Raw genomic sequence first — 56,044 nt, forward strand, 5'->3', positions numbered from 1 at the left:
CCACAGGGGATCTACCGCGGTGTCGGCCAGCGCGGCCCGTGACAACACGGCCCCCGTGGCCTGGCCCAAAGCGGCCAAAATGCCGTAGCACACACCTCGAAAGTCGACGCGGCCAGGGGTGACTCCACTGGGCACTCGCTCAGCAATGACCCACCCCACCCCAGCCAGGGTAAGACCAATGCCCAACCACGCCTGCGGGGTTAGGGTCTCCTGCAAAACAACGAGGGCCAGGAGGGCCGCCAGCGGCGTAGAAAGGGTTTCGAGCAGCAGCGCCCGCCGCGGGCCGAGCCGATTGATGGTGGCAAAGTAGGCCGTGTCGCCCAGGCCAATGCCAATCCCGCCACTCAGGGCCAAAAGGCCTGTGGTCTGACGATCTAAGCCAGCGGTATTTTGTCCCAGCAGGAGCAAAGTCAGGGTCAGCAGCACCAGCGCGATCGCTCCCTTGGCCAGGTTTAACCCCAGGGGCGGCAGGGCTTTGCCCAGCCGCCCAAACATGACCGTGGCCATCGCCCACAGCCCAGCCGCCATCAGTGCTGCCAACTCACCCTGCATAGACCGTGGGGCCAGCGTTTGCCGCCATTCCAGAAACGTTGAGTACTGCCACCATACCCGAGCGCAACAGAATCTTTACACTTCATGGCCCAGGATTTTACTGATCGGTCGCTTGACCACCGTAAAGAGAGCTAAGACAGTCTGACCAATCCTAGGAAGTGAGTTATGCGTGTCTGGGTTTTAGCATCATGCGGTGGGCTGCTGGCTTTAGCGGCCTATAGTGCTGAAAAAACTAGCTCTCCCACGCCGAGCGCAGAGTTGCCCGAAGGGGATGATTTGGCCCAGATTGAGGCTCAGGCAGGGCTGCAGGCAACCGGCTCTAGCCCCATGGCCCAGCCTGAGTTAGCCCCGTCCCAGGGGCGGCTAGATCCGTCTCGCCTCAGCCCGCGATTGGCGAGACCCTTGCCTTTGGCCAGCGGTTCGAGTGGCATTGACCAAACTCTTCCCCAGGTCGAACAGCTGCGGGAGCGAGTGCAGCGCCTGCGAGCCCAGCACGAGTCGAGGCTCTCATCCACCAAAGCTCTGGGCACGACTCCCCTGCCTGCCGCCTTCAGCCTCAGCACCCCGCCTCGCCCGGTGCCTCAAGCCGCAGTCGGCCAACCCGTCGAGGGGCCTCCTGTTTTCGCTGACGCAGCGAGTGCCACCAACTCCAGGGGCCAAGGGCCTCTGCTACAGCCCTTAGGGGAAACGACTCCGCCTACCTCGCTAGGCCCCAATATCGCGGCTCCAGAAACCGCCCCCGTGGCAGGGCTGCCAACCCCTAACGGCACCAGTAACAGCGCCAGTAGCGCCACTAACCTAGGCCCGATCGCCTCTGCCAACCTAGCGCGTAACTATCCAATTGCCCCTTCGCGGCACCAGGGCTACAGTGCCCAATCCCAGCATCCGGCCCCTCTGATTACCACGGCCTCTACCAATCAGCTAGGAGGGCTGACGGCACCAGCCTCGCCCAGGCTCTCCAGGGGGAGCGGTGCTCCGCTAGTCGCCTCATCCGAAACCTCTCCAGGGGGGATAGCGACGCAACCCTCACCGCCCCCAGCGGCGGCGGCACCAACTCAGACTGAAACCCCTGCCTCCGAAGCGGCTCTGCCCGCATCCGTAGCTCTGGGGGTGGGTGCCCATGCTCGTCCGGCGGATCCTGAGCTACCTGCGGCGACAACCCACCATCAGTCGAATGCCCCTGCTTCCCTAAGACTCACTCCCGAGCAGGTAGGAGGATTAACCTCGACGGCAGCCGTTGCCAGCCACCACAGCCGGGGGGCCGTCACCCAACCAGAAACAGCGATCGCGCTCCCCGAAAGTCTGCCCCTAAACCCAGAATCTCCCCGCCTGCATTCGCTGCCCGCCGTCGCAGCATCCTCCAGGGGCGCGATCGACAATGCTCAGGCTTTAGAACCGGAGGTTCCTCAGGCTCAGATACCCCAAGATCCAGAGCTACAGGTGGCCCAAACGCAGGCCCTAGAGCTGCGGGTGGCCCAGGCCCAGGGCCAGGGTGATGACAGTCTCTCAGGTCAGCTAAGCCAGGCCCAGCTAGACTCCCTGGGCTTTGCTGACGCCAACCCTAAACACCTTTCCGCGAGCTACTGCCGGCAATTTCAGCCCAACGCGCCCGGCCTCACCCCCGACAGCGCCAGCCAGGCTGGGAGGAACCTCGACGCCTCCCACCTTCAGCCTGCGGCCAACCCCGACCTCCGCGCTGATCTAGCAGAGACGGCTCTGGCCCTGGAGATGGGCCTGGACAAAGCTGATTCCGCTGCCGCTGCCTGCCTGGAGAAGATGGAGCCTGCGGCTATAGCCCCCAATCCAGACTCCGATCTAGAGCGAGGTGTAGCCCGCGCCCCTGGGCAAGAGCCAGCCCGCAACGTTACCCAGGCGGGGGCTGCAAACTAGCGCGACGGACTGACCTGGTGCCGATGGGCTAACCCAGGCTATGGTTTAGGCGGCTATGCTAGGGGTCCAGCATCCGTCACGCTATGCAACTTCACTGTGAGATCCGGGGCGCTGGCTTCCCCATCCTGTGCCTGCACGGACACCCTGGCTCGGCCAAAACGATGTCGGTGTTCACGGAAAGCCTGAGCGATCGCTACCAGACCCTGGCGCCCGATCTGCGGGGCTACGGCGGCAGCCGCACGCGATCGCCCTTTAACATTGAAGACAGCCTGCTGGATCTAGTAGAGCTGCTCGACGCCCAGGGCATCGAGCGCTGCCTGGTATTGGGCTGGTCGCTGGGGGGGATTCTGGCGCTGGAGCTGGCCCTGCGCCATCCGGAACGGGTGGCTGGGCTGATTTTAGTGGCGACCGCCGCCCGGCCAGTAGGGGCGCACCCACCCGTCACCTGGGTAGAGCTAGTCAACACCGGACTGGGATCAATTTTAAATGTGCTGGCCCCAGGCAATCCACTGGTTGTCAGGGGGCTGGGGCCGCGATCGCTGTACCGATACCTGCTGCGGCAGCATACGCCCCTGGCCTACCGACGGCTGGCCAGGGAAGGGGTTTGGGCCTATCTGGGCACATCGTCCCAGGCCAACCGTGCCCTCACCCGAGCGCTGGCGCGACGCTACAACCGCCTGGCCGACCTCAGCGCGATCGCCGTGCCATGCCTGGTGCTGTGCGGGGCCGAAGACTGTCATATCACCGCCCAGGCCAGCCTGGAGACGGCAGCCCATCTGCCGCTGGCCCAAAGTCGCTGCTACCCAAATACGGCCCACCTGCTGCCCTGGGAAATTCCAGAGCAAATTTTGCCTGACATCAATCACTGGCTACGACAGCAGCACCTGTAGCCAGGGGGCTGGAATTGCCTCAGACGGCGAGGGTCAGGAGCGGCCAAAGGCCGGGGCCGTAAAGCCCCCCAGGGGAGTATCCCACTCGTCGGTGATAGTCAGCTGTTCGGGAAAGCTGCACAGCTGTACCAGGGTTTGAATGTTGTGCGCCCCTTCCTGCTCTAGATCTTCGATGTAGCCACCCTTGGCAGCATGGGCCTCAGACTCACTGTCAAAGGGACCAAAGTAGTAGGTACAGGCGGGCTGGCTGGTTTTGATCTCTACCCACCAGGCTTTGTTCTGGCCCAGAATGCTGCCTAAAAGACGACCTAAAAGATTGTTCATAGATCCTGCCTATCTGCCGAGTTCCAAAGTTTTTTATGGGGTAGTCATGGCTCTAAGCCGCCCTGGGGTAGCATCGCGCCATTTTTGGTTATACTCCCTAGCTTTTGATTTTGCAAAGAGGAAATTTCCAACTGCGCCATCCATTGATGACGATAGATCTCATAGAGCGCCATGCCTGTAGCCACCGATGCATTTAGGCTGGGAACCGTTCCCCGCAGAGGAATTGACACCAGCGTGTCGCAGCTCTGCTGCACCGTCAGGCTGAGACCGCTGCCCTCGGCCCCGACGACAATAACCGTTGGGCGATCGAAGGTGGTGCGGTGCACGGGCTGGCTGGCTTCTGATGCCAAACCGTAGATCCAAAACCCTTTTTCTTTTAGGGTGTCAAGGGCGCGCTTGAGATTGACGACCCGCGCCACGGGCAGGCGCTCTAGGGCACCTGCGGCGACCTTGGCCACCGTAGAGGTCACCCCTACCGCCCGGCGCTGGGGGATCACCATGCCCTGGGCACCCAAAGCTTCGGCAGTGCGGATAATCGCCCCCAAATTGTGGGGATCGGTAATGCTGTCGGCGGCAATAATGACCGGCACCTTGGCTGCCCCAAGGGCGGTTTCAATCATCTCATCGAGGTCGTAGTAGGTATGGGCCGCGGCCTGGGCGGCAATCCCCTGGTGATTGGCCCCAGCGGTGATCTGGTTAAGCCGTTTAGTATCGACCTCATCGATGACGGCCCCACCGGCTTTGGCCTGATCAATGAGCGATAAAAATCGGGGATCGTAGCGAATGCGATCGTTAACCCACACCCGATTGAGCGGGCGTTGGGCCTGTAGCGCTGCCTCAACCGCGTGACGACCGTAGAGCAAATCGGTCTCATCCTGCGGCTCATCTGCTTCGCCTAAACCCTGGTTGATTACCCCCAGATGACGGGCATTGGTCCCCTCATAGGCGGGTTTATCACCTTGGTAGCGGGGTTTGCCGCCCTCGTAGCGGGGCTTAGCACCCTCGTAGCGGGGTTTACCGTCCCCATAGCGGGGCTTGTCGTCTTTGCCGCGAGGTTTGTCGTCCCCATAGCGAGGCTTGTCGTCTTTGTAGCGAGGTTTGTCGTCCCCATAGCGAGGCTTGTCGTCTTTGTAGCGAGGCTTAGCGCCCTCGTAGCGAGGTTTGTCGTTACCGTAGCGGGGCTTAGCACCCTCGTAGCGGGGTTTGCCGTCCCCATAGCGGGGCTTATCGTCTTTGCCGCGAGGCTTGTCGTCGCCGTAGCGGGGTTTAGCGCCTTCGTAGCGGGGTTTGCCGTCCCCATAGCGGGGCTTGCCGTCTTTGCTGCGAGGCTTAGCGCCCTCGTAGCGGGGCTTGTCGTCTTTGCCGCGAGGCTTGTCGTCGCCGTAGCGAGGCCTATCACCCTCGTAGTGGGGCTTGCCACCCTGGGAGCCTTCGGAACGCGGGCGGGGCTTTGACCCCGAGGGGCGGTTGGGGTTGCGAGAAGGCTTTGGGGACGACATGGCCACACCTGATACGGGTCAGAAACCAAAATTAAGCAGAAATCCTAGGCTAGCATGCCTTGCCCATTACCCTAGCATTCTGCTACTTGTGGCTCGCGGACTGCCGTGGAGGAAATGCCCAGGGATGTGCGCCATGGCTGGTACAGCCACCTACGGCCACTCCTCAAAACCAAGCAGCCACCCGTTGACAATACCGGGGGCGGCTCAAACACCTTTCAGTTCTGAAAAGAAGCTTAAGTTTCTAGCATCTGGTACCAGAGTAACCACATCCTCGGAATAATCCTTCACAATGGAAAATGACATGCCCATACCGGAGTGATGCCAATGCCTCACCCATCCAGCGGTACGAAGCTCGATTGTCCGGTTCATCTGGTGTTGTCGTACATTGGCAGCAAATGGGCCATTCTCATTCTGCAAGAGCTGTTTCAAGGCAGCCGTCGCACCAACGAATTTTTGGCGGCGCTGCCGGGCATCAGCACTAAAACGCTCACCGCCCGTTTGCGGGAGCTAGAAAGCTATGGCCTGGTCAAGCGCACGGTTTTCCCTGAGGTACCTCCACGGGTTGAATACTCCCTGACGGCCAAGGGACGAGAGGTGCAGCCAATTATGGCTGCACTCAATCAGGTGGGAGAGCAGTGGCTGGTACATGGCCCCTGCGATCGCCCGGCTACTCTCTACGGCCCCCGGAGCCGCTAAGATACCGGAAAGTTCAGTCATTGCTCCAGACTTCGTGGGTGAGCAGATCGCCAATGCGATCGCGCAAAAAATAGTCATTTTGCTCTAGCTCAGCCTCAATAAATGGCCACTCACGGGCAGCAATATAGCCGCACAGCGCGCAAATAGGCTGGCATCGATCTAGCGTGCCGCAGTCCACCAGCTGCTTTGCTTCGTCCCGAATCGCCTCAATGGTGTAGTGTCTTCCGGCAGGTCGCTTTGTGGTTGTAGTTGTCATGGTTGTAGCCCTCCCATAGTGGATGGCAATGAGAACATTTACTTACCACCCATATACATAGTGCAACTACTATTCTGGGGATTGAAGCAGTTGAAGCGTATCCTTACCTTTGTTTACCTAGCGCAATACTGTAGCCTGCTACACCGTTTCAGGTGCTCCTGAGGGCCGCTATGGGCCAGAAAAATTCGCCTCGGCCTCTCAATTTCTCAATCAACATCACTTGGCATTGCCAGACCGACAAGCAAACCCATAGCAGCCTGCATTGAGGCTACAATTCCGCGAGGCTGCACGGAGTGGTTAGTCTAGTGGCGCCGAGCCTAATTATGCTTCTCTAGCGAGGGTTCTGGGCCATCAGCCGCTGTACATCTTCGGCGTGGTATGAACTGCGGGTCAAGGGCGACGACACCACCTGCAAAAATCCCTTCTCCTCCCCGGCTACTCGCCAGGCATCAAACTGGGCAGGGGTCACAAACTCTGCCACCGGAAGGTGTTTCGGCCCCGGCGATAGATACTGGCCGAGCGTCAAAATATCGCAGTCTACGGCCCGCAGATCATCCATGACCTGCTGCACTTCGGCGTCAGTCTCACCGAGTCCTACCATCAGCCCCGACTTGGTATACACCCAGGGAGCCAAATCTCGGCTGCGCTTCAGCAACTCTAGGGAGCGGGCATAAACTCCCTGGGGCCGCACGCGCCGGTAGAGGCGGGGCACCGTTTCGGTGTTGTGGTTTAGAACGTGGGGACGAGAGGCCAAGATTGTCTCTAGCGCCTGCCAGTTACCGCACAGGTCAGGGATCAGCACCTCAATAGTGGTGTCTGGAGTGCTCTGTTTAATCGCCTCAATGCAGGCGACAAACTGACTGGCTCCGCCGTCGGCCAGATCGTCGCGATTGACGGAGGTAACCACGACGTGGTTAAGCCCCATGCGCCGCACCGACTCTGCCAGACGCAGGGGCTCGGTGGGGTCGAGGGGCTTGGGTTTTTTCTCAAAATCAATATCGCAGTAGGGGCAGGCCCGCGTGCAGGCAGGCCCCATAATCAAAAACGTGGCCGTACCGGCTTTAAAGCACTCCCCAATGTTGGGGCACGATGCCTCTTCGCAGACGGTGTTGAGACCCAAGTCTTGCAGAATTGCCTTGACTTGACCCACTCGTTCCCACTGGGGAGCTTTTACTCGCAACCATTCTGGTTTTACCGCCACAGTCTCAAGCCCCGGCAATACATCTGCGCCTCAATCATATCAAGCCTGGCATCCCTTGACCCTGCGGGACTAGACTATGCCCTGCGCCCAGGTTATAGCTGTAGCCAGTTTGGTTAAGACATTTCCCCAAAAACGTTCAAACGCTCGAAGGTTTTTAGATGTTCTAGCCTAAGTGACTATAGCGATAAATCCTTGGTCTAAACTGCGACCTAGAAGCCAGTCGATGGCAGTATGCTGGAGCTAGGCGAGGGTAAACAGTCACGGTCTATGGATGCGCTATCTCCCCTAAATCGCTGCTTGATGGTGCTGTGCTACACTGCCGCCGGGTTGCTGGCCACTGGTGCCTGGCAAGATCAGGTGGGTTCTCGATGGCGGTTTGAAGCCCCCTTTGAGCGAACTCGGCTGGCTCGCCTGGGCCCAGTTATGACCCAGGCGCCCGAGAACCTGATGACGGCCAACACCCGCGTGGTAATAAGCCTCAGTCGGCGGCGGCTAACCCTTTACCAAAACGACAGCGTCCTCGACGAGTTTCCCGTTGCCATTGGCCAAGACGATTGGCAGACTCCGGTAGGCCAGTTTGCTGTCCGAGATATGCGCACCGATCCTGTGTGGCAACACCCCATCACCAAAGAGGCAATTGGCCCTGGTCCCCAGAATCCCCTTGGCTCTCGCTGGATTGGCTTTTGGTTTGAGGGTCAGTATCACATTGGCATTCACGGCACTAATCAGGAAACCCTAATCGGCGAAGCGGTTTCCCACGGTTGCGTGCGGATGCTTGAAAAGGACGTTCACACGCTCTATGACCACATCAAAGTAGGTACCCCTATTCAGGTAGTACCTTAGACCTGAAGGGCGACGGGCAAATCGCTGCCCATAATGTTGAGGTCAAGATGGTGCCAGGGCTTGCCGTCGAGGGCCATTTGCTCAATTAGGCTAGCCAGTCGCAGGGCTTTGAGCGCCTGCTCGCCGCCAACGGAGGGCTTTTCGCCGCCGCGCACGCAGTTGACAAAGTGCTCAAGCTCGGCGTGAAGGGGCTCAATATTGCTGGTGTAGACTTTTTCTATTAAGCCATCCTGGCGATAGAGCACCTGACCATAGTCAGTGGAGCAGTCGGCGGTGGTCTGCCGATGAATCAAAATCTCGTTGTTGAGAAAATCGGCATCGGTAAGCGAGTTTTTGCAGTGGGCAGTAATGCTGCGAATTTTGCGGTGGGTCACTTTGCTAGAGGTGAGCGTGGCCACAATGCCGTTGCTAAAGCCCAGGGTAGCGGTGACGTAGTCTAGATAACCGGAATTAGAAGCCCGACTGCCGCTGGCAGTGAGGGTGATGACCGTTGACCCAGCTAGCTCCAGCAGCAGGTCAATGTCGTGGATCATGAGGTCAAGCACCACCGACACATCGTTGGCCCGCTGGGAGTAGGGGCTCATGCGGCGGGCTTCTAGGGCCAGTAGCTCTTCGGTTTTGAGGACTTTGTGGAGTTCTTGAAAGGCTGGATTAAAGCGCTCAATATGGCCCACTTGCAGAATGCAGTTTGTCGCCGCAGCGGTGTTGACCAAGGACTCGGCTTCGGCAATGCTGGCGGCAATGGGCTTTTCGATCAGAATGTGTACTCCAGCCTGCAAACAGGCCATGCCCACAGTGTGATGGAGCCGAGTTGGTACGGCTACACACACGGCATCAACATGCTTGAGCAGCTCCTGGTAGTCTTCAAAAAAACGAATTCTGTACTTGCCAGCGGTGTCTAATCCTCGCTCCACATTGACGTCAGAAACTCCAACTAGCTCTACGTCCTTAAATCGGCTGAGGACGCGAGTGTGGTGCTGGCCCATATTGCCTACACCAATGACGCCGACACGAATAGGTTCTGGCAAGTTTCGAGATAGGTGCATGTCTAGGGCAGATGACAACATGGGGTTTTGCACGCCTGTCCTTCCTCAAGGAGACAAAGATACGCCGACAGCTGATAGGTTGCGAACGTCAGAGCAAATGAAGAACTGAGACGGCCAGGTAAAATTACTCAGATACTATCACAATGCTTCACACTGTAAAGAATAGCGACATTCTCTAACGGAGGGACAAAGATTTTCGGTCAGACTTGGCAACTGACCCAGATTCATACCCATTTTTGAGTATTTTGCCTTTTTTTATGCTATCGATCCTCGCTTCGGCCGCTTGGTCAACTGTGGCAGTTATGCATCTGGCTAGGGAACGTGTCCCTAGAGCCGTTTAGGGCAGGGGCGCTTCATCGGAGTCGGAATGGTCTCCCGCTGAGGCATCTGGCCCGTGCTCTGGCAGCGGCACGGGGATCGATCGCACCAGAATATCTTTGAGCCTCGGACCGTCGGTCGAGAGAACGACCCATTCGCGATCGCCAAAAACAATGCGATCGCCCGCATGGGGGATTTTTTGCATCTGGTAGATCAAAAATCCTCCTAGGGTTTGGTAGTCATCGGCGTAGGGCAGCGCTAGGTTGAGGAGATCATTGACTTCTTCGAGGTCGGTATGGGCCTTAATTCGGTATGACTGATCGTCAAGGATCTGCACCAGCTGATCTTCGTCGTCATCGGGTTCGTGAATGTCACCAATAATCTCAGTGGTGAGGTCATGGAGGGTCAACAGTCCGGCTGTGCCGCCGAACTCATCGACAACGATGACCAGTTCTTGCCCGGTGCGCTGCATGGTGGCCAGCAGCTCGTGGAGAGGGGTGTACTCGGGCACAAAGCGGGCGGGCTTGACCCAGGGACGAATCGGGGTGTCAACGCTAATTTGCTGGCGGGCCAGGGGCTGCAAAAACTGCTTCAGTTCGACCATGCCCTGGATGTCGTCAAGGGAGTCTCCCGTGATTGGGTAGCGGGAATGTTCGGTGTTGGCCACCACATCAAACAATTCCCCGAAGCTAGCGCTCAGCGGAATGGCGTTGATTTGGGTGCGGGGAACCATGATTTCGCCAGCGGTGACATCCCGAAACTCGAAGACATTGTTGAGCAGTTCGCGTTCTTCGGCCTCAAGGCCAGGGGTTTCGGCGGTAGTGCGAATAATCAGCTGAAGTTCTTCGGGGGTGAGGCGGCTGTAGCTGACCTGATCGCTGTCCTGGATATTGGCCAGCCTCAGCAGCAGCCGGGTGGACTGGTTCAAAATCCAGATGAAGGGGTTGAACAGCCGGGCAATGGTGAGGCTGGGGGGACCCAAAAACCGGGCCACTTGCTCGGGGTAAAGCATGGCGACCGACTTAGGGCACAGCTCCCCCAGCACGATCTGCAGGTACGCAACCAGGAAGAAGGCCAGGGGAATGGCCAGCGCGTGGGCCAGCGCCTCGCTCTGGGCGGCGCTCAGGGGGGTTTGGGTAATCCAAAAGGCCAGGGTGACGGCCATCGTGCTTTCGCCCACCCACCCCAGAGCCAGGCTAGACAGCGTAATGCCTAGCTGGGTGGTCGAGAGCAGGCGGTTAAGGCTGCGCTGCAGCTGCTGGACGGTCTTGGCCTGCACATCCCCTTCAGAGACCAGCTGGCTAATGCGCGATCGCCGCACCGACACCATGGAAAATTCCGCTGCCACAAAAAAGGCATTGATGCCAATCAGCAGCAGCACCGCCAGGAGTCGAGACGCGATCGCGGTGGCGGGCAGCTCTTCGGGAATAACGACGGTCAATATACAGGGTAAAACGCCCATGGTCCAGTGCCTAACAGCTACTGGCCGCCGCCGCTAGTGCGAGCCTTCACCTGCTGCAAAATTTCGGCTTCGTTGACCAGAGTGATATCTCCGTGGCTGGCTGAGCCCGGTTCGCGGGCCACGGGCGAACCGCTGCTGGGGCGAGTTTCTGGCTGGCGTACCCCGGTCAGCGCTTGACGACCCAGGGTAAATCCCCACGATGCGCTGACCACCCCCGAGCCAATCATGAGCGAGAGCAAAATTAACGTAAACGCTACGGCAGGGTTCATGGCAGGGGCAAACGTGGATAGCTTAGCAGTCTGAAATGCAGCGGGCAGAAAACCAGAAGCCGAAAATGCTTTTGCTGGTCTCGGATTGAAACAGCCTCAGCTTTAGACTAATTATAAAGTTTAAGCCTCAAACAAAATTTAAGATTAGGGTTTAGACCTGCGCATACAATAGAAAATGCCTTATCGTTTACCGATGGCTTATCGTTTACCGATAGATAGTATCCCAGGGTTGGCCGAGCGGATTAGGCAGCGAACTCATAATTCGCCTCAGGCAGGTTCAACTCCTGCACCCTGGATTGTCAGCAGCCTGACGGCTGAAGCTGGGAGCCTAGAGTAGAACCTGCCTCTGCCGGAAAAGGGCTAAAACGACGATTCAAAAACGAACTCAGACCCAACGTAGGGAGCGCTGCTGGTGGGCATGGTGAGTAGGCTGCTGCTATAGGGGGTGGCTAGATCTGGCACCCGGATGGTGGGATCGGAGGTGTTTTGTAGGGCCATAATGTCTCTCACCGCAGCGGCAGTGGCGTTGCTGTCCCACTCGAGGGAGCGCTCGGGGAAGTCGAGGCCAAGGATTCGCTTGCCCTGACGGACAATGCCCCGGTTTCTAAAGAAGTCGCCGGAGTAGTTGGTGACCAAATCGTCCATGGCGGCGGGGATAGTCTGGGGTGTTGTATCCTGAGCGTGCCCTGCCGGGGCGGCAACGGCCGCCATCGCCAGCAGCGCCAGCGTTAGACCAGAAATATGATTTAATTGAATGCCCATGGCCAAGCCTCCTCAACTCAGTGAATTGGTGCGGTTCCGGCGGTACTCGTCTCTGCCCTAAACCCATGCCTGGAGCCAAAAATACCCCCGGCCTGCACAAAACTATGCCGAACCGATCACCCGGTGCATGTCCTTTATAGCGCGATCGCAGAAAACTGGAGCATTTTTAAGGAATTAACCGCCCATGGAAGAGCTTTTGCTGGATACCCCTACCCCTAGCCTGCTAGCCCTGCCAACCCACGATCTGCGATCGCCCCTGCTGGATTTGTTTTGTCGCGGAGCCTACCAGGAGGGCGACTTCGTGCTCACCTCCGGCCAGCGCAGCACCTACTACATCAACGGCAAGCTGGTCACGCTGCACCCCCAAGGAGCGCTGCTGGTGGGGCGGCTGCTGCTCGATCTGGTGCCCGCCGACACCCTGGCGGTGGCCGGGCTGACTTTGGGGGCCGACCCGCTGGTAACAGCGGTGAGCCTGGTCGGTGTCTACTGTGAGCGCAATCTGTTTCCGCTGATCATTCGCAAAGAGGCCAAGGGGCACGGCACCCGCGCCTACATTGAGGGCGTTACCCTGGCGCCGGGCAGCAGTATAACCGTACTCGAAGACGTAGTCACCACCGGACAGTCGGCCCTGAAAGCCGTCGATCGCCTTCAGGCAGCTGGGTACCAGGTCAACCAAATTTTGGCCCTGGTCGATCGCCAGCAGGGCGGGGCCGAACTCTACCAGAGCCACAATCTGCCCTTCAAAGCCCTGTTCACCATCCAGGATATTCAGGCCCACTGGGCCACCCTCAACCCCGTCTAATGTCTGCCCTGCCTCGCCCCGCCATCGGCTTTGTGCCAACCCCCGCTGACGCCTGCTCCGCCATGCTAGAGCTGGCGGAGCTAAAGGCCGCCGACGTGGTCTACGACCTGGGCTGTGGCGACGGTCGCCTGCTCATTCAGGCGGCGGTAGATTACGGCGCTAGCGGCGTCGGTATTGATGTGGATGCCCGGCTGCTGGAGGTGGCCCTGGCCCAGGCCCAGGCTGCGGGGGTCAGCGATCGCCTCACCTTTCGCCAAGAGAACCTGTTTGAATGCGAGATAGCCGCCGCTACCGTCGTATTTATCTACCTGCTGCCCCACCTGAATCTGCGGCTGCGATCGCGCCTGCAAGCCCAGCTGCGCTCCGGCAGTCGCGTTGTTTCCCACATGTTCGACATGGGCGACTGGCGACCCGACCTTACCCTTCGCCTCCAGCCCTCGGAGGAAGACTCCGTGCTCTACCTCTGGCGCATTCCCTGACCTCATGCCCTCACTAAAAAAGGAACGTTCCGACGTTCGAACGCTGGCTCTGCGAAATGTCCTAACCTACCCGTTGGCGTAGGCCTGCGTAGACGTCTACCTAGCCTATCGCTGGCTTGCGGCCAATCCAGTACTTACTCATGAAGTGGACCTGGTTACCAATGGCCTCAAAGCCCGCTTCCGACAGCCGCAGGTTGAGGTCGTCGGTGGTGTAGTGGCGGTAGTAGGGCTCGTGGAACATCGCCGTAAAGTTATCCATTGCCACCTCAAACTCAGGGGAATCGAGCCGCTGAATTGAATCGCACAGAACGACGGTACCGCCCGGCTTTATCACCCGGTACATCTCATTGATGGCATTTTGCCGGGCCACCCCTGGCAATTCGTGGAACAAAAACACACTCACTACCCCGTCGAAGTAGTTGTCTACAAAGGGCAGGCTTTCGCCGTTGGCCTGAATCAGCTGGGGCAGCACCCCAGGCTTTGCCGCCAGGGTTTCATTGGCTTTACGCAGGTAAGTTGGGGACAGGTCTACGCCGTACAGCGACACCTTGGGCAGGGCATCGCGCAGCATGCTGAGGGTGCGCCCCGTGCCGCAGGCTACATCCAGTACCTTAGCGCCAGAGGCTGCACCCACCTCGGCTAGTCCCTGCTTCAGCGGAGCCAGGACTCGGCGCCGCATGGGGTCAGCGGTGCCGTTAAAGAGAATCTCTACCTGGAGGTCGTAGAGATTTGCCGACATCTCGCTCAGGTAGCCGTTGGTTTGGTGATGAAAATTTTGTAGGTAATACTTGGGGTAGCCTGCGGTGTCTATATCGTGGGTAAAGGCGTGGTAGTCGCGGCTATTTAGGCGATTCCAAATATTGGGCAAGTCCAGGCAGACCAGTGGGTAGAACCGAAAGAAGTCATCCCAGGGATTGTCAAACAGGAGTTCTTTGGGATAAACCCCTGCCTCTGCCTCCTGCCAGTCTAGCTCCAGCAGGGCGTTCATGCGCCGCTGAAGAAGCTGAAGAGCCTCTAAATCTAAGGGCTTGGTGTGGATATGCTTAGGCGGATTGACAGCCTGCATAACCCGGGTGCTAACGGTTTTATGGGCTAACCCAAAGTAGCTTTTGCCCTGCTGCAAGGCTTGGTAGGCCAGTTTTGTAATGGTGTCAGGCATACAACCAACGGATGAATTAATTGCTGAGCACAAAATATTGGCTCAATGTGAATGATTGTAACGAAGTTTTGGGCAAAGTGGGATCTGCCCGACGATTGGAAGTCTTGCCCAACGGGAGATATAGGGGTTTAGCGCGATCGCATCTAGCTAGCGATCGCGGCGAATTTGCTGGACAAACTCGTCGATGTCGCTGAGCAATGCGGCCTGGGACAAACTGGTTTGCTCGCCAGAGCCCAGCCATTTAACCTGCACCGTGCCCTGGGCCGCTTCGTCGTCACCCACAATTAGGCAGGCGGCGGCGCCGCTGCGATCGGCCCGCTTAAACTGCTTGCCGAAGGCCGAACCACTGAGGTCTAGCTCCACCGCCAGCCCGTGATGGCGCAGTTTCTGGGCCAGCTGAAGGGCGTTGGCCTCGGCCAGTTCGCCTCGCGACACCAGGTAGAGGTCAGGGGCGACCGCGCGCGGCTGCTGAAGAGTTTCGAGCAGCAGGGTTAGGCGCTCTAGGCCAATTGCCCAGCCCACCGCTGGCGTCGCCGCACCGCCCAGTTCCTCAACCAGGCCGTCGTAGCGACCGCCGCCGCACACCGTCGCCTGGGCACCCAAGTCCTGCGACTGAATCTCAAAGGCCGTGTGGGTGTAGTAGTCGAGTCCCCGCACCAGCCGGGGGTTGAGCTCAAAGGCAATACCCAGGGCGCTGAGCTGGGCCAGGACCCGATCGAAGTGGCGCTTTGAGTCTGGCCCCAGATAATCTAAAATGCTGGGCGCGGCGGCGGTAATAGCCTGGGTCTTTTCATCTTTGCTATCGAGAATGCGGAGCGGGTTCCGGCTGAGGCGATCGCGTGAATCCGCATCCAGATCTGCGGCGAAGGGGCTCAGATAATCCACCAGAGCCTCGCGGTAGCGGGCGCGATCGCTCCTATCCCCCACCGAATTGAGAAAAAAGGTCAGGTTTTTGAGCCCCAAGGCCTGCAAGATGTCCGTGGCCAGGGCAATCACCTCCACATCGGCGCGGGGGTCGGCGCTGCCCAGCACCTCGACCCCCAGCTGGTGAAACTGCCGCTGGCGCCCTTTCTGGGGACGCTCGTAGCGAAACATGGGGCCGGTGTACCAGAGCCGCTGCACGCCGCCCAGAGCATCGAGCCTGTGCTGGACGTAGGCCCGCACCACCCCGGCGGTGCCCTCGGGGCGCAGCGTACAGCCGCGATCGCCCTTATCCTTAAAGCTGTACATCTCCTTACCCACCACATCGGTGGCTTCGCCAATTCCCCGCTCAAACAGGGTGGTAGCCTCAAAGGTGGGCGTGCGAATTTCGCGGTAGGCGGCCCGGCCTAAAATATCGCGCGCCGTAGCCTCCACCCACTGCCAGGTGAGGATGTCGGCCACCTTGAGATCCTGGCCCACAAACTGCGCCTTGGGCAAGATATCTTCGGTTCCAGGCAGAGATTGAATCGGCTCCATAGCTGAATGGGGGCTCTCAAGGATAAATACAGGACACCCATCATAACCTGCGGTGAGCCTGGGACCAGCGCCCTAGGCCTCTTGGCCCTCGACCTTGGCCTCTGGCAGCAGGCAGCAGTTGACCTCATCGATGCAGACCTTGCCCGACTGCAATGCCCAGCGAAACAAAGCCACCCGGTTGCCCGTCGCCGTCTTGGTCAGAATATTGCTGATATGGTTGTCGACGGTGCGTTTGCTGATCTCTAGCTTTTCAGAAATTTCCTGGTTGGTTAACCCCGATGCCACTAGCTCAACGATCTGTAGCTCCCGGTCGGAAAGACTTCCCTGGCCGGGCACCGGAGATATATCATCGCTTGCCATGGCGGTCTGTTCCCTTTGTCATTATGTATTTATGCTTATATCTACCCCTACTATAGGCGATCTGGTTTCGGCTGAGCCTCTGGGCAGCATTCTGGGCTATTTCGCGCTGGGCTACAGGCCGATCATGGCGGCTGTCTATAGGTTGTGGACCTGGCTGACCACGGCATTCGACCGGCGCAGCCGGTGGCGCGGCGGCCTGATTGGCCTAGGCCTGGGCACCCTGCTTTGGCTGGGGCCTGCGGGGGCGGCGATCGCTGCCCCCGCAGCGTTTGCTCAGGCCGACCCTACGCCACTGACGCCCCTCGCCGCCCCCGATGCCAACGACATACCGTCCGAGACGGTCAGCCGTTTTGTCAAGGCCTACATTGCCGTAGTCAAGCTAATTGAGTCGCGCGAACTCAGCCTACAGCGGACCGAAACCGAAACCGAGTCGCGGCAAATGCAGCAGGAGATTCAGGCGGCCGCCCTGGAGCTAATTCAAGCCAACGGACTCACGCTGTCGGCCTACTGGGAATTGCTGGGGTTAGCCAACAGTGACCCTGAGTTTCGCGATCGCGTTCTGGCCCAAGTCGATGAGGCTAACCTCTAGACCAACCTCTAGACAGCAGACCCATCTAAGGCTGGACAAACTCCGAAGGGCGTCTAAAGTTTTCTACCGGGACGTTTTCCAGGGCCTTGCGCATAAAGTCCCGCCAGACCGGGGCTGCATAGGTTCCCCCGGCAGCGCCAGAGCCCATCGGTGCATAGTTATCGTTACCAATCCACACGGCGGCGGCCAGCTGCGGCACATAACCCACAAACCAAACGTCTCGCTGGGAGTCAGTGGTGCCGGTCTTGCCTGCGGCAGGCCGACCAATCTGTGCATTTTTGCCGGTGCCCCGGGCAATCACCCCCTGCAGCACATCGGTGAGCGAGGCGGCGGCCCACGGGTCGAGCACTAGCTGCGGCTGAGGCGTGTTGTCAAGCAGCACATTACCGCTGCTGTCGCTCACCCGCACAATAAATGTAGGCTCAGAGTGCCACCCGTTGTTAGCAAAGGTGGCGTAGGCTCCGGCCATTTCCATCGGCGTCAGATCGACCGCCCCGAGGGGCAGCGAGGTGACCGGCTGCATTGGGCTCTTAATGCCCAGGGTGCGGCACAGCTCAATCACTTGGTTTACCCCCACCGCCTGCCCCAGCTTCACCGCAGGCACATTGCGCGACAGCTCCAGGGCCGTGCGAATGGGAATGTTGCCCATAAAGCTGCCATCGTAATTTCTAGGGGTGTAATAGCGATAGCCGTCGGGATAGCTCACCGGGGTATCGGCGATGCTGCTGTCGGGGGTATATCGTCCGGTTGCAAAGGCTACGTAATAGACAAAGGGCTTAAAGGAAGAGCCTGGCTGCCGATAGGCCTGCAGAACCCGGTTAAACTGGCTCTCTTGGTAGTTGACCCCGCCTACCATAGCCTTGACAAAGTGCGTGCGGGGGTCAATGGCCACCAGGGCCATCTGGTCGGCTACCCGTTTGAGCTGCTCATGGTGGCGTTGCACCGTCTCCTCAGCCATGTGCTGCATGTTGAGGTCCACGGTGGTTTGCACCCGCATGCCCCCTTTGAGCACCGCCTCGTTACCGAAGCGCTGTTTGAGCTCTTCCACCGCCGCCTCAGTAATGTAGGGAGAGATGCTGCTGCGAAATGAGGTGACTTCGCCCAGTAGGAGGGGAGCATTTCTGGCTTCCGTCTCTTCTTCCGGAGTAATCCAACCCAGCTGGCGCATGCGGTTGAGCACAACGGCCTGACGCTGCTTAGTCGCCTGGTAGTTATGGAAGGGGCTATAGCTCTCTGGGGCCTGAATCAGCCCTGCCATCATGGCCGCCTCGGGCAGGGTTAAATCCTTGGCCGACTTATTGAAATAGCTCTGGGCTGCGGTTTCTGCCCCATAGTTATTGTGTCCCCAATACACCTGGTTGAGGTACATCTCCAGAATTTCATCTTTGGTGAAAATCTGCTCGAGGCGTAAGGCCAGCACCGCCTCCGTCACTTTGCGGCTGACGGCACGCTCGGGAGTCAAAAATAAGTTTTTGACCAGCTGCATGGTGATGGTCGATCCTCCCTCCACCGTTGACCCGGCCGCTACGTTGGCCAGCAGCGCCCGCCCCACGCTGCTGGGGTTAATGCCATTGTGGGAATAAAAATAGCTGTCTTCCACCGCCAGCACGGCCCGCTTTAGGTTGGGAGAGATGTCGTCGAGATCGACAACTTTGCGGTTAGCCTCATCGTGGAGGCTATAGAGCAGGGTGCCGTTGATGTCGTAGATGTAGCTGGTTTCGCTGGGCACATAGTTGCGCAGCACTCGCACATCGGGCAGGTTGCGGAAGCTGATTGCCAGCCCCACTAGCCCGCCAGCCATGACAGAACTGGCGATCATGGTGGTGCCCAGTAGCGCTGCCGCCGCTACCTGCCCCACGTCTTGCACATACTTGAGTGCGTTGGGCGCTCGGCGCAGGGGCTGAGGCTGAGATCGACTTTTGCGGCGGATGGTGTTGGATGACACGTTGGCTATTTATTATAAGGCTGCTAAAGATGACAGGTATGGCATAACAGGGAGGCTGGAGGCTGCTTTTAAGTAGCTAGGCGCGCGTCGATAGGTAACGGTTAGGCCATTATAATGACCCTCTAGGCAAGTGAACCCTGTCGTTACTGCCCAGTGTGCCAAACCAGGTGGTAAAACGGCGATGGTTATAGGCCAGTCCAGGGGACTATCGCGGGCAAGCCTATCCTAGCCTTGCAGATGGTTATAAGGAGGAGCTAAAGATCAGTTTTGCCAAAATTCAGGCAGTGGCTTTGGCTTTCTAGCCCCGGGGACCGCTGCAATGCTTGTTTATCTTGCCTGTCTGCCTATCAATTCCGCCCGTACTCACTACCATGCTTCAGGTCAACCCCACTGTGCCGTCTGCCCAGTTCACCAGTATCTATCGGGGCCTTAGCGAGATTTTTCCCGATCAGCCCGACTCTAGCGATCCTGACCAAAATTTGGCTCAGCGGCTGCTACAGTGCGATCGCCCGCTGCGGGTCAAGCTGGGCATCGACCCCACGGGGGCGGAGATTCACCTGGGCCACAGCATTCCGGTGCGCAAGCTGCGCGCTTTTCAGGATGCTGGCCACACTGCGGTACTGATCATCGGTGACTTCACGGCCCGAATTGGCGACCCCACCGGCAAGTCAGAAGTGCGCCGCCAGCTGACTGAGGCAGATGTCAAAGCCAATGCTGAAACCTACCTTGACCAGGTGCGACCTATTCTCGATTTTGACACGCCCGGGCGGCTGGAAATTCGCTACAACTCTGAATGGCTGTCGGGTCTGGATTTAGGCAAAATCCTAGAGCTGCTGGGCACCATGACCGTGGGGCAAATGCTGGCCAAAGAAGGTTTCGCCGAGCGCTATGGCAAAGGCGATCCGGTGTTTCTTCACGAGTTTTTGTACCCTTTGATGCAGGGTTACGACTCTGTGGCCATTCGATCGGATGTGGAGCTGGGTGGCACAGACCAGAAATTTAATATTGCTGTGGGCCGCGACCTGCAGCGGCACTTTGGGCTCAGACCTCAGTTTGGACTGCTGATGCCCCTCTTGCTGGGCACTGACGGCAGCCAAAAAATGTCTAAATCCCTCGGCAACTACGTAGGGCTGCAGGACGATCCGCTCAGCATGTATTCGAAGCTTGAGAAAGTTCCCGATGCGCTGATTGGCGACTATTTTGAGCTGCTTACCCGCTTCGATCTCAGCACTTTGCCGGAAAATCCGCGCGATCGCCAAAAGCTTTTGGCCTTAGAAGTCACCCGCCAGTTCCATGGGGCGGCGGCGGCACAGCAGGCGCAGCAGGCCGCCATCAACCTGGTGCAGGGAACTGGCGAACCCGCTGCCGGGGTGCCTGAGTTTTCCCTGGCTGGGGTTAACTTCCCTGCCAAGTTTTTTTACCTGTTAGGGGCAACACACCTCTGTGCCAGCAGCAGCGAAGCCCGCCGCCAGATCCAGGGAGGGGCCGTTAAGCTAGACGGCGAAAAGGTTAGCGATCCTAACAAAGAGTTCACTAGCCCCGATGAGCTGGTAGGCAAAGTGGTGCAGGTAGGCAAAAAAAAGTTTGCTCGACTGGTGCTCTAGCCGAGGGCCATAGGGCAATGCCGGATGTCGCGCTAGTGGGCAGGCTGCATCAGAAGATGGCGCAGCTTGTCGCGATCGGCAGCGGACAGGGTAGAGGCAAATTTTTCTAAATCCTGCGGTCCCATGGTGCTGAGCACCTGATGCAGAGCCTCCAGCCCGGGGGTAGTTGCTGAAGTGGGGCCAGAGGTCTGAGCAGCGGGTAGACCACAGCTGCCGCCGTCACAGTTGAGGCGCAGATCGTGCCAGGTCATTGTTGGTACAATCCAGCCCCGTCGACCATGCAGTTCGTGGAGCAGAATATCAGTTTCCAAAAAGGTCTTGGGGGAGGGATAGCTTTCTTCGCTCCAGGCGTGAGGCACGGTAAAGCAGCCAAAATGCCTCAGATAGTCTTCTGAATCGAGCAGGGCGGTAATCATGGCCTTTACCCCGTGACGCATAAGAATGTCGCAGTAGTGGCGCATTTCTGTCTGTCCACCGGGGGCGCGACCAATAAAGTGCTTAAAACAAAGCTCAATAAATTTAGGATTTGAGGAGTTGTAGTAAAACTCATTGAGATATACCTCGGAGTGGCCCAACTCTCTCAAAAACCGCTTGACGCCAATTTTATTTCTTAAAAATTCTGCCTCACTTTTCGCCAGCTGCTTGCGCTCAAATCCATAGGGTTGTCGTTCTAAGACCTGAGCATAGATCTGACACAGGGCAGCCTGGCGCTCTTCCCCCGGAGACTGCCGACTGACTGTAATTTCTTTAACTGAGAACTCGTCTATAGACGTCATGGCAAACCTTCCTGCAAAAGAAAATATCAGCCATCCTGTGGCTTATGCTCAGGCTGCCCAGAGACAAATTCCGGTCTGTGATTTTGATGTTTTTCTTAACTAAAACAGCGGCATCTCTCTCCTGCCATGGTCGGATCCAATCGATGCCTAAGATTGTAGAAACAACGGTTCAGTTAAGAGCACAACGGGTCAGAACAGAGGGGGTTTTACCCCAGACAAGACGGTTTTAGTCGGTATAGCGCCATCCTGGGGAAACCTCGCCAGCTATGTTGGATATCCTCAGCCGTGCCTAAGTGCAGAAAACTCCCGTGATTGGTTCGCACCTCTTGATGGCCGGGCGCGATCGCGCAGCAGCAGCCAGAATCTTCCCCTCCCCTAGCTCCGAAGCCTTTAATTCCAGGAGCGATTAACCCTGACGCTCTCTACAAAAATACCGCCTGCTGGGCAGCCAGGAGTTGTTTAATGCCCAGTTCGCCAACCTCTAAAATCTGGTTCATCTGCTGACGGCTAAAGCTGCCCTCTTCGGCTGTGCCCTGCACCTCAATGATATTCAGGCTTTCATTCAGCACCACGTTGAAATCTACGGCGGCGGCTACATCTTCGTCGTACTGTAAATCCAGAAAGACGTCGTTTTCGATCAGGCCCACCGATACCGCTGCTACACCGTGCACTAGAGGTGAATCCGTCAGTACTCCCTGCTCTGTTAAGCGCCGTATGGCATCTCTCAGAGCTACGTAGCCACCGGTAATCGAGGCCGTGCGAGTACCCGCATCGGCCTGGATCACATCGGCATCCACTAGCAGAGTGCGCTCTCCCAGACAGTCAAAATCCAGGACCGATCGCAGGCTGCGCCCAATCAGACGCTGAATTTCTTGGGTCCGGCCCGATAGCTTCATCACTTCGCGGGGCTGCCGCTGGGGGGTAGCTCCAGGCAGCATACGATACTCCGCTGTAAGCCAGCCCCGGCCAGTGCCCTGCAAAAAACGGGGTACCCCCTCTTCTACCGAAACCGTGCAGAGCACCTGGGTATTGCCGCACCGAGTTAGCACAGACCCCGCCGCGAATGTCGTAAACTGTCGCTCAAAGCTCACGGGGCGCAGTTCGTGGGGTTGCCGACCGTCTGGACGTTGCCAAGCCATATAGGATGCCTAAATTGCCCTCCCTAGAATACAGCACGCGATCGCGACCGCCCTGGTCTTTCAATTTCTTTCCAGCTTTAGACGTTAGCTCCAACCAGCCGCAGCTCCATTGCAGTGCGTTAGTACTTAAAGAATGCATATAGGGTAATCTGTCGATTCATTCTGGGCAAATCACGCTATATTTAGCCCAGCTATCAAGGCTATCCCCAGTCTGTAGTCCGTTCCAAGCGGTTCTACTCAAGGGTGTAGCCGATAGATTCTCGCCCCTTTTTGCCTCTGCTGTAATAGCCCATGGTCTCTCAGCTCAAGCCCCTTTCCCTGGCACCGTCGCCGTCTTCCATTGTCCGTCATCCGCTCCTGCAAACAGTTGAAGGGACCGTACAGGTTTTCACGGCGGCCCACCGTAATTTTTTCACCAACGTTATGGCGCAGGCGCTGCGCATCGCCGACCAAGGGAAGGCCGTGCTGATTGTGCAGTTTCTCAAGGGTGGCATTCACCAGGGGCCGACCCAGCCTACGCAGTTTGGCCAAAACCTGGATTGGATTCGCGCCGATATGCCCCGCTGTGTCCATACCCCCGAGGTGGGTAATGACGAACGGGAGGCCATTAAGGATCTCTGGCTGCACACGAAGGCCGTCGTGGCGAGGGGCCGCTATGGCTTAGTTGTCCTAGACGAACTGAGTTTAGCGGTCAACTATGGCCTGATTCCGGCCCAGGATGTAGTGGATTTTCTTCAGCAGCGCCCCCCTCAGGTCGATGTCATTCTGACAGGTCCGGCTATGCCAGATCTATTGCTCACCGTTGCCGACCAGGTAACGGAGTTTCGCCGCCACGTCTTGCCCTGACCTTGGACTTAGAATATATACATCTATAGGCTTAGATTTCGTATATGGTGCTAAAGTCGTATTCTTGAATTTAAAGCTTCCCCATAGTTCTTTAGAGTGATAAAGATGTTGAAAAACGATAAATGGATTCTTGAAAAAGCTAAACATGGCATGATAGAACCCTTCGAAGAAAGCTTAGTACGTCATGTTGAAGATAGAAAAGTAGTTAGTTATGGCCTATCAAGCTATGGCTATGACTTGAGATTAGCACCTTCAGACTTTAGAGTCTTTAAGCACATACCTGGGACTGTTGTTAATCCTAAGAGGTTCAATCCGGCCAACCTTGAAGCAGTAGAGCTGCAATCGGATGAAGACGGATCTTTCTTTATCATTCCTGCCAATTCTTATGCGTTGGGTGTGTCTCTTGAAAGGCTTAAGATACCTTCCAATATAACAGTCATATGTATAGGAAAGTCTACAATGGCCCGCTGCGGGATTATCGCAAATATTACTCCCGCTGAAGCATCTTGGGAAGGATATCTAACTTTAGAATTTAGTAATGCTTCCAGTGCTGACTGTAGAATTTATGCTAATGAGGGTGTTTTACAACTTTTGTTTTTAGAAGGGGAGCCTTGCCAAACGACTTATGCAGACCGTTTTGGCAAGTATCAAGACCAGCCTCAGTTTGTGACTCTTGCTAAAGTTTAAGCATTTACCATTTATGTTGATTGCAGCTTTACCACCTTAAGGCAAGGGCTGTTTTTGCTGAGGCTGACTCGGAGCAGTAGGTAATTGGGATGGTGTCGATTGCTGTGTTTTCTGAAACTGCTGTACAAGAACTGCAATATTTGCAAAAGTTGCTAGTAGAGTAACTACTGTCAGTAATACGTTCAAGAAGGTTGATCGCCTTTCTCCAAAATCAACGAGCTTTGCCCAAAACGTTTGTGATCCCGTCGTTGGCTGTTTTTGTTCAGGTTTATCGTATGGAATTACACCTTTGCCAACTTCAATAACATAAAGAGAACAAAATTTGTCCCCTCTTTTTAGTGATACAGGTTTCTTCCCAAGATTGAAGAGAGTCACAAGCAAAAAGCCATCATAACCGGGATCAATTTTTGACGAAGTATTTGATATTCCTTTTTGCAAGAGTTTCACTTTTGGTACGATATGCCCGAATCTAGTTTCTGGAAAGTTAACCGATTCCATTGTTTCAATAATAACTGATGAATTTGGATCTAAGATAAATTCTTCTTTATCTTTCAAGGGCAAACCAATAGCGTGCTTGTCTAGCTTGTATGAATTGCCAATTCTTAAGTCATAAGAAGCGTTGCCTGATTCAGTATCAGTAAGCTGATCAATGTCGAGGTTCCTTATGCAAATCATAAATCCTGTAGAACCACCTGATTCACGATATTCCGTAGGCGTTGTAACGACTGTTCTGTATTCACCCTGTAATACAAACGGAATTAAACTCATGTTCGAATTATTAACCCAATATATTCGTTGCTATCTAAAGTATCCCTGAAGAGAATCGAATTCAGCTATTCTCTTAATTAATTTCTAAGCAGATATTGTCGGTTTTAGAGTTATCCCCGACGATCCTGGCGATATGTCCATAAGGTGAAAGCCTTGCAGAGTAATGGTTAAGAGAGTTCGGTGTATATAGTCTCTATGTCTTACGGGCTGCCATGTAGAAAACTTTTCTTACATAACAACATCAGCGTGATTTGCATCGGCAAATCGACCTATGCCCGCTGCGGCATTATTGCCAACCTCACCCCCGCCGAAGCCGGTTGGCGGGGGCACCTCACCCTGGAATTCTCAAACTCCTCTAGCGCCGACTGCCGCATCTATGCCGCAGAAGGAGTGGTTCAGCTCATCTTCTTTGAGGGTGAACCCTGTCAGGTGAGCTACGAAACCCGCCGCGGCAAGTACCAGGATCAAGCTGAACAGGTTACCCTGGCTCGGATTTAGGCTGGCTTACATTTAAACCATAGCGGAGCATAGACTCACTAATGCCGCTGGGCAAAAATCCAGGCCACCGCCTGCCCCGCCTGCGGTCAACAAACGGATGCCGTAGTCTGCCAGCCTACTGCTTCAACCCATTTGTCCACTCAAACCGATAGATCGCCATCGGTCAGGCTGAGATAGAGCAGCACAAAGCCTACGCAGCCAATAAAGCGGAACGCGGGTTGCTGCCCATTCCAGTCGGCGGACTGCCACATGGTGAACCACTCACCGGCTATCACCATAAAGCCCACAAACCAAAATAGAAAGGCCAGGGTCAAACCACAGATGGCCGTAGCTTTAGCTTGGTTAAAGGCTGCACCACTGCCGCCTATGTTTTGCATCAACCTCACAGTGCCCGCTAAGCAAAGCATCGCGATCGCAAATTCTGTAGCAATAATCGCTCCGTAGGTCGCCCTTTGCAAGGTCGGAGAAGCGACAGCACGCCAGGTTAACTGGCTATCTGCCAATACGGTATCCATGCTCAGCACGTGTTGGATATATCTAAAGTTGGCGCTGTAGTCGGTCAAATTGTTGAGCACAATGACCAGCGCCAGCAGGCCAATCGAGGCAACCAGCAGGGTTTTTGAGATCCGCACCGCCATAGAATTAAGCAATATAGGTCAACGCTCGGGTGAGCACTACTATAGGAGCAATCTCTCCATTGAAGACTATTCTGGAAACGTTACGGGGGGGCTTGGTGGTCTCCTGCCAGGCTCCCACTGACTCGCCTTTACACAAACCAGAGGTGATCGCGGCGATCGCTGAAGCAAGCCTCAATCGCGGGGCTGTAGGGGTCCGTATCGACACTCCTAGCCATATTCAGGCCGTGCGATCGCGCTGTAATCACCCCATTATCGGCCTATGGAAGCAGGTTATTCCGCCTTCTTCGGTGTACATCACCCCCCAGTTTCACCACGCTGAGGCCGTAGCTCAAGCTGGCAGCGACATTATTGCCGTCGATGCCACCCAACGCCGCCGCCCCAATGGTGAAACGCTGGCCCAAATCATTCAGCGCATTCACGACCATCTAGGCAAAACTGTTATGGCTGACGTCGACACCCTCGACAATGCCTTGCGGGCCGTGGAGGCCGGAGCAGATTGCGTCGCTACTACCCTCTACGGCTATACCGAAGAAACGCAGGGCCAAACACCACCAGGGTTTGAGCTGCTCAAGGCCATGGTGGCCCAATGTCCTCTCCCGGTTGTCTGTGAAGGAGGCATTGCCTCACCAGCCCAGGCTCACTATGCCCTTACCCTTGGCGCTTACGCTGTTGTTGTCGGCACTGCCATCACCGGCATTGACAGTCTGGTGACGGGTTATCTCAACACCCTTAACCAGTCCTAAAAAACCAAAAGCTAGGGCAAGCAAAGTTTAACCTGCTTGCCCTAACCCCTAAAATATTGACGCTGTGGCAGAAGCTACATCGCTGAACCGACGCCAGCATAGGCCCCATAGAAAAACAGGCCTACTACGACCAGCACGCCGGTGCCGGCTACAGTTGCCACAATCCACAACGGAATCCGTCCACTCTGAAGCATAACCTCAACCTCCTACTAATCTGGTAAATGACTCAACACAGCCTAAGCAAACGGCTAACGCCGCCTCGACAAAACGCCCAGCTTAGTTAAAGAAGTAGCTAGAAAACAGCAGACCCAGCACAAAAATCATTAGCAGACCCAGAAATAGGGACGTGCGGTTTAGTTCGACGGGCTGCTTATTAGGATTTGGAGTACGTTCCATGGATTTCTTTTATCGTTGGATAAACTGCATTGCCGCGATCGCCCCCAGGAAAAACACGCTGGGCACCCCTAGGGTATGGACAGCCAGCCAGCGTACGGTGAAGATCGGATAAGTGACCTGCTCGTTAGGAGAATTGCTTTGCATAGGTAAAATCAAACGTTGGAATACTAAAGAGTCATCGATTCGAAAACATGTCGATCTGATCTTTCGCATCAAAGCGATCGCTCACAATCGGCAGCTGCATCTGATTGTCGGGATAGTAATCATTCGGTCGGGGGGTGCCAAAGGCATCGTAAGCCAAGCCAGTGCTGACAAACAGCCATCCAGCAATAAACAGCATTGGGATGGTGATGCTGTGGATAATCCAGTATCGAATGCTGGTTACGATATCGCCAAAGGGGCGTTCCCCTGTAGAACCTGCCATATCAACGTCTCCTCTCTGAACACGAAGAATCTAACTTAATCATAGAGAACACCGGAAACCCTAACAAGCTATTTCTGAGAAGTTCCCTCAACTTTTCCTAGGCGGACTCAGGGTGATACTTGAGGATAGTGCCCTGCTGACCCAGGATAAAGCCCCGATCAGGACTCACAAACTTAACCCTGTAGAAGTTAGACGGCACGTCCGCAACCGATTTATCCTTAAACCAAGTTGTGCCGCCATCAAAGCTACACAGCAAGTTGCCGCCGCCGCCAGTCACCCAAACCTCGTTAGCGGTACGAAACGCCATATCGAGCAGCCCCCAACTCGTCCCAAACTCTGGGCTAAGAGCCTCAGTGAAGTCATCCGAAGCTCGCGAGTTGGAGAACCTAAGCTGACCGCCTCGGGCGATCGCCCAGAGCTTACCACCCCAATCAAAGCCCATATTTTGCAGGCGCCTAGAATTCTGGCGATTGTGGGGAATCCACTGATCTTGTCCCATCGCCCACGTAGAGTAAAAGTTACCCCGCGACGACACGGCTACGTACCGCCCGTCATCAGAGCGCACCATATTTCGAACAACTCCGACTGCTCCCTGCACCAGAGCCTTCCATGTACGCCCACCGTCTTCTGTGCGATAGATAGCGCCAATGTCAGTCGCCATCTCAACCGACTTAGGCCCTATAGCAGTTACCAGGAAAGGCGCTCCCGGCAGTTCCTTACTCAGGGGCACATTCTCCCAGGTCTTTCCACCGTCTCCTGTGTGCAAAAGCACTGATGGAATACCGGCAACCCAGCCTTCATTCCCCGCAAAATCGACAGAGGTAAAGGTATAGGGCTGATCGCCTAGGGATAGCTCTCTCACTTCCCAAGTATCACCGCCATCCAGGCTTTCTAGCAGTGTATTGCGACTGCCCACAATCCAGCCGTGGCTGGGATCTTCAGTAAACGCAACATCAGACAAGGTAGATTCAACCGGAACTTGGATAGTTTCCCAGGGATGCACATCTGCGTCCGCCAGAAAATAACCAGAACAACCGGTAGCTAGAGTTATGGCCACCAGTACCACCAGTCCTCGTTTTAACCAGTTAAACGCAGCATGCATAAGTAACTCGAACCCGTACTCGTTAAACAACAACTAAAGCCACAATACGCCGATTGGGATACGTTCAGCCTATCTTTACTGGCCATACCCGCCCAGGGCAGCCCACGACTGACCCGCTGGATGTATCACTTCAGGCCATAAAGGCTAATGAAAAACAGAAAGCCCAGGGCTAAAGCGCTAAAAATTAAAATGTTCTTCTGTCCCGGCGTTAGGCGGTTGACACCTAAGCCGTAGTTCAAATTTTCCTTAAAACCAGAGGGCGAACCAGCCGGACCAATATTGCTAAACTGCTTCTTTGGAGCGCTACACACCGGACAGCGCCAGTTCAAAGGAAGATCTTCAAAGGCCACTCCAACAGGAATCTTCCCTTGGCTGTCACCCTTGGCAGGTTCGTAGGAGTAACCGCAAGCCCGACATTCATAGCGATCCATGTCTTGGGGAGAGATTACAACAGCCTCAGCAGAAGCTTCAGCTACCCCTGACGGTTCATCAAAACCGGCAGCATCCATAGGCTCTGCCGAGTTAGCCGTAGGCTCAGATTCAATGCTCATAAGACTTAGGCACCTCGAAATCCAGCAAAAGCAAGGGAAAACAGCGCAACCCTTGGTCACCAGTAGGTCTGCAACCCATCGGGTAGCTGACTCACTGTTGTAAACAATTATGACATGGTTAGCTCCTCACTCTCATCTGGCTTCTCGCAAAACCTGCGCAAGTAGTCGTCTGTATCGTATGTATAAGGATGTATAAAGACTGATCCCTCCCCGTACGCCAGTTTTTCCGGTAAAGTGACCTAAGATAGTTTTTGATTTTACAGAGCTTCCCGGCCTCAAGCCCTGGCTAAGTACCTTTGAATTAGGCCTTTCGCGTGGTGAAACCTGTGTTTGTTTTATCCGGCTACGAGTATTTTTTGGTTTTTTTGCTGGTCTCTTGCTTGGTACCAGTGGCGGCACTGACTGCCTCCAAGCTCCTGCGCCCCATTAGTCGTGGGCCAGCTCGCCGAACCACCTACGAGTCTGGTATGGAGCCTATAGGTGGAGCCTGGATTCAGTTCAATATTCGCTACTACATGTTTGCTCTGGTCTTTGTTATTTTTGACGTAGAGACTGTGTTCTTGTATCCGTGGGCAGTAGCTTTTAACCAGCTAGGCCTGCTAGCCTTTGTAGAAGCGCTTATTTTTATAGCTATCTTGGTTGTCGGTCTTGTATACGCCTGGCGTAAAGGAGCTCTGGAATGGTCTTGAACTCTCCTACAGCAAACAATAAGGTGTCTCTCATTCCCGGAGAGAAGATTGCCAATCCTTCGGCCCCTCCGACCGTTACCCATGGGTTATCGGAGAACGTCATTCTCACCACGGTAGATGACTTATACAACTGGTGTCGTCTGTCCAGCCTATTTCCTCTGCTGTATGGCACAGCCTGCTGTTTCATTGAGTTTGCTGCTCTGATTGGCTCTCGCTTCGACTTTGATCGTTTCGGCCTCTTACCCAGGGCGAGCCCAAGGCAGGCTGATTTACTAATTACTGCTGGTACTGTCACGATGAAGATGGCCCCAGCCTTGGTCAGGCTCTACGAGCAAATGCCAGATCCTAAATACGTAATTGCCATGGGAGCCTGCACAATTACAGGCGGGATGTTTAGTAGCGACTCTCCTTCGGCAGTACGCGGCGTTGATAAGCTTATTCCTGTGGATGTTTACATTCCCGGCTGCCCCCCCCGGCCAGAGGCTATTATTGATGCCATCATCAAGCTGCGTAAAAAAGTAGCGACGGAGTCAATGCAGGACAGAGCCTATACTCTTCAAACCCATCGGTTCTATGAACGCAGCCATGACCTCAAGGTCGTGCCTCCAATTTTGACTGGTCGTTATCTTCAGACTGGCGCTCACTCGGCACCACCCAAGGTGCTCATGGAATCTATGGGCATGCCTATTTCTGAAGCGATCGCTGAGCTTGCTCCTGAGGATAAGGAAATTTAAATGGCTGAAACGGAATCATCCCAATCTCCATCTCTTGAGCAACCTTCTGTGCCCAACATAGAAGCGGCAGATTCTTTAGTTGAAGTCGGCGCTGTTTCAAGCTGGCTAACAGCTAATGGTTTTGATCATGGGCTAGCCCCCAGAGATCATTTGGGCATAGAGGTGCTTACTGTAGATGCGCAATTCCTCCTTCCAATCTGTACAGCGTTATATGCCTATGGCTTTAACTATCTTCAGTGCCAGGGTGCCTACGACGACGGTCCTGGCAAGGAGTTGGTTAGCTTTTATCATCTAGTCAAGGTGGACGATAATGCTGACAAACCAGAAGAAGTAAGGGTTAAGGTATCTTTGCCCCGTGATAATCCTCGCTTGCCATCTGTTTACTGGATTTGGAAGGCGGCCGACTGGCAAGAGCGTGAAAGCTATGACATGTACGGCATCGTTTATGAAGGCCATCCTAATCTAAAGCGTTTGCTCATGCCCGAGGACTGGGTAGGCTGGCCCTTGCGGAAAGACTATATTTCTCCTGATTTTTACGAGCTTCAGGACGCCTACTAAAGGGTAATATTCCGTGAATACCGTATGAACAACTAGGGGCTGTCATCAATTAACCGCCAATAGTCTAAGAACTAGCGGTTACAGCCCCTAGCCTGTTTTTTGGGTTGGGCGTGTCAATGCCCATGGGATAAGGATCGTAGCAAAAATTGATGACACACCCTAGGCAAAGGTCATTGACCCACTTGCTAAAGCTCAGCGGAGAAGCTTTAAGTATAAATACCGTGTTGCGCTGGTTTTTTGTGGCTGGTAGCCTTCACAGTTATGTGGGTAGTCTTGGTATATAGATCCTCAGTGTAACTCACTAAATACTGATAGGACTTTCGTCCAGGGGAAAAATTAATTTTTGTACCCACAGTGAGCCGGATTCGCTAACTCTTTGCCCTTTAGCCATCATGGAGCTACCATACATCCTCAGATCTTGGGTTGTGTAGGCTACCTCTTTTCCTTAAGCAGGATTTTTACATTACACAATCGTCATCATTATTAAGACAGTACTAGACAGTTCTACAGTATCTCCCCTGCCCTGCTTCTGTGAGATATGCTGACTTGTAGGGTTTGTGCATCTGTTTGAATTTAGATAGGTAGTTATACGAGTGGTTGACTCACTGGTTAGCTATATCAGCCGTTCAGCGTTAGGGAACCTTAGGCTTGCCAATGAGTTGACTAGCTGCTGCAACCAAAGCGCTTAAAGTAAGGTTGAGTATGCTGTAGTTAGCTCGGGATGGCTTATTTGTCGTCTCTAGTGAACTGGCAGATTGTTTTCAGACGTATTTTATTGCTATCCGTCTATGACTAATAAGACCTACCAAGACTACGTTGAAGAGATTGACCTGCAACGCTATTGGCTGGTTCTCAAGCGACGTTGGTTGCCAGCGACTCTTGTGCTAGGCACCTGTATAGCAGGTTCGGTGTTCGTTGCCTTGACGCGCGACCCATCCTACAGTGCTGAGGGAAGTATCCTGGTACGTCCAGATCTAACGCCAACCCTAACTGGGGTGGGAACTGATATCAGAGAGCTGCCTATCTCGATAAATAATTTGCAAAACCAGAGTTCCGTTGTATTGTCCACAGCAGTAATGCAGTCTGCTATCGACAATTTAGGACTTGTAGACGATGATGGTGTACCCCTTGAACCTGCGGCATTAAGTTCAAAAATTAAGGTAGAGCCAGCGGACAAGGCCGATATTTTGCAGCTTTCCTACAGTTCAGACGATCCTGATGAGTCTGCTGCTGTTGTTAATGCAGTAATGGATGCATATTTGGAAAGAGATATTCTTAGCAATAGGCTAAAGGCGGCTACAGCACGAGAATTTATCGAACGGCAGCTGCCTATTGCTGAAGCTGATCTGGACCGTGCGGCAGCAGCGCTACAGCAGTTTAAGGACGCTAATGGCATTGTTGTCCTTGAAGATGAAGCCACTGTTGCGGTTAATGCGATCGCTGATTTAGACACTCAAATTCGTACCGTATCTTCCACCCTCGCTAGTGCTAACACCCAGGCAAGTGAGTTGCAGAAGCAATTAAAAATCCCGCTTGAGCAAGCTAAGCGCATTGAAGCGCTTAGCCAATCTACGGCTGTACAGCAAGCCTTAAAGGATCTACAAACGGCCCAAGCCGAGCTGGCAAGTCAACGCAGCCTTTATAGGGAGACTCACCCCACGATTATTAATTTAGAGCGTCGAGTTGAGTCGTTGCAAAACCTCTTAAGTGAGCGGGTTCAGGACATTGTAGGCACATCTTCTCTTGATAGCCTAGGTAATCTACAAATGAGTCCTCTAGACCAGCAGCTAACGACAGATTTAGCGACTGCCGAGGTTACTCGCTCTAGCCTAGCTAGCCAGCTTCAGAGCTTAGTGACATCGCGTAACCGTTATGCCGAGAGGATACAAGCTTTCCCTACCCTTGAAAAACGGCAGCTAGAGCTGACTCAGCGTCTCAAATCAGCTCAACTAAACTACGAAAACCTCTTAGCGTCCTTCCAACAAACTCAGTTAGCTGAAAACCAAACGGTTGGTAGTGCTGAAATTCTAGAAAGAGCAGAGCCTGCAAGCGGAGCTGGTAGTTTGCTTATTCCAGCATTAGTGGCTGGGACCTTTCTAGGTAGCCTCCTCGGTGTTGCTTGTGCATTTTTCCTAGATTTAGTGGACAAATCAGTCAAGACAGCTAAAGACGGCGAGATGCTTCTTGGCTATACCTTACTAGGATTGATACCTAAGTTTCGAGCTAGGGCAGGTGCTGATAACTTAGCTGCCTCTTTGCCAGGAAGAATAGATGCACTTAGATCTTCTGTCTATATTCCTGCTTTAGATCGAGACCAGCCAATGGTCTCTGCTGCTTTTCAAATGCTTCAGGCCAACCTGAAATTTACTAGCTCAGATACATCCCACCGCATTATTGCTATCACTAGCTCAGTTTCTGAAGAAGGTAAGTCTGAGGTATCAGCCAATCTGGCCGCAACTCTAGCCCATTCGGGTAAGCAGGTTTTGCTTATTGATGCTGATTTACGATCTCCCTCTCAGCATCACATTTGGGATGTGGTTAATCGAGCTGGCTTAAGCCAGGTATTGATCCGCGAGGAAACTCATCAAGATGTAACCCATAAAGTGTTCGAGAATCTTACTCTTATGACGGCAGGTGCTCTTCCTCCTAATCCTTTAGCCATTCTAGATTCCGAGCGGATGGCTGATATGCTTCAGCAACTGAAGCGACAGTATGATTACATTTTTATAGATACGCCTCCTCTTCTCGGAGCCGCAGATGCAGCTGTGATAGGGCGAATGTCTGATGGCGTCTTATTAGTACTCAGACCAAGGAAAGTTGATTCTGCCAATGCTATAGCTGCAAAATCTTTTTTAGAACGCTCTCAGGCAAATGTTTTAGGGGTGGTTGCCAACGGAGTGGATATTAATAATGAGCATGGCGACTATGTCTCTCGCATCAGAGCGGGCGAGTACGGTAAGCTGCCTCTCCCAGAAATGCAAACAGCGGTTCGCTAGATTTATTTGCTAAAACTATGAAACTAGATAGACGTTATATTGCGTTAGTATCGCTTTCAGCCGCATTAGCTCATGCCAGCCTATGGGACGTTGGAACAGCCAATGCTCAACAAAGTAGTAGCTTCAGTTCTCCAGTAGTTCAACTACAAAGCTCTCAGTCACCCGGAAATTATATTTTAGGTGCTGGCGATCAAATAGCGGTAGTAGTATTTGGATATGATGAGTTCACTGGCGCTCGTGTGGTTTTGCCAGATGGAACTATGCCATTTCCATTTTTAGGGTCTATTCAAGCCGCTGGAAAAACTGTTGACAACTTGTCTGATGAAATTACCCAAGGGTTAAACGCCTACCTGGTTAACCCTGTGGTTAACGTTAGTTTGACTGCCTTGCGCCCTGTGGTTGTAGATGTTGCAGGAGAGGTTTATCGTCCTGGGCCTGTACAGCTTAGTAGTTTGACAACAGCTGAAACTCAGCTTAATGTTGATGCCAGAATTACACAAGCTACAACCACGCCAACCTTATCATCGGCCTTGGTAGCGGCTGGAGGAATACGGCGGACTGCGGACATACGCTCTGTTGTTGTCAGGCGGCAGTTGCCGGGCGGTGAGGTTCAGGATATTTCTGTAAACCTGTGGGATGCTATTTCAAACGCTGGACAAGGAAACAACTTGGTGCTTAGAGATGGCGATGCAATTTTTGTACCTAAAGCGCTGGCTGATGCAGAAATTGATCCTTCCTTAGTAGCAAGTTCGAGCATTGCGCCAGACAATGTCCGAGTTCGCGTTATTGGGGATGGTGTTGTTCGGCCTGGGGAGGTTCAGGTTCAGCCTAACAGCTCTGTTTCAGGGGCGATCGCAGCTGCAGGAGGACCTAACTCAGACGCCGCTCTTGGAGAGGTACAACTTGTAAGGCTTTCAGAGACAGGGCAAGTTGAAAACCAAAGAGTTGACTTATCCAGTCTAGTAGATAACTATCAGATTCAAGATGGTGATGTAATTTTAGTACCTAAAAAAGGCTATTTGGTCGGTATTGATAACGTTGGCCGGGCCTTAACACCAATCCTTGGGCCCCTAGGCAGTATTTTCAATATTCTTGGTGTTTTCAACTTGTTTAATTAGCAATAGTTAGAAATACTCCCAAGCTCAGAATCTACTTAAAAATCATAAGGAGTACAGCAAATTAAGCTAATCACTCGGAGCATGATATGAAGCATGGCAATTTAGAGCGTGGTTTCAGTAATTCTAAGAAGTCGCTAAAGTTGCTAACAATCTTGAAGCAAGCGAGGCGACTACCATTACCAATCAAAGCTACGCGCAGAATCCAGAATTTTTCAAGTGAGATAAACCTCTTCATTTTTTGATTCTGAAAGGCGATCTGGATGATTTACTCTAAGGTAGCCTTTGCCTGTTACGGAAAGCTAAAGCCACCATGGCAGGCCTTGCGCCGTGACTCTACACTTGACAGCTATTTTGCAGCATCTGTCCACACGGCTTGTTTAGGGCCACTAGCGGCGACTTGGAAATTCGACGGCTCGAAATCCGAGGCGATTGGTGTACAACTTGAGACATATTCACGCCTAAACTCGCCGAGGGTATTCGAATGATGCTCGGAGGCTTCGATAAACTGACGACCTCAGGCTACGCAGATGTGGTTTTGCTTACCTTTCCTCTTGCCATTTTTACGGATATGAGTGGCTCCGCATTCCGGACATTGCATCGCAGATTTCCCTAATCATCTTTCAATTATGCAATGCCTGATTTTTTTCATCGCCACTTCTAACCCTTCTCGCTAGACTTTATCCGGCTAAGCCACCACCCTCATAGGGTTGTTCTCATCTGCTCAATGCTCCTAGTGACTCATCGAGAATTGCGGTGATAGCCTCGTAGCTATAGTCTTAACAGATCAGTTTGGAGGCCAAGACTTTCTTGACTTGGCGACCATCACGTTCAGCACTGATAAAGGCCTTTAGTTCTTTAATGGCAATGGCTTTGGCTGGTTTAGTCGGGGGGATAAGCATGACCATCACACCTCAGCATCAGAATGCTGGATCCTCAGTGATTATGCTGGCATGTTTTTACAAATCATTCCGGATTGCCGCGCGTACTTTACCGTATTCCACCGTCAACTCAAGATTCTCTGGTGCAAGGAGAGAGCACTCGTAAACTTGGTTTACAAGACCCTCTTCCCACAACAAAATCATATAATGAAAACTTTTACCAAAGGTGATTGCAGACCGTTGCCCATATGCTTATCTTTCTGGTCCGACTGTTCAACGCTGGCCACTGCTAAATTGGGGCTTAAATACAGTCCATCAAGGACTGGTTAACTTTTTGCGTTACCTACTCAAGATAGGTATCGGCATCGCCGCATTGGCGTTCTTATGAGAGCAATTCACGCTTATTGTTGACGACCTGTTGGCCTAATTAACTGACAAAAGTTAGGATATGAGTTGGCGTTGAGTACAACAATTTCATACAGTAGAGATGATTTTGATGAGTTGCACTGGCACTAACCTATGCTGCAGCAAAGCAAAGCTTTCAGGAGCCTTGTCAGTCAACCAATCTGTTGGCTCTGGTTATGAGGGCAATCAATTGCCCTAAAGTTATTGCACTACAGGCCGTTTACCCATCATCGTTCAACAGACGAGCATATTCTATTGAGATAACTTGCTTTTTGATGCTAAGACTTTAGGGCTTAGTGAAAAGGCTATTGCAATAAACAAAACCCAATATAGGCTAGTAAGCCTAGCTAAATAACTTTCAGATATATTGAACAGGACAAGCATTGACAAGAATAAAATAGGCCATAAATAGGCAGCTTCCTTATGACTGTAAGCAAGCTTTGCAGCCCTCACATAAGCCGTGAACCAAGTAATACAAAAAAACGCAAAACCAATTAGTCCCACATCTAAAATCAGGTCCAAGAAACCATTATGCGCATGAGCTGGGATATCATAAGCAAATCTCTCAAAACCAGTTGTAAGACTAGGTGAATTCCAAAATATTCCTCTCCCGTATCCAAGATAAGGACTTGCTGGAATCTTCGAAGTGATTACTAAGTGCCAAATGAGAGTACGAGTAGATAGAGTTGGATCTTTATCAAGAGATGCCAGGATGTCAACCCAATTAGAGAATAAAAGATATGAAAAACTTGTGGCAATTAATATAAATAGACTGCCCAATAGAACAGAACGCTTACCGAGCCAAGCGTATCGCCTATAAAATATAGTTAATGATAGGCCTATAATCGACAAAACCAGTGCAGTAATTGAGCTACTAACTAACACAGCCGCAAAACATGCACAAAGGAAAATTAATGCCCATCTTTGTCTTTTCTCTGCATAGTTAGCTAGAATATAAAGAGAAACTAGGGTCATGGCAGAGTGAGCACCAAATTGGTTTTTCTGGGAGAAAACCCCCTTCCAACTACCAGCAAATGGCTCTACAGTATGCCGACCAATGCTTGGCATTCCGATCGCCAACGCAACGCTAAATAGAAATACGATCAGCAAGGCCCAGACAACCAGTTTAAACTGCTGCTTTAATGTAAATCTGGATGCTAAGTAAAGACTTAAGCAAAACATAGGCAATATTTCTTTCCAGATAGCATCGATCGTAGTCTGAATATCGGAAGACCATAGAAAGGAAATACTAATAATAGAAATTAGCCCCAAAGCCCACTTGTTGCTGAGTGCCGTTTTCATGGTTTCACTAGGCCTCAGAAATAATAGGAATAGGGTTACGGCATAAGTTGAATATCGAAGCAGGGTCAAGACTGATTCAGGAATTATTGGACTCGTAGAAAGATCGCTGCCGAAGCCAAATAGCCCTGCAAAGAAGAGCATATAAAAAACTGCAAAGCATTCTTCTGCAAAATTTACTTGATCTGCAGAAAGCAACGTATTACCGTTAAGCGTAATCCTTGGAGACTGCATAAAGCTAAGGCAACTAAGAATTTGTAGTAGAAGCAAGCATCCGCTCTTTGACGCCTGATTATAAATAAGTGTCTTTGAGCGTGAGCGTAAGCATATATGATCAACTTACCATATAAGCAGGATACACTTTTTCGGAGACGCTCATACAAATTAGTTAGTTATATAAAATCCTAGTAAAGTTTTTGGCTGAAGGCATTCTGCTTTGGCAGCTACATTAACTAGCGCTTCCAGTACGTTAACATCTGAGCTATTACGCCTCAGTGACTACCAGCCTTTAGGATTTTTTCTTCGAAACTCGGGCGGAATGGTACTAGATCGTTTTAATGAGACATAAAGAACCTAGCGAAAAGGGCAAGATATCATGAAGCTATTTTGAAGTATCTTCCTTGACAACTAAAATACACTGTTTGATTGAGGCTATGCTTTACTATTATGTTGGGTAACATAAACTCTAGGGAAGTCTACTTAAGCTGCCACTTGACAGGAGTGAGCCTATGTACGCATTGCTACTATGATGCACTTCCTATGGCTAAACTTGAGTTATGCCTCCTTCGGGCGATAGCTCATCGGTTCTAAAACTATCTTGGATGTGAGATTTGTATCATATATATTTCTTGCATGCAGGAATACTCGATAATTCTTGAGAGGGAAGAGGCATTGAATTACTTTCATAAGTTTCTCTACGTGTTTTCTGGGCACCATCGCCAATTAATTCTATTAGTTGGTATTTTTATACTGACATCTATACTGGAAGCCTTTGGTATTGGATTGATTGGACCTTTCCTGAAATTGGCCGGGGATCCGCAGAAGGTTGTTCAGGACAATAGCACTTTTGCTTGGGTCTACCAAAAATTTGATTTTAAGAGCTTGGGAGATTTAATTGTTTGGTTTGGAGCTTTTATTGTCGTTATATTTTTGGTGAAAGCAACCGTTTATTTTTTGAGCAAGCGGTACTCTTATAAGGTTCTATTCAACCAGCGCGCTGCTGTTCAAAAGCGGCTTTTCAATACTTACCTACTTGCACCTTACGATTTTCACCTTTCACGAAATACTGCGGACTATATCAATAAAATCACAAATGAAACGCATAGATTTGGCTTTATGGTTTCCTTACCTATGGTTGAATCTGTCTCTCATATTATTGTAGTCTTGACACTTCTAGTGTTGATGGCAAAAACTAATATTCTCCTGCTATTAGTCTCTCTAGGCGCACTTTTGCCTGCTTTTTTCGTTTTCTCATTCTTGCTTAAGCGATTAAAACGATGGGGACATCTATCAACCCTTGCTCGAGAGGAAACGATTAAGGCTGTCAATCATGGTTTGGGGGGCATAAAAGAGACTCGAGTATTTGGTTGTGAAGAATATTTTCGAAGGGAATTAGAGGAGCATGTGCATCAAGAAGCACGTATGGAAATTCTTTTTCAAAGTGCTCAGTTTGTTCCACGGACGATGATTGAGACTCTCTTAGTAATTGCCATTGTTGGATTTGTCTGTGTTTCTCAACTAATGTTGGGTCAAGATTTCCAAGCAGCTATCTCTAGTATGGGAGTTTTTGCAGTTGCCTCTTTAAGGTTGATTCCAGCCGCAAGTAACTTAGCAGATTGTGTTGGTAAGTTGCGAAATTCTTCTCATACTCTAGACATCATGTATTTAGATCTTAAGGAGATTGAAAATACTGAATTTAAGGAGCCGAAGAGTTCTTCCCTATCTAATGGTTTGGCCCAAACATTCAATGCCCTATCTATTCCAGAATATGCTCAGAAGCTAACAATTTCTGACGTTTCTTATCAGTATCCTGGTGCTTCAAAGCCTTCCTTGAATGGTATTTCAATGGAGGTTAGAAAAGGAGAATCTATTGGCCTGATAGGTCAGTCTGGAGCGGGCAAGACAACTCTTGTAGATGTTATTCTAAGCCTTTTGACTCCTCAGAGTGGAGATATTTTAGTAGACGGTCAATCAATCTATAAAAATTTGCAGGGCTGGAGAAGGTTGGTAGGCTATATTCCTCAGTCCATCTTTTTAACAGATGACACTGTAGAGAAGAACATCGCTTTTGGAGTTCCAAAGGCCGAAATCGATCATGATCGCCTCTGGTATGCTATCAAGGCGGCTCAGCTTGAGGCGCTAGTTCAAGACTTGCCTCAAGGTGTTGATACGGCAGTTGGCGAACGAGGAGTTCGGCTTTCGGGTGGTCAGCGGCAGCGCATTGGTATTGCTCGAGCGCTTTACCATCAGAGAGAGATCTTAGTGCTAGATGAAGCTACGTCTGCCTTAGACAACGAAACTGAACAGTTAATTAGCAACTCGATTAGAGCACTGGCTGGTTCAAAAACCTTGATTATCATTGCTCACCGTTTATCTACTATTGAGCATTGCGATCGCATTTATGTGCTTGAGAAGGGAAAAGTTGTTCGCTCTGGAACTTATGCTGACGTTGTCCTTGCCCCCAAAGCTTAGTTGCTTTACCGGGTATATTAATGTTAGCAAAGGTATCAGCGTACTCTTAAATTTATTTACCCTTGAAGCAAGTTGTGCAATGACGCCCAAAACTACCGCTGCTGCTCTTTCACTGCAATTCTCTCAATGTATAGCCATCGCTGAATTGGCTAGAACATTTGCATAGCCTCTGGAGCGGTGGCTATATGCCAGTACGCTGTTCCAGTTTTTGCCAATGGCAGTTACTCAGGTTCTAAGCATATGACCATGGCTATATAAGTAGCTGGCAGGTATCTGCGTTCCTATAAAGTGGTCGAGGGCTATTAAAGCAGGGCTATAGGCCCTCGACCAAGATAGTTATTGAGGCATAAAAGTCTTTAAAACAGATGCTTCTCCGTAGATACTCTGCTGCTGCATTAGGCTATCTTAATCGCTTGTGCGAGAATGTAACAGCGTTTCACGGCTAACACAGTTCTCTTTGTCATAACCTATTTCTACAACAACTTGGTAAAGAGTATTGGCAGTGAGGGGGCTTTCTTCGGTATCTTCCTGTTGCTGTAGCTCTTGCACTGCCTGTTGGGCGGCTTCATTTAAGAATGGATAGCCTGTACTCTTAAGCACTGTCGTCCAAAAATTAAGTCCAGTACTTTCATCGGGTACACCCACGACTCCTAACAATCCATCAGTGGGTTCCGGATTTAAGCATAGTCGACCACTGTATGGCACCTCAATGGTGGGGGAATTAGGAGCTTCGGCAACGCTATCTCCTAACTTAGCTTTAACGCTTTCTAACCATTCCGCTTTGGCTTTCTCAACGTCTGCAGCATTGGTTTGAGCGTCGCTAAACTCAACGCGGGCTAACAGGTCATTGACTTGCTCATCTCCTGGGGTGTTTGTGTTTAAAGCAGAAGAACTAGTGGATCTGGGAGTGCTGTTGGCAGCATTGTCTTCGCTATTGTTCTGGTGGATGTCTAAATCGGCGGCTCTAGGTGCATCATCATCTCCAGAAATTGTAGTTGCGGGAGTAGAAGCTGCTCTGGGTGTGGAATTTGGGGTAGAAGGTGCAGAACGTCCCCCTAAATCACTAACGCCGGGAATGGGGGTTAAGGCAGAACGTCGGGGAGAGAGTCTAAATGTGGAACGTCCAGGAGATGTGTAGGGAGAAATACCAGTGGGGAATGAATTAGAAGGTATTTGAGGCGCTGGTATTTTAATTGACGCCCCAAAATCTGAACCCGGCTCCAAAGGTAAGCTATCGCCTGAGGGTGGAAACAGGCTAAACAAATCTCCGTTATTGCCTGGGGATAACGAATAGGGGGAGGCAGAGAAATTTGGCAAGCGGTTCTGCTCTTCAGGGGTAAGTTCGATTAAGGGCACTCGGCGCTCTTCTAATTCCGGGCTAGTACCCCCTAGGGCAGCCATATTCAGGCTGGAAAAGGAAGGGCTGGCGGCAAATAGTGCGCCATGAAAACCCAGTGACACAATAGCGGCAATCCATTGGGGTTGACGAAAGGTGATAAGCAACTGATTGAGCCGAGGTGCAGTAAGTAGATTCATGCCGAATGCGCTGTCTACCGTTGATATGGTGCGTTGACTTAGTCCTATAGGCTTGGGTTCCTATTTCTTTTCTAGGGTAGCGGATTTGCCCCTGATCTAATGACCATCAGGGAGAAGTAAGGAAGGTCAATATGGGGATGAAGTGTAAGAGGGCGGTAGATCCTTTGGTTAGGCTGGGTAGCATTGACGATAACCCAGCTTTGCTCTAAAAGCTGCCTTCGTTCCAGTAGTGCCCATATCTTGCTATATACGGATCCGACTTTAAGTAGCACGACTACGTCGGCCCAAGTTAGTGTGGCTTCGAGGTCAGCCATGGCGTAAATTGCTGGCAGAACGACCAGCTTGTCATCCTGCATGGTTAGAGGAAGCCCTAGGGCACTGACCGCCGCCATGGGTGAGCAAATACCTGGTACTTGATTTATGTGTACCGCCGGATAGCGCTGCTTTAAACTAAGCGCCAAGTAGTTGAAGGTACTGTAGAAGCTTATATCACCCTCGCAGGCAAACACCACATTTTGCCCCTGGCTAAGACACTGCCAAACGCGATCGCAGGCCTGCTGCCAGGCTCTAGACAGCTCACTTTGGTCTAAGACATAGGGAAACTCTAGGGGCAGCTGACGCTGTTGGCCTAAATGTGGTGCGACAATGCGCTGGGCCAACCCAGGTTGGCCGTTGCGTCCTTTGGGAAAGGCAATGACGTCAGCACTTTGCAGACACTTCAGGGCTTTGAGAGTCAGCAGATCAGGATCGCCTGGACCGATCCCAACGCCAGTGAGGATGCCTAGCTCAGAGAAGTAATCAAGATTGGATGCCATAAATATTGCAAAATTGCGCAATCAGCGTAACTGCGGCTAGAAACGCTGCCTAGCCTAGGGGAAACGCTGCTGATTATTAAGCTTGGTAGGTTTTGGGCAGACTAGGTGTCTGCGGTCGATGCAGAATCGTCGTTGACAGCATCTGCCACCAGCTTTGTCCCAGGTTCTGAAGCAGTTCCATCGGCAGAATCTACCACATTCGGGAAAACTGCTGACAGGGCCTCGGGCTCAGACAGGGGTTCGCTAGGTTTGGGGGGCACTGCCTCAACAGTGGCGATGGTTTCTAGGGTAAGACGGGAGGGCTGAATGCCCCCTGCTAGCTGCTTGAGCAGCTTGGGTTTAGAATCGTGCCACAGGTAAATAATGCGATCGCCTACTTCCCAAGCCTCTGGTTCCAGCATTATCCGCAGGGCGTCATCGCGCTCAACCAGTAGAGGCATCATGCTACCGCCCTGTACAAATGCGGCCAAATGGGCCTTTTGAGCAACTGTGTCCTCCTCCCTCAACTGGGTTTCACCTAGGCGTACCTCCCCATCAGTAAGGTATGCATTCCATTGTTTGAGCGACAAGCGAGGGGTCTGGGCTCCCTTAAGCTGCCCTTTAGACAACTCCCCAAGGCTTTTATCCTGGGGTACAACGGCTATTACTCGGGCAGGCTGGAACTCCTCCACAGCACGTTGGGCCACCACCATATTGACTTCCCCATTTTTGGTCATAGCTAAAAAGGTACCGGCTTTATCTAGGCCAGCTTTTTCCAGGGCATCGCTGTCTAGGGCGCTGCTGATTAGTAGTTCAATGCCTTCCTTCTCAGCGGCAGCGGCGGTTGCTTCGTTAGTATCAATTATCACTACCGGGTCGCCATACTCTTTGAGTAAACGGGCAATCAACAGGCTAAGAGGACTACACCCTACAATGACAGCACCGATAGCATCGGCTTTGGTGATACCGAGCCAGCGAGCCACTAGCCGCGCCGTTAACCCCTGCACCAACACTGTCAAAATAATGGTGAGAAACACCAGGGCTTTAATGGCGTCGCCGCCGCTAATACCCCGCTCGGTCAGCAAAATAGCAAATAGAGACGCCACTGAGGCTGAGACAATTCCCCGTGGAGCAACCCAGCCCAAAAATAGCTTTTGCCGCCAGTTTAGGTCGCTGGAACGAGTGCACAACCAGATATTAAACGGCCGCACCACCACCATCAGCACCAGCACTGTCAGCACCGCCCCTGGCCCCAGGGCAAATACGCTGGCAATGGACAGATCTGCCGCCAGTAAAATAAACAGCACTGATACCGCCAGCACTGTTAGCTGCCCCTTAAATCGGCGCAGCAGCCGCTCATCTGGCACTGACAACCACCGCACCATCATACCGGCTACTACTGTGGCCATCAGCCCTGACTCACTACGAATACTCTGAGCCAGTCCCCACAGTCCCCACAGTCCCGCCAGTACCACCAAGTTACGCAGATCTTCCCCAAGAAAATTGGCCCGCTTTAGCAGCAGGCCCATCAGTCCACCGCCCACCATGCCAATCAATGTGCCAATGCCCAGCCGCAAAATCAGCCCGCCGACCACCATGGCTGGGTCGGCATCACCATTCAAAATAAAATCCAGGACTACCACTGCCAAAATGGCTCCCACGGGGTCAATGAGCACCCCTTCGCCTTCTAGCAAAGTAGCTACTTTGCGATCTACCTCCACCTGGCGCAACAGGGGACTAATCACTGTAGGGCCAGTAACTACTACTAAAGACGCATAGAGAAACGCCAGCGACCACGGAAACTCCCCCAGCCAGTGGGCCGCCATGCCGCCACCGATTAATGTGACAAAGATACCGATGGTGACTAGATTCCTGAGGCTGTTTGAGACCTGGCCGAGTTCACTTAACTCCAGGCTCAGCCCACCCTCAAAAAGAATTAGCGCCACACTCAGTGCCACAATTACTTCTAAGCCCACCCCTAAATCCTGGGGATGGATTAAGCCAATGCCGTCTGGTCCTAGGCCGATGCCAAGCAGCAGCAAAAAAATAATGCTTGGAACCCTGGCTATTTCTCCGATCACCTGTGCTGTGACCCCGGCCAACACCGTGATCACGATCTGTATGGTGAGGGCAAAGGAAGTATCCATAGGCGTATAGGGTAACACCCCTACTTTGGCAGACCGAGGGGAATATAGCCATGGCCTACCCTGTGTGCTCAGGGGCGCAGCAGCAGAAAATACAGTTGCCCTGAGGTATTGATTCGTCCTGCCAGATCCCCGGCCTGGGGGCCAGATCCTACAAACAGGTCGACGCGCCCTGGGCCAAGAATAGCGCCCCCCGTGTCTTGATCGAGCACTAATCGGGTGGTGGGTTGGCTGATCCAGTTGCCCTGAGATGTCTGCTGCGGCAGAGCAACCTGAATAGCCGCGATCGCGCCAGGAGGCAGCAGAGACTTATCGGTGGCGATGGAGTAGCCCGCAGTTACTGGAACGTTGAGGGTTCCCATCGGTGGCCCATCCCTGCCTTCGCGAAAGAAAATAAATCGCTGGTTTTGGGGCAAATATCGATCTAAATCCTCTGGATGCGCCTCAAAATAGGTCACCAAATTGGGCAGCGATAGCTCGTCCTCGGCAATTTTACCGTCATTGACCAGGGCGCGCCCGATGCTGGTGTAGGGATACTCAGTGCGGCCTGCATAGCCGACCGACATGGTTTGTCCATTGGTAAGCTGAAGCTTGGCAGACCCCTGTACCTGCACCAGAAACGCCTCCAGGCGGCTGGCCATCCACACAAGCTCAAGACCTGCTAAAGGGCCTCGGCTCCCGGCCAACCCATCGGCTCCCTCCAGCTCTAGGCGGGTGGGGTGAGGTTGGGGCCAGCTATCTAAGGTCGGAGGCCGTCGGTAGAGGGGGTAGCGGTACTCGGCGGTGGGCAAGGCACTGGCCCGGTACTGAGGCTCAAAGTAGCCAGTGTAGTCAACGGTACCTTCGCCGTCAGAACCGACGGATTCGTAAAGCACAAATTCTTGCCGCAGGGCGGCTTGGAAGGCGCGATCGCTGGAGCTTGTGGCCACTAACTGCCGCAGACGCTGGAGGCTGCGCCACACGCGATCGCGCGTAATCTCCGGTACTGGGTAGTTCTGATAGTCCGCCGCCGCCCTGGGCGTAGCCAGATAGTCGAGGCTATAGCTGATCGCCTGCATCAACGCCTGGCGATCCTCGGGCAGCACCAGAGTGGGCCACACAGCGGCGGCTGTAGCCCTCGTCATCGGCCGCAGCGGCAACTGCGTTGAGGTCTGTTCTGGGGCGGGTTCTGGCGTCGGGGACAGGCTATGCCCAGCTAACTCTGCTGCCGCTGGTAAGGACGTAGCCAATCCAAAAGTTAGCAGGGAAATGAGGACTGCGATTCTCTGCCCGGTATTGGGACCAAACCTAATAGACCAAACCTGCATCAAAACCGTTCAACGCTAGAGCTAAAGACTGGCTCGACCCGAATGGCGCTAATGCGAGCGGGGCGAATCACCATGTATTCACCGGGGTTGACCTTGGGCAGGGGCACCGTAATAAATTCTTCGGAAGTGGCCTTGGGCATCAGTTCGCCACTGTACCACTTCTGAAAATCTTGAATTGAGGAAAAGCGCACCTCTTCGTGGTGGCCGCCATCAAACAGCATGTGAATGATGTACTCACTGGGCGTTCTTGGCATGGGAGATTGCGATCCTTCAGTTCACCGCCCCTATTATGGGCTGTTTGGCTCTAAAAACTACCATTGTTGCGGGGGAATTTTCTGCCTGGACTGGACCAATCACTGCCAAGTGATCTAAGGAATCGGAGTGGTGTTTAGTAGATCGGCAACCAGCTGCTGGGGGCGATGGTGCCCGGCAGGGATAAGTCGGTGGGCCAGCACGTGGGGAGCTAGCTGCTTCACATCGTCAGGGATGGCATAGCTGCGCCCTTCGAGGTAAGCCAGGGCTTGAATAGCTCGATGGAACGCTACCGATCCCCTGGGGCTGACCCCCAGGGTAATTTCACTGTGAGTTCGGGTGGCCCTGACCAAATCTAGAATGTATCGCTGGAGCGATTCCTCCACCGTTACCAGAGCGCATTCTTGCCGCAGGGCCATGACTTCATTCAGACTGATACAGGGCTGAATGCTGTGGGGAGACGTGCTGACTCCGAGGCGCTGAAGCATGCTGAGTTCTTCATCCTGGGTGGGATAACCCAGACTAAAAGACAGGGCGAAGCGATCCATCTGGGCCTCAGGCAGCGGGAACGTACCCTGGTATTCCACCGGATTTTGGGTGGCGATGACAAAGAATGGATCGGGGACCGGACGCGATCGCCCATCCAGCGTCACCTGATGCTCTTCCATCACCTCCAGCAGGGCCGACTGGGTACGCGGGGTGGCTCGGTTAATTTCATCGGCCAGCAGAATATTGGCAAAGACTGGCCCTGGCATAAACTGAAACTCGCCGCTGCTGGGGTTCCAAATATTGGTGCCAGTGACATCGGTAGGCAGCAAGTCGGGGGTGCACTGAATCCGCTGGAACTTGCCGTCGATGCAGCGAGCTAGAGACTTGGCCAGCAGAGTTTTGCCCACCCCTGGCACGTCTTCAAGGAGTGCATGCCCCCCTGAAAACAACGCTATCAGCACCAGGCGAATTGAATCTGATTTGCCAACAATGGTCTTGTTTAAATTTTGAACTAGCGTTTCAATCCGCTCGCGCATGCTGGTAACCCCTGCTATATAGGCCTATGATGCCCCGATAGAACCTCAACTGCCTACAGGGATGCTCAATGACCGATCTGGCGGGGCGATCGCGCCAATTCTCCCAGCGCTTGCTGGCAGTCGCGCTGAATTTGAGCTTTGAGGTCAGCTAGCGAATTAAATTTTTGCTCTGGCCGTAAAAAGCTGTGTAAGTGGACCTCAAGGGTTTTGCCATAGAGGTCGCCAGTCCAGTTCAGGAGGTGCACCTCGGCCGTGAGGGCACCTTCCTCTACCGTCGGTCGGGTGCCCAGGTTCATGACCGCAGGCAGCAGAGGATAAGGGGTTTGGGCGGCCCCCTGCACCCAAACGCTGTAAACCCCGCTCTGAGGCAAGAATTTCTCGGTCGGTAAATGCAGGTTAGCCGTCGGAAAGCCTAGGGTGCGGCCTAACTGCTGCCCCTGGATCACTCGGCCAATCAGGCTGTAGGGCCTTCCCAACAGCGCCTTAACCGCGTCTAAGTCGGCTTTCTCCAGGGCTTGGCGAATACGAGAGCTGCTAATCCGTTCTGTGCCCAGACAGGTCAGAGGTGCAATATGCACCTGGACGCCGTGGCGCTTGGCCATGGCCTTGAGGTCGTCTACGGTGCCCTGGCGCCGCTTACCGAAGCAAAAGTCCTTGCCAACGCTAATGCTGGTCGCTTGGAGCTGGTTGATCAACAGCGATTCCACAAAGTCTTCGGGCGATAGATTGGCCAGGTGCTGGTCAAAGGGCAGCAGCACAAGCTGCCCAACGCCTAAACGACCGATCTGGGCAGCTTTTTCCGGTAGCGGCGTCAGCAGCGGACGAGCCAGCCCTGAGAAAAACTCTTGGGGGTGGGGAAAGAATGTCATCACCGTTGGCATTGGGGTGATCAGTCCCCCTGGGGTTTTAGCCATGCTGGTCACACCGCTAGCCTGGGCTCTTTGGCGGTTGCTGAGGCCGCGTAGAGCCGTTCTAGCCAGGTCAGACATATCAGCCCCAACCGGCGCGGCCGCCCCAGTCGCCGTAGGCACCACTGACTTGATAACGGCTTGATGACCCAGGTGAACACCGTCAAAGTTCCCCAGGGCAATGGCCGTTGGGGTAATAGCAGTCGTGAGAGAAGAGGTGATCCACACGCTTTACATTTTTACACAAGCTGCGCCCCCAGGCCGGGGAACGGTCAAGTCAGCTGAACTCAATGATTGCTGACGCTAGCTACCGTTGGTTAGCGACGATATAGGAGCCTGGGTGGAAGCCGTTAGATCTAGCACCATGCCTTCGCGGGCTACCACCGCCTGAGGGAACTCAGCCTTGGTTTGGGCCGCCACTTGATCCATAAAATCGTCGTCGTGGGCAGGATCGTGGTGAAAAATTACTAAGGTCTTCACCCTGGCGGCTTTGGCAACCTTGACGGCCTCTTGCCAAGTAGAGTGGCCCCAGCTTACTTTGCTGGATTTGGGGTCGTAGTACTCGTCGTCGGTGTACGTGGAGTCATAGATCATGACATCGGCGTCGCGGGCTAGCCAAATCACGTTGTCGTCTAAGCGATCGGGGTAATGTTCTGTGTCGGTGACATAGGCAGCCACGTGATTTTGCCAGGTCACCCGGTAGCCCACCGATTCGCCAGGATGGTTAAGCAGGGCATTCTCGATGGTGATGTCGCCGATGCGCAAGGTTTCACCAACGTCTATGTCGCAGAATTTAAGGTCTGCTCCCATGATCTGCAGCGGCACCGGAAAATTCGGGTGCAGCATTTGGTCATTGAGTCTTTGCTCGATGGTGGAGCCATTGGGAGCAACCGCGCCATAGATATTGAAGCGATTTCCCCGCACAAAGGCCGGAACAAAGAACGGAAATCCTTGAATGTGGTCCCAGTGCGAGTGGGTGAAGAAGAGGTTGGCCTCTATGGGCATCTCTTTGAGCAGTGTGAGGCCCAGTTCGCGCAGGCCTGTGCCGCCGTCAAAAATCAGTCGATGCCCCCCCACTGACATTTCAACACAGGAGGTATTACCGCCGTAGCGCACTGTAGATGGCCCTGGGCAGGCGATACTTCCGCGCACGCCCCAGAACCGGACTAAAAATTGCTCGGTTAGCTCAGCCATGAATCTCTCGAGGGTGGGAAAGCATGGGACATCAGGCTAAAGGGTGTAGATGCGCCTCGGGGTAGAGTATTAACCTGAGATTCCTCTAATAGTAATGAACTCTGCCCAAAATAGTCAGGGTGGGCTAGCCACCCCACCGGGGAAGATAGGGGTGGCACAAGATACTATTGACCTTTTTCCCTAGTTTGCCCTGAAGTAGAGCAAGATCCCGTTGGGGGCATTTTTTGCTTGATTTACCCTGGCAGGAGGGGCCGTCGCCCTTGGGCTAAATCTAGCAGGTCACCTACGGCAGTGAGGTTGTATTGCAGCGGCGTGATCGAAATGTAGCGATCGCGAATGGTCTGCATATCGGTGGGTATTGCCCCGAGGGAGGTTTGCAGGTCGACGGGCCAACCCTGGCTTGGCAAGGGGTCTTCGAGTTCTTCCACAGCTTCTCCGGCCAGCCAATAGTAGGTTTTACCTCGGGGATCGAGGCGTTTCTCAAACTGGTCAAAATAGCGGCGAATACCCTGGCGGGTGATTTTGGCTCCCTTTATTTCCGCCGCTGCCACCGCCGGTACGTTGATGTTGAGCAGCATGGGGGCCGCTAGCGGGAAGCGATCGCGATCGGCCAGCAGATCGCAGATAAAGTCGGCGGCGGGGGCAAAGCTGCCCTGGGTAAAGCTAGTCAGGCTGACGGCGATCGCAGGAATGCCTTCCATCACCCCCTCCATTGCCGCCGATACTGTACCTGAGTAGACCACGTCAGTCCCCAGGTTAGCGCCGTGGTTAATGCCCGACACCACAACATCGGGTGGAGTTGCCATCAGCGCCCCCAGCGCTAGCTTGACGCAGTCGGCGGGGGTGCCAGAGCAGCTCCAGGCCAAAATGTCGTCTCTAAATACCGATTCGATGATCTCGGCGCGAATAGGTTTGTGCATAGTCAAGCCGTGGCCAGTGGCCGACCGCTCCCGATCGGGGCACACCACTGTAACCTGGTGCCCCGCCACTGCCAGAGCTGTGGCCAGAGTGCGTATACCCAAAGCAAAAATACCGTCGTCGTTGCTGACTAGAATGTTCATGACTGTTCCCCCGCCACACTAAAATAATCAAAGCCTAAAGCGCAGAGGCGAGGCTTGCCCCTCGCCCGCCTCTTCTGTGCCCCGTTTTGTCTGATTTATTGTTGTTGCACCATACACCTAGAATGACTGCCGCACCCACCCCGCTCGAAACCGACCTCATGGCCATGAAGGAGGCTGCCCAGGGCGCGATCGCCGCTGCCACTACCCTGGACGAGCTAGAGCAGCTGCGCATTGGCTATCTAGGTAAAAAAGGTCAACTCTCCAAGGTGCTGGGCGGCATGGGCAAGCTCTCCCCTGACGAGCGCCCCCGTATTGGGGCCCTGGCCAACGACGTTAAAGAACTGATCCAAACGCAGCTAGAACAGAGTAAAACCGCTCTCGAAGCCGCTAAAATCGACGCTCAGCTGGCTACTGAAACCCTAGATGTGACCATGCCCGGCGTCTTTCAGCCCCAGGGCCGCATTCACCCCATCAACAGCATCATCGATCGCATCGTCGATATTTTCGTGGGTTTGGGCTATACCATCGCCGACGGCCCCGAAATCGAGACCGACTACTATAACTTCGAAGCCCTCAACTTTTTGCCAGACCACCCGGCCCGCGATATGCAGGACACCCTATACCTGCCCAATGGCCATCTGATGCGCACCCACACCTCTAACACCCAGATTCGCTATATGCAGGCCAACGAGCCACCGCTGCGGGCCGTGGCCATTGGCCGCTGCTACCGCCGCGACACCGTAGATGCCACCCATGCCGCTGTCTTCCACCAGATTGAATTGATTGCGGTCGATACCGACATTACCTTCACAGACCTGCGCGGCACCATCAAGGTATTTTTAGAAGCTCTCTACGGCGAGATCCCGGTGCGGTTTCGGCCCAGCTTCTTTCCCTTCACCGAGCCTTCAGCCGAAGTAGACGTGGAATGGCAAGGCGAGTGGCTAGAGGTGCTGGGCTGCGGCATGATCGACCCCAACGTACTGAAGTCAGTGGGCTATGACCCCGAAATTTACAGCGGTTTTGCGGCAGGGCTGGGGGTTGAGCGCCTGGCCATGGTGCAGCATCAGATTGACGATATTCGCCGCCTCTACACCAGCGACCTGCGGTTCCTGCGACAGTTTTAGGGCGTGTCATCAATTCTGGCTAAAATCCTGATTCCACCAGCATTGCCACGCCCGACCAAAAAAACAGGCTAGGGGCTGTAACCGTTGATTTTTGACCCATCAGCAACTAATTGATGACAGCCCCTAGGGAACCTCATCTGACCTGCGGCCGATTTAGAACCCCGCTGAACCCATCGATCACGTAAATTTACGACACCGATTGGCACCCCCACAGCGGCATCATAGAAAGTACATTGCCCCTTTGTTGGCCCTTAGATCGCACAAAATACTGGTCTAGCCTTCCTAGCAGGTTCATAGACTAAGGCTCCTAAATATGCCCATAAGGCGTAAGGTCGACAGGCGGCCTTAACGAAGATGGCGGAGTGTGGCCGATCCAGCCCTGTCGCTCGGCTCTGATCATCTGATTTGAAGTTTGTAAAATTTCGCTCTGACCGCTCTAGAAATCTGACGATGAGAAAGTTCTTGCCAAACAGAACAGCAGACCTTTGCTGTATACAATGGACTGTATACAGCAGCATCACGGTCTATGATGAACTGTAACGTTTTCTGGAGTTAGCGTTACCTCCCTTCACTTTACTCCCCTATTGAGGACCCATGGCTCTCTTAAAAACCCTCAGTATTAACGGCAAGCGCCTCAACCAAAGCATTGATGACCTGGCTCAGATCGGACAGCTTGAGAACGGCGGTATCCGTCGGCTGGCCTTTAGTCCAGAAGATTTGCAAGGGCGTGAGCTTGTGCGACGGTGGATGGTAGAAGCGGGCCTGAGCATTTGCATTGACACCGCTGGCAACTTGATCGGGCGACGCCCTGGCCTTACTAATGCCCCTGCGATCGCTACCGGATCCCACATCGACACCGTGCCCTGCGGCGGAAAATTTGATGGCAATCTGGGCGTGCTGGCCGGCATCGAAGTTGCTCGTACCCTACAAGAGAACAACATCACCCTCAATCATCCCTTTGAGGTGATTGTCTTTGCCGACGAAGAAGACACCATGATTGGCAGTCGAGCCATGGCTGGCACTGCTTCCGTAGATGCGGCTGACTATCACCGCAAGGACGGTCGGCCCATGGATGTCTGCATTGATGGGGCAGGGGGCAACTGGGAGCAGCTGCCTCTCTCGGCGCGCAGCCGCGACGACATCTGTGCCTTTGTTGAACTTCACGTCGAACAGGGTGGTGTGCTAGAAACAGCCCAAAAGCAGATTGGCGTGGTGCAGGGCATTGTGGGCATGCAGCGGTACCAGATTCACATCAAGGGGCGGCCCAATCACGCAGGCACCACTCCGATGGATCATCGTCAGGATGCCCTAGTGGCAGCAGCCCAGGTGGTGCTGACCGTAAATCGGTTGGGCAAGCGCCCCCCGGGCAATCAGGTGGCTACGGTGGGGGCGCTACAGGTGTGGCCCAATGCCGACAACATTGTGCCTGGTCAGGTGCAGTGCAGTCTCGACGTGCGTGACCTCAACCAGGATGTCATCAACGATCTGATCAACGACTTCAGGGAAGAACTCGTTCTAATTGCCCGAGAAACTGGTACCACTATTGATCTAGTTCCCCAACTCGATGTCGCTCCGAGTCCGGCAGCTGACCACATTCAAGCAATTATTGCTGAGGTCAGCGATCGCTTTGGCTTCAGCCACATGCCCATGCCCAGCCGGGCAGGCCATGACGCTCTGGAAATGGGGCGCTTTACCGACATGGGTATGATTTTTGTGCCTAGCGAGGGTGGATTCAGCCATTCAGAGGTGGAATACACTACTCCTGAGGAATGCGTCAACGGAGCCAATGTGCTGTTAGAAACAGTATTGCGGCTCGATCGCCATTATTCCTAGGCACTAACCCGGAACAATAGCGAAATCAGTCCCTAGGACCGGAAATTTAGTTAATTTTATAAGCATCGGCCTGGCCCAAAACCTTGAGGTTTTGGGCATTTTTATACCGCTAGATCCCCAGTATCCGCTTCGAACGCCGTACCTGTAGGGATATCCTCATCTGGGAATTGTCAGATTGTTGACGCTATAGTTTAGCTAGTTCTCCTTCACATATCGCAAGCATTCCTATGGTTTTCTTTGGTCTAGGCAAAGGCAAAAAGTCTGAAATGCCCGCTGCCAGCGAGGCGCTTCCGGGCCGGTCCGCAACTATGCCCGTGCCCGACAAACACTACGTCAACGGCAATCCTTTGACTCCCCCATTTCCCGCTGGGATGGAACTGGCCCTGTTCGGTATGGGCTGCTTTTGGGGGGCTGAGCGTAAATTTTGGCAGCTAGAGGGTGTGTATTCTACCTCCGTGGGCTACGCTGCGGGCCATACTCCCAACCCCACCTACCAGGAGGTATGCTCTGGCTTGACGGGTCATAACGAAGTGGTGCGAGTTGTGTTTGATCCGTCAGCGGTTTCCTATGAGCAAATCCTCAAAACCTTTTGGGAGAACCACAACCCTACCCAGGGCATGCGCCAGGGAAATGATGTGGGTACGCAGTATCGTTCAGGCATCTACGTATACTCTGAATCCCAACGACAGCTTGCGGAAGAATCTCGTCGGGCTTACCAAGAGGCCCTTAACCTTGCTGGTTACGGTGATATCACGACTGAAATTCTGGAGGCCCCAGAATTTTATTATGCTGAAGCCTATCATCAGCAATACCTGGCTAAAAACCCAGGTGGCTACTGTGGCTTAGGGGGTACTAACGTGACCTGCCCCTTGGGTTTGGCGGTAGAGCAATAGCCCCATCCCTGGACCTCTATTTTCATAGAGGTCCAGGTTTCATAGAGGTCCAGGGATGGGACTGGGCGTGAGCTATAGCGAGTAATGTTGGATTTGGTTCGACAGGCTACTTGGCTGCTGGCAAACAGATTCAAAAAACTCTCGATATTCTTTAGCTAGAGAAGCCCAGGAAAAGCGGCGTATGGCTAAGTCGCGGCGACTTTGAACGTAATGGCTATCGCCCTTCGAATGAAGGGCTAGCTTTAAGCCTTCAGCCACACTATCTTCCTGGGATGTATCCACCAAAATAGCTTCATTTTCTAGAGTCCAGCGCGTTACTGGCCGATCGTGGGTTACGATTGGCAGCCCTGTTGCAAGTGCTTCGATGTAAACATTGGCTGAGGGTTCATCCTGACTCATGTGCAGAAATACATTGGCACAGCGATAAAGATCGGGCATTGCCTCACGAGGCAGTTTTAGTAGGTGAAAACGATCGCCCAACAGTTTCTCGCCTAACGCTTTTACCTCAACGCGCAGTTCACCATCTCCCGCTATGGCTAAATGTAAACCGTCCACCTTAGCTGCGGAGCGAATGCCCTCGAGTACACGCTTGCTGGGAATTAACGCACTAACCATCACTGCCAAGGGAGCCTGGGCAGGAATACCAAGTTTGGCACGATTGCCCAATCCAGGACTAAATAGGTTTGGATCTACACCGTTGGGAATAAGCACCGATGGGTAGTTAGCCTTATTGCGCTCGAAGTACTCGGGGTTAGTACATACTAAGCCATCACAGCCAAAGTATTTATATTCCGCGTTGTCAGCGATACACATCCAGTCGCCGTTTTGGGTGACAAAAATGTGTTTTGGCCCCAGCTTATTGCGTTTAGCCCGTAAGAGCCAATTCGTGTAGGGATAGCTGCAAGTAACAGTTACATCGTAGTTATTAGGGTTATAGGCTCCCAGCAGGCCAGGAACAAATGTTAGCTCTTCATAAACATAGTGCCCGCGCAGGAAAGGGAAAGCGGGCCATCGCTCAAAGGTTTCGCGGGCGATGCAGGGAACATGGTGAAATTGGTAAGGATCATCAGCCCTAGGATGCCCTGATCCTATTAGCGTAACTTGACAGTCAGGCAAGGCAGCAAGTTGAATGGCCAATTGCTCAAAAGCTACCTCTGCCCCGCGAATAACGCGATGTAACCCTGGTAACGCGATCAAAATGCGCATAATTTACTAATAAAGCTCAGCCTGAGCCATGGAATAAGGACAGCACTAACAATAGGGAAAAAGGCGACTCCTGGTATAACCACACAGATTAGCCATGACCACTTCCGCCTAGTTAAATAAATCTTTATACATTAATCACGCCTTTTTGATGAAAAAACACTGAAATTCTAGAAAGATAAGCGATCTCTTATTGATATGATTACAGCCATAGGAATGTACAACTTGTAACATATTTCTGTAGAGAAGCCCAGAAAAAATACATTCATCATAAAAGTTCTTTACACCTTAAGAGAAGCTTGAAGAATAAACGTTGGCCAAGGTATTTTTGGAGTCTCTGGGGTATCAATATTAGCCTGTTCTCTTGCCCTGCCTGCTGCAACCTTTACCTGACCGATGAATAAGCGCTTTAGGATAAACAACGTTGTTA

The 56,044-nt window shown here is 53.1% G+C and carries 54 protein-coding genes, 1 tRNA gene and 2 pseudogenes (1 of these 57 only partly in view); 22 read left to right on the forward strand and 35 right to left on the reverse strand.

What is annotated here, in order from left to right:
- On the reverse strand, positions 1-552 hold the 5' portion of the coding sequence (locus tag LEPTO7104_RS0109975; RefSeq protein WP_017298431.1) for a DMT family transporter. 330 nt of this gene lie to the left of the window's left edge; 552 of the gene's 882 nt are visible here — the first part of the coding sequence; its start codon is at positions 550-552; the stop codon falls past the left edge of the window.
- A gap of 165 nt (positions 553-717) precedes the next feature.
- On the opposite strand from LEPTO7104_RS0109975, the gene LEPTO7104_RS0109980 reads away from it, so the two are divergent.
- Together LEPTO7104_RS0109980 and LEPTO7104_RS0109985 are read left to right on the forward strand one after the other, a co-directional pair.
- Complete coding sequence (locus tag LEPTO7104_RS0109980; RefSeq protein ID WP_017298432.1) at positions 718-2,442, forward strand: hypothetical protein; 1,725 nt, start codon at positions 718-720, stop codon at positions 2,440-2,442.
- Positions 2,443-2,525: 83 nt separating this feature from the next.
- The gene (locus tag LEPTO7104_RS0109985; RefSeq protein ID WP_026072547.1) at positions 2,526-3,332 is read left to right on the forward strand and encodes an alpha/beta fold hydrolase; all 807 of its coding nucleotides are present in this window, start codon (positions 2,526-2,528) and stop codon (positions 3,330-3,332) included.
- A 33-nt stretch (positions 3,333-3,365) separates the two neighbouring features.
- Here LEPTO7104_RS0109985 and LEPTO7104_RS0109990 read toward each other — a convergent pair whose 3' ends face one another.
- Together LEPTO7104_RS0109990 and rlmB are read right to left on the reverse strand one after the other, a co-directional pair.
- Positions 3,366-3,656 (reverse strand): DUF1816 domain-containing protein, encoded by a 291-nt coding sequence (locus tag LEPTO7104_RS0109990; protein ID WP_017298434.1) that lies wholly within the window; start codon positions 3,654-3,656, stop codon positions 3,366-3,368.
- Positions 3,657-3,700: 44 nt separating this feature from the next.
- The gene (gene rlmB, locus LEPTO7104_RS33380) at positions 3,701-5,155 is read right to left on the reverse strand and encodes a 23S rRNA (guanosine(2251)-2'-O)-methyltransferase RlmB (protein ID WP_017298435.1); all 1,455 of its coding nucleotides are present in this window, start codon (positions 5,153-5,155) and stop codon (positions 3,701-3,703) included.
- A 324-nt stretch (positions 5,156-5,479) separates the two neighbouring features.
- Here rlmB and LEPTO7104_RS33385 point away from each other — a divergent pair, with 324 nt between their 5' ends.
- Positions 5,480-5,851, forward strand: a complete 372-nt coding sequence (locus tag LEPTO7104_RS33385; protein WP_083887044.1) for a winged helix-turn-helix transcriptional regulator — start codon at positions 5,480-5,482, stop codon at positions 5,849-5,851.
- Positions 5,852-5,864: 13 nt separating this feature from the next.
- Here LEPTO7104_RS33385 and LEPTO7104_RS0110005 read toward each other — a convergent pair whose 3' ends face one another.
- A complete protein-coding gene (locus LEPTO7104_RS0110005) occupies positions 5,865-6,107 on the reverse strand; it encodes a DUF4327 family protein (RefSeq protein ID WP_017298437.1) in 243 nt (80 codons plus the stop codon).
- Between the two features lie 331 nt (positions 6,108-6,438).
- The gene (gene lipA, locus LEPTO7104_RS0110010; protein ID WP_026072548.1) at positions 6,439-7,308 is read right to left on the reverse strand and encodes a lipoyl synthase; all 870 of its coding nucleotides are present in this window, start codon (positions 7,306-7,308) and stop codon (positions 6,439-6,441) included.
- A gap of 267 nt (positions 7,309-7,575) precedes the next feature.
- On the opposite strand from lipA, the gene LEPTO7104_RS0110015 reads away from it, so the two are divergent.
- Positions 7,576-8,151, forward strand: a complete 576-nt coding sequence (locus LEPTO7104_RS0110015; protein ID WP_017298439.1) for a L,D-transpeptidase — start codon at positions 7,576-7,578, stop codon at positions 8,149-8,151.
- Here LEPTO7104_RS0110015 and LEPTO7104_RS0110020 read toward each other — a convergent pair.
- From LEPTO7104_RS0110020 to LEPTO7104_RS0110030, 3 genes are all read right to left on the reverse strand, one after another.
- Positions 8,148-9,197: a Gfo/Idh/MocA family oxidoreductase gene (locus LEPTO7104_RS0110020; protein WP_017298440.1), complete on the reverse strand. Its 1,050-nt coding sequence runs from the start codon at positions 9,195-9,197 to the stop codon at positions 8,148-8,150. The two genes, LEPTO7104_RS0110015 and LEPTO7104_RS0110020, sit on opposite strands and share 4 nt — an antisense overlap.
- A 337-nt stretch (positions 9,198-9,534) precedes the next feature.
- Entirely contained in the window at positions 9,535-10,977 is a 1,443-nt protein-coding gene (locus tag LEPTO7104_RS0110025; RefSeq protein WP_051158489.1) for a hemolysin family protein, read from the reverse strand.
- A 17-nt stretch (positions 10,978-10,994) separates the two neighbouring features.
- Positions 10,995-11,246, reverse strand: coding sequence for a hypothetical protein (locus LEPTO7104_RS0110030; protein WP_017298442.1), 252 nt, complete (start codon positions 11,244-11,246; stop codon positions 10,995-10,997).
- 223 nt (positions 11,247-11,469) lie between these two features.
- Between LEPTO7104_RS0110030 and LEPTO7104_RS0110035 the strand changes: the two genes are divergently transcribed.
- A tRNA-Ile gene (locus LEPTO7104_RS0110035) sits at positions 11,470-11,542 on the forward strand.
- Between the two features lie 64 nt (positions 11,543-11,606).
- Here LEPTO7104_RS0110035 and LEPTO7104_RS33390 read toward each other — a convergent pair.
- Positions 11,607-12,008, reverse strand: a complete 402-nt coding sequence (locus tag LEPTO7104_RS33390; protein WP_017298443.1) for a hypothetical protein — start codon at positions 12,006-12,008, stop codon at positions 11,607-11,609.
- A gap of 184 nt (positions 12,009-12,192) precedes the next feature.
- Between LEPTO7104_RS33390 and pyrE the strand changes: the two genes are divergently transcribed.
- Entirely contained in the window at positions 12,193-12,810 is a 618-nt protein-coding gene (pyrE, locus tag LEPTO7104_RS0110045; RefSeq protein ID WP_017298444.1) for an orotate phosphoribosyltransferase, read from the forward strand.
- Entirely contained in the window at positions 12,810-13,289 is a 480-nt protein-coding gene (locus tag LEPTO7104_RS0110050; RefSeq protein ID WP_017298445.1) for an SAM-dependent methyltransferase, read from the forward strand. Before pyrE ends, LEPTO7104_RS0110050 begins: the two co-directional genes overlap by 1 nt.
- A 100-nt stretch (positions 13,290-13,389) precedes the next feature.
- Here the strand turns inward: LEPTO7104_RS0110050 and LEPTO7104_RS0110055 are convergent, their stop codons facing one another.
- From LEPTO7104_RS0110055 to pedR, 3 genes are all read right to left on the reverse strand, one after another.
- Positions 13,390-14,448, reverse strand: a complete 1,059-nt coding sequence (locus tag LEPTO7104_RS0110055) for a class I SAM-dependent methyltransferase (RefSeq protein ID WP_017298446.1) — start codon at positions 14,446-14,448, stop codon at positions 13,390-13,392.
- Positions 14,449-14,595: 147 nt separating this feature from the next.
- Positions 14,596-15,906, reverse strand: coding sequence for a histidine--tRNA ligase (gene hisS, locus LEPTO7104_RS0110060; protein ID WP_017298447.1), 1,311 nt, complete (start codon positions 15,904-15,906; stop codon positions 14,596-14,598).
- A 72-nt stretch (positions 15,907-15,978) separates the two neighbouring features.
- On the reverse strand, positions 15,979-16,266 hold the full coding sequence (pedR, locus tag LEPTO7104_RS0110065; RefSeq protein WP_017298448.1) for a photosynthetic electron transport-dependent transcriptional regulator PedR: 288 nt from the start codon (positions 16,264-16,266) through the stop codon (positions 15,979-15,981).
- A gap of 31 nt (positions 16,267-16,297) precedes the next feature.
- Between pedR and LEPTO7104_RS0110070 the strand changes: the two genes are divergently transcribed.
- Complete coding sequence (locus LEPTO7104_RS0110070) at positions 16,298-16,855, forward strand: DUF4168 domain-containing protein (RefSeq protein ID WP_017298449.1); 558 nt, start codon at positions 16,298-16,300, stop codon at positions 16,853-16,855.
- 25 nt (positions 16,856-16,880) lie between these two features.
- On the opposite strand, the gene LEPTO7104_RS0110075 is transcribed toward LEPTO7104_RS0110070, so the two are convergent.
- Positions 16,881-18,800, reverse strand: coding sequence for a transglycosylase domain-containing protein (locus LEPTO7104_RS0110075; RefSeq protein WP_017298450.1), 1,920 nt, complete (start codon positions 18,798-18,800; stop codon positions 16,881-16,883).
- Positions 18,801-19,171: 371 nt separating this feature from the next.
- Here LEPTO7104_RS0110075 and tyrS point away from each other — a divergent pair, with 371 nt between their 5' ends.
- Positions 19,172-20,404 carry a tyrosine--tRNA ligase gene (tyrS, locus tag LEPTO7104_RS0110080; protein ID WP_017298451.1) on the forward strand — a complete coding sequence of 411 codons (1,233 nt, stop codon included), beginning with the start codon at positions 19,172-19,174 and terminating at the stop codon, positions 20,402-20,404.
- A gap of 32 nt (positions 20,405-20,436) precedes the next feature.
- On the opposite strand, the gene LEPTO7104_RS33395 is transcribed toward tyrS, so the two are convergent.
- Both LEPTO7104_RS33395 and rph read right to left on the reverse strand, forming a co-directional pair.
- A complete protein-coding gene (locus LEPTO7104_RS33395; RefSeq protein ID WP_017298452.1) occupies positions 20,437-21,180 on the reverse strand; it encodes a phycobilisome rod-core linker polypeptide in 744 nt (247 codons plus the stop codon).
- Between the two features lie 422 nt (positions 21,181-21,602).
- On the reverse strand, positions 21,603-22,319 hold the full coding sequence (rph, locus tag LEPTO7104_RS0110090) for a ribonuclease PH (RefSeq protein WP_017298453.1): 717 nt from the start codon (positions 22,317-22,319) through the stop codon (positions 21,603-21,605).
- A gap of 291 nt (positions 22,320-22,610) precedes the next feature.
- On the opposite strand from rph, the gene LEPTO7104_RS0110095 reads away from it, so the two are divergent.
- Positions 22,611-23,165 carry a P-loop NTPase family protein gene (locus LEPTO7104_RS0110095; RefSeq protein WP_017298454.1) on the forward strand — a complete coding sequence of 185 codons (555 nt, stop codon included), beginning with the start codon at positions 22,611-22,613 and terminating at the stop codon, positions 23,163-23,165.
- A gap of 105 nt (positions 23,166-23,270) precedes the next feature.
- Positions 23,271-23,852 (forward strand): dCTP deaminase, encoded by a 582-nt coding sequence (dcd, locus tag LEPTO7104_RS38115; RefSeq protein WP_017298455.1) that lies wholly within the window; start codon positions 23,271-23,273, stop codon positions 23,850-23,852.
- A gap of 36 nt (positions 23,853-23,888) precedes the next feature.
- On the opposite strand, the gene LEPTO7104_RS38120 is transcribed toward dcd, so the two are convergent.
- On the reverse strand, positions 23,889-24,620 hold the full coding sequence (locus tag LEPTO7104_RS38120) for a dCTP deaminase domain-containing protein (RefSeq protein WP_083887045.1): 732 nt from the start codon (positions 24,618-24,620) through the stop codon (positions 23,889-23,891).
- 237 nt (positions 24,621-24,857) lie between these two features.
- Here LEPTO7104_RS38120 and LEPTO7104_RS33400 point away from each other — a divergent pair.
- Positions 24,858-25,118: pseudogene (locus tag LEPTO7104_RS33400) on the forward strand (dCTP deaminase); the annotation flags it as partial.
- Positions 25,119-25,258: 140 nt separating this feature from the next.
- Here LEPTO7104_RS33400 and LEPTO7104_RS0110110 read toward each other — a convergent pair.
- Entirely contained in the window at positions 25,259-25,756 is a 498-nt protein-coding gene (locus tag LEPTO7104_RS0110110) for a DUF2165 family protein (RefSeq protein ID WP_017298457.1), read from the reverse strand.
- A gap of 59 nt (positions 25,757-25,815) precedes the next feature.
- On the opposite strand from LEPTO7104_RS0110110, the gene LEPTO7104_RS0110115 reads away from it, so the two are divergent.
- Positions 25,816-26,499: an N-acetylmannosamine-6-phosphate 2-epimerase gene (locus LEPTO7104_RS0110115; protein ID WP_264308099.1), complete on the forward strand. Its 684-nt coding sequence runs from the start codon at positions 25,816-25,818 to the stop codon at positions 26,497-26,499.
- 74 nt (positions 26,500-26,573) lie between these two features.
- Here LEPTO7104_RS0110115 and LEPTO7104_RS38125 read toward each other — a convergent pair whose 3' ends face one another.
- The 6 genes from LEPTO7104_RS38125 to LEPTO7104_RS0110140 form a co-directional block, all read right to left on the reverse strand.
- A complete protein-coding gene (locus tag LEPTO7104_RS38125; protein WP_071527210.1) occupies positions 26,574-26,693 on the reverse strand; it encodes a photosystem II reaction center protein J in 120 nt (39 codons plus the stop codon).
- 82 nt (positions 26,694-26,775) lie between these two features.
- The gene (gene psbL, locus LEPTO7104_RS0110120; protein WP_017298459.1) at positions 26,776-26,895 is read right to left on the reverse strand and encodes a photosystem II reaction center protein PsbL; all 120 of its coding nucleotides are present in this window, start codon (positions 26,893-26,895) and stop codon (positions 26,776-26,778) included.
- A 9-nt stretch (positions 26,896-26,904) separates the two neighbouring features.
- Positions 26,905-27,039, reverse strand: coding sequence for a cytochrome b559 subunit beta (gene psbF / locus LEPTO7104_RS0110125; RefSeq protein WP_017298460.1), 135 nt, complete (start codon positions 27,037-27,039; stop codon positions 26,905-26,907).
- Positions 27,040-27,070: 31 nt separating this feature from the next.
- Complete coding sequence (gene psbE / locus LEPTO7104_RS0110130; protein ID WP_017298461.1) at positions 27,071-27,319, reverse strand: cytochrome b559 subunit alpha; 249 nt, start codon at positions 27,317-27,319, stop codon at positions 27,071-27,073.
- 97 nt (positions 27,320-27,416) lie between these two features.
- Positions 27,417-28,421, reverse strand: a complete 1,005-nt coding sequence (locus LEPTO7104_RS0110135) for a photosynthesis system II assembly factor Ycf48 (protein WP_026072553.1) — start codon at positions 28,419-28,421, stop codon at positions 27,417-27,419.
- A gap of 125 nt (positions 28,422-28,546) precedes the next feature.
- The gene (locus LEPTO7104_RS0110140) at positions 28,547-28,852 is read right to left on the reverse strand and encodes a rubredoxin (RefSeq protein ID WP_225887085.1); all 306 of its coding nucleotides are present in this window, start codon (positions 28,850-28,852) and stop codon (positions 28,547-28,549) included.
- 446 nt (positions 28,853-29,298) lie between these two features.
- On the opposite strand from LEPTO7104_RS0110140, the gene ndhC reads away from it, so the two are divergent.
- The 5 genes from ndhC to LEPTO7104_RS38130 all read left to right on the forward strand — a co-directional run bounded on the left by ndhC (position 29,299) and on the right by LEPTO7104_RS38130 (position 35,067).
- Positions 29,299-29,661, forward strand: a complete 363-nt coding sequence (ndhC, locus tag LEPTO7104_RS0110145; RefSeq protein WP_026072555.1) for a photosynthetic/respiratory NAD(P)H-quinone oxidoreductase subunit C — start codon at positions 29,299-29,301, stop codon at positions 29,659-29,661.
- Complete coding sequence (locus tag LEPTO7104_RS0110150; protein WP_017298465.1) at positions 29,652-30,395, forward strand: NADH dehydrogenase subunit K; 744 nt, start codon at positions 29,652-29,654, stop codon at positions 30,393-30,395. Before ndhC ends, LEPTO7104_RS0110150 begins: the two co-directional genes overlap by 10 nt.
- The gene (locus LEPTO7104_RS0110155; protein ID WP_083887046.1) at positions 30,396-30,953 is read left to right on the forward strand and encodes an NAD(P)H-quinone oxidoreductase subunit J; all 558 of its coding nucleotides are present in this window, start codon (positions 30,396-30,398) and stop codon (positions 30,951-30,953) included.
- A gap of 788 nt (positions 30,954-31,741) precedes the next feature.
- The gene (locus LEPTO7104_RS33405; RefSeq protein ID WP_017298467.1) at positions 31,742-33,949 is read left to right on the forward strand and encodes a GumC family protein; all 2,208 of its coding nucleotides are present in this window, start codon (positions 31,742-31,744) and stop codon (positions 33,947-33,949) included.
- 17 nt (positions 33,950-33,966) lie between these two features.
- Positions 33,967-35,067, forward strand: a complete 1,101-nt coding sequence (locus tag LEPTO7104_RS38130; protein WP_071527211.1) for a polysaccharide biosynthesis/export family protein — start codon at positions 33,967-33,969, stop codon at positions 35,065-35,067.
- 517 nt (positions 35,068-35,584) lie between these two features.
- Here LEPTO7104_RS38130 and LEPTO7104_RS43570 read toward each other — a convergent pair.
- A pseudogene (locus LEPTO7104_RS43570) lies at positions 35,585-35,665 on the reverse strand (transposase-like zinc-binding domain-containing protein); the annotation flags it as partial.
- A 937-nt stretch (positions 35,666-36,602) separates the two neighbouring features.
- Positions 36,603-37,847, reverse strand: coding sequence for an O-antigen ligase family protein (locus LEPTO7104_RS38135; RefSeq protein ID WP_196358103.1), 1,245 nt, complete (start codon positions 37,845-37,847; stop codon positions 36,603-36,605).
- Between the two features lie 693 nt (positions 37,848-38,540).
- Here LEPTO7104_RS38135 and LEPTO7104_RS0110180 point away from each other — a divergent pair.
- Positions 38,541-40,340: an ABC transporter ATP-binding protein gene (locus LEPTO7104_RS0110180; RefSeq protein WP_040696448.1), complete on the forward strand. Its 1,800-nt coding sequence runs from the start codon at positions 38,541-38,543 to the stop codon at positions 40,338-40,340.
- Between the two features lie 405 nt (positions 40,341-40,745).
- Here LEPTO7104_RS0110180 and LEPTO7104_RS39995 read toward each other — a convergent pair whose 3' ends face one another.
- The 9 genes from LEPTO7104_RS39995 to surE form a co-directional block, all read right to left on the reverse strand.
- Complete coding sequence (locus LEPTO7104_RS39995; protein ID WP_155523582.1) at positions 40,746-41,876, reverse strand: hypothetical protein; 1,131 nt, start codon at positions 41,874-41,876, stop codon at positions 40,746-40,748.
- 71 nt (positions 41,877-41,947) lie between these two features.
- Positions 41,948-42,691, reverse strand: a complete 744-nt coding sequence (locus tag LEPTO7104_RS0110185; RefSeq protein ID WP_017298472.1) for a precorrin-2 C(20)-methyltransferase — start codon at positions 42,689-42,691, stop codon at positions 41,948-41,950.
- A gap of 101 nt (positions 42,692-42,792) precedes the next feature.
- Positions 42,793-44,817 carry a cation:proton antiporter gene (locus tag LEPTO7104_RS0110190; protein ID WP_017298473.1) on the reverse strand — a complete coding sequence of 675 codons (2,025 nt, stop codon included), beginning with the start codon at positions 44,815-44,817 and terminating at the stop codon, positions 42,793-42,795.
- 68 nt (positions 44,818-44,885) lie between these two features.
- On the reverse strand, positions 44,886-45,938 hold the full coding sequence (gene mltA / locus LEPTO7104_RS0110195; RefSeq protein WP_225886960.1) for a murein transglycosylase A: 1,053 nt from the start codon (positions 45,936-45,938) through the stop codon (positions 44,886-44,888).
- Positions 45,939-46,120: 182 nt separating this feature from the next.
- A complete protein-coding gene (locus tag LEPTO7104_RS0110200) occupies positions 46,121-46,375 on the reverse strand; it encodes a hypothetical protein (protein WP_026072559.1) in 255 nt (84 codons plus the stop codon).
- A gap of 114 nt (positions 46,376-46,489) precedes the next feature.
- A complete protein-coding gene (locus LEPTO7104_RS0110205; RefSeq protein WP_017298476.1) occupies positions 46,490-47,398 on the reverse strand; it encodes an AAA family ATPase in 909 nt (302 codons plus the stop codon).
- A gap of 65 nt (positions 47,399-47,463) precedes the next feature.
- Positions 47,464-48,534, reverse strand: coding sequence for a bifunctional riboflavin kinase/FAD synthetase (locus tag LEPTO7104_RS0110210; RefSeq protein WP_017298477.1), 1,071 nt, complete (start codon positions 48,532-48,534; stop codon positions 47,464-47,466).
- A 75-nt stretch (positions 48,535-48,609) separates the two neighbouring features.
- Positions 48,610-49,500 (reverse strand): MBL fold metallo-hydrolase, encoded by an 891-nt coding sequence (locus tag LEPTO7104_RS0110215; protein ID WP_040695375.1) that lies wholly within the window; start codon positions 49,498-49,500, stop codon positions 48,610-48,612.
- A 233-nt stretch (positions 49,501-49,733) separates the two neighbouring features.
- Positions 49,734-50,561: a 5'/3'-nucleotidase SurE gene (surE, locus tag LEPTO7104_RS0110220; RefSeq protein ID WP_017298479.1), complete on the reverse strand. Its 828-nt coding sequence runs from the start codon at positions 50,559-50,561 to the stop codon at positions 49,734-49,736.
- A 122-nt stretch (positions 50,562-50,683) separates the two neighbouring features.
- On the opposite strand from surE, the gene pheS reads away from it, so the two are divergent.
- From pheS to msrA, 3 genes are all read left to right on the forward strand, one after another.
- Positions 50,684-51,685 (forward strand): phenylalanine--tRNA ligase subunit alpha, encoded by a 1,002-nt coding sequence (gene pheS, locus LEPTO7104_RS0110225; protein WP_017298480.1) that lies wholly within the window; start codon positions 50,684-50,686, stop codon positions 51,683-51,685.
- A gap of 594 nt (positions 51,686-52,279) precedes the next feature.
- Positions 52,280-53,518: a Zn-dependent hydrolase gene (locus LEPTO7104_RS0110230; RefSeq protein ID WP_017298481.1), complete on the forward strand. Its 1,239-nt coding sequence runs from the start codon at positions 52,280-52,282 to the stop codon at positions 53,516-53,518.
- A 227-nt stretch (positions 53,519-53,745) separates the two neighbouring features.
- On the forward strand, positions 53,746-54,411 hold the full coding sequence (msrA, locus tag LEPTO7104_RS0110235; RefSeq protein ID WP_017298482.1) for a peptide-methionine (S)-S-oxide reductase MsrA: 666 nt from the start codon (positions 53,746-53,748) through the stop codon (positions 54,409-54,411).
- Positions 54,412-54,483: 72 nt separating this feature from the next.
- On the opposite strand, the gene LEPTO7104_RS0110240 is transcribed toward msrA, so the two are convergent.
- A complete protein-coding gene (locus LEPTO7104_RS0110240; RefSeq protein WP_017298483.1) occupies positions 54,484-55,617 on the reverse strand; it encodes a glycosyltransferase family 4 protein in 1,134 nt (377 codons plus the stop codon).
- Positions 55,618-56,044: the final 427 nt, after the last annotated feature.

This window comes from Nodosilinea nodulosa PCC 7104, from assembly GCF_000309385.1.
Taxonomy (GTDB): Bacteria; Cyanobacteriota; Cyanobacteriia; order Phormidesmidales; family Phormidesmidaceae; genus Nodosilinea; species Nodosilinea nodulosa.

Coding starts and splice junctions, on each gene's coding strand:
- pheS (WP_017298480.1), top strand. CDS start 50,684: ATGACTGCCGCACCCACCCCGCTCGAAACCGACCTCATGGCCATGAAG.
- psbF (WP_017298460.1), bottom strand. CDS start 27,039: ATGCAAAGCAATTCTCCTAACGAGCAGGTCACTTATCCGATCTTCACC.
- LEPTO7104_RS38125 (WP_071527210.1), bottom strand. CDS start 26,693: ATGCTTCAGAGTGGACGGATTCCGTTGTGGATTGTGGCAACTGTAGCC.
- LEPTO7104_RS0110140 (WP_225887085.1), bottom strand. CDS start 28,852: ATGGATCGCTATGAATGTCGGGCTTGCGGTTACTCCTACGAACCTGCC.
- rlmB (WP_017298435.1), bottom strand. CDS start 5,155: ATGTCGTCCCCAAAGCCTTCTCGCAACCCCAACCGCCCCTCGGGGTCA.
- mltA (WP_225886960.1), bottom strand. CDS start 45,938: ATGACGAGGGCTACAGCCGCCGCTGTGTGGCCCACTCTGGTGCTGCCC.
- LEPTO7104_RS0110015 (WP_017298439.1), top strand. CDS start 7,576: ATGGATGCGCTATCTCCCCTAAATCGCTGCTTGATGGTGCTGTGCTAC.
- LEPTO7104_RS0109985 (WP_026072547.1), top strand. CDS start 2,526: ATGCAACTTCACTGTGAGATCCGGGGCGCTGGCTTCCCCATCCTGTGC.
- msrA (WP_017298482.1), top strand. CDS start 53,746: ATGGTTTTCTTTGGTCTAGGCAAAGGCAAAAAGTCTGAAATGCCCGCT.
- LEPTO7104_RS0110070 (WP_017298449.1), top strand. CDS start 16,298: ATGCTTATATCTACCCCTACTATAGGCGATCTGGTTTCGGCTGAGCCT.
- LEPTO7104_RS33395 (WP_017298452.1), bottom strand. CDS start 21,180: ATGACGTCTATAGACGAGTTCTCAGTTAAAGAAATTACAGTCAGTCGG.
- LEPTO7104_RS0110025 (WP_051158489.1), bottom strand. CDS start 10,977: ATGGGCGTTTTACCCTGTATATTGACCGTCGTTATTCCCGAAGAGCTG.
- LEPTO7104_RS39995 (WP_155523582.1), bottom strand. CDS start 41,876: ATGAATCTACTTACTGCACCTCGGCTCAATCAGTTGCTTATCACCTTT.
- LEPTO7104_RS33405 (WP_017298467.1), top strand. CDS start 31,742: ATGACTAATAAGACCTACCAAGACTACGTTGAAGAGATTGACCTGCAA.
- LEPTO7104_RS0110020 (WP_017298440.1), bottom strand. CDS start 9,197: ATGCACCTATCTCGAAACTTGCCAGAACCTATTCGTGTCGGCGTCATT.
- LEPTO7104_RS0110190 (WP_017298473.1), bottom strand. CDS start 44,817: ATGGATACTTCCTTTGCCCTCACCATACAGATCGTGATCACGGTGTTG.
- LEPTO7104_RS0110185 (WP_017298472.1), bottom strand. CDS start 42,691: ATGGCATCCAATCTTGATTACTTCTCTGAGCTAGGCATCCTCACTGGC.
- LEPTO7104_RS0109980 (WP_017298432.1), top strand. CDS start 718: ATGCGTGTCTGGGTTTTAGCATCATGCGGTGGGCTGCTGGCTTTAGCG.
- surE (WP_017298479.1), bottom strand. CDS start 50,561: ATGAACATTCTAGTCAGCAACGACGACGGTATTTTTGCTTTGGGTATA.
- LEPTO7104_RS0110150 (WP_017298465.1), top strand. CDS start 29,652: ATGGTCTTGAACTCTCCTACAGCAAACAATAAGGTGTCTCTCATTCCC.
- psbL (WP_017298459.1), bottom strand. CDS start 26,895: ATGGAACGTACTCCAAATCCTAATAAGCAGCCCGTCGAACTAAACCGC.
- LEPTO7104_RS0110230 (WP_017298481.1), top strand. CDS start 52,280: ATGGCTCTCTTAAAAACCCTCAGTATTAACGGCAAGCGCCTCAACCAA.
- tyrS (WP_017298451.1), top strand. CDS start 19,172: ATGCTTCAGGTCAACCCCACTGTGCCGTCTGCCCAGTTCACCAGTATC.
- LEPTO7104_RS0110155 (WP_083887046.1), top strand. CDS start 30,396: ATGGCTGAAACGGAATCATCCCAATCTCCATCTCTTGAGCAACCTTCT.
- pyrE (WP_017298444.1), top strand. CDS start 12,193: ATGGAAGAGCTTTTGCTGGATACCCCTACCCCTAGCCTGCTAGCCCTG.
- LEPTO7104_RS0110030 (WP_017298442.1), bottom strand. CDS start 11,246: ATGAACCCTGCCGTAGCGTTTACGTTAATTTTGCTCTCGCTCATGATT.
- LEPTO7104_RS0110240 (WP_017298483.1), bottom strand. CDS start 55,617: ATGCGCATTTTGATCGCGTTACCAGGGTTACATCGCGTTATTCGCGGG.
- psbE (WP_017298461.1), bottom strand. CDS start 27,319: ATGGCAGGTTCTACAGGGGAACGCCCCTTTGGCGATATCGTAACCAGC.
- LEPTO7104_RS0110110 (WP_017298457.1), bottom strand. CDS start 25,756: ATGGCGGTGCGGATCTCAAAAACCCTGCTGGTTGCCTCGATTGGCCTG.
- LEPTO7104_RS0109990 (WP_017298434.1), bottom strand. CDS start 3,656: ATGAACAATCTTTTAGGTCGTCTTTTAGGCAGCATTCTGGGCCAGAAC.
- LEPTO7104_RS38130 (WP_071527211.1), top strand. CDS start 33,967: ATGAAACTAGATAGACGTTATATTGCGTTAGTATCGCTTTCAGCCGCA.
- LEPTO7104_RS0110205 (WP_017298476.1), bottom strand. CDS start 47,398: ATGCGCGAGCGGATTGAAACGCTAGTTCAAAATTTAAACAAGACCATT.
- dcd (WP_017298455.1), top strand. CDS start 23,271: ATGTTGAAAAACGATAAATGGATTCTTGAAAAAGCTAAACATGGCATG.
- LEPTO7104_RS0110135 (WP_026072553.1), bottom strand. CDS start 28,421: ATGCATGCTGCGTTTAACTGGTTAAAACGAGGACTGGTGGTACTGGTG.
- hisS (WP_017298447.1), bottom strand. CDS start 15,906: ATGGAGCCGATTCAATCTCTGCCTGGAACCGAAGATATCTTGCCCAAG.
- LEPTO7104_RS0110005 (WP_017298437.1), bottom strand. CDS start 6,107: ATGACAACTACAACCACAAAGCGACCTGCCGGAAGACACTACACCATT.
- LEPTO7104_RS33390 (WP_017298443.1), bottom strand. CDS start 12,008: ATGGGCATTCAATTAAATCATATTTCTGGTCTAACGCTGGCGCTGCTG.
- rph (WP_017298453.1), bottom strand. CDS start 22,319: ATGGCTTGGCAACGTCCAGACGGTCGGCAACCCCACGAACTGCGCCCC.
- LEPTO7104_RS0110200 (WP_026072559.1), bottom strand. CDS start 46,375: ATGCCAAGAACGCCCAGTGAGTACATCATTCACATGCTGTTTGATGGC.
- LEPTO7104_RS0110050 (WP_017298445.1), top strand. CDS start 12,810: ATGTCTGCCCTGCCTCGCCCCGCCATCGGCTTTGTGCCAACCCCCGCT.
- LEPTO7104_RS0110215 (WP_040695375.1), bottom strand. CDS start 49,500: ATGGCTGAGCTAACCGAGCAATTTTTAGTCCGGTTCTGGGGCGTGCGC.
- LEPTO7104_RS33385 (WP_083887044.1), top strand. CDS start 5,480: ATGCCTCACCCATCCAGCGGTACGAAGCTCGATTGTCCGGTTCATCTG.
- pedR (WP_017298448.1), bottom strand. CDS start 16,266: ATGGCAAGCGATGATATATCTCCGGTGCCCGGCCAGGGAAGTCTTTCC.
- LEPTO7104_RS0110055 (WP_017298446.1), bottom strand. CDS start 14,448: ATGCCTGACACCATTACAAAACTGGCCTACCAAGCCTTGCAGCAGGGC.
- LEPTO7104_RS38120 (WP_083887045.1), bottom strand. CDS start 24,620: ATGAGTTTAATTCCGTTTGTATTACAGGGTGAATACAGAACAGTCGTT.
- LEPTO7104_RS0110095 (WP_017298454.1), top strand. CDS start 22,611: ATGGTCTCTCAGCTCAAGCCCCTTTCCCTGGCACCGTCGCCGTCTTCC.